This is a genomic window from Gallibacterium genomosp. 1 (assembly GCF_000771875.1).
Lineage (GTDB): Bacteria > Pseudomonadota > Gammaproteobacteria > Enterobacterales > Pasteurellaceae > Gallibacterium.
Window position 1 is genome coordinate 112,907 of the sequence record NZ_JPXX01000021.1, and the last position, 49,165, is coordinate 162,071.

Sequence of the window (49,165 nt, forward strand, 5' to 3'; positions counted from 1 at the left end):
CATATCCGCATTGGAAAAGATGTCGTCATCGCTGATGCCTTAACCTTTATGGCTGGTGATCGTAGTCACGTAGAAGAGAGTTATGCTGGTGACATAATTGGCTTACATAATCACGGTACAATCCAAATCGGTGACACCTTTACCCAAGGCGAAGAATTGAAGTTTACCGGTATTCCAAACTTTGCGCCAGAGTTGTTCCGCCGTATTCGTTTGAAAGATCCGCTAAAACAGAAACAGCTACTGAAAGGACTGGTTCAACTTTCCGAAGAAGGAGCTGTTCAGGTTTTTCGCCCATTGATTAACAATGATTTAATCGTGGGTGCTGTGGGTATTTTGCAATTTGACGTAGTGGTAGCACGATTAAAAACGGAATATAACGTAGAGGCTATTTATGAAACGGTCAATGTAGCAACTGCCCGGTGGGTAGAATGTTCAGATAATAAAAAATTTGAAGAGTTTAAACGCAAAAATGAGCAACATTTAGCCTTAGATGGTGGCGATAACTTAACCTATATTGCACCAACAATGGTGAATTTAAATCTTACTCAAGAACGTTATCCAGATGTTGTTTTCTTTAAAACAAGAGAACATTAATTTCCCTTTCTTCCTTAGTATTTCTCTTTTGAAATACTAAGGAAAAATTATTGTTCAATCTTCTGACTTAGATCATAAAATTTCCCTATAATGTAACAAATTTAACATTTATTATTGTCGCAATGTGTTCGTATCGTTAAAATATTGGGCAATTTTTGATTTGATGAATAATTTATTAAATTTGATTTTTAAGGATATAGCTATGACACCTAAAATTCTGATTGTCGAAGATGAAGCGGTGACGCGTAACACGCTTAAAAATATTTTTGAAGCAGAAGGCTATCGGGTTTTTGAAGCTGTTGATGGTGCTCAGATGAACCAACAACTTTCTGCACAAAAAATAAACTTAGTCATTATGGATATCAATCTTCCGGGTAAAAATGGTTTATTACTAGCACGTGAATTGCGTGAACAAAACAATATCGCATTAATGTTTTTGACTGGTCGTGACAATGAAGTAGATCGTATTCTTGGTTTAGAAATTGGTGCAGATGATTACATCACAAAACCCTTTAATCCAAGAGAGTTAACAATCCGCACTCGTAATTTGTTACAACGTACAATGCAGGATAAAAACGCTAATAACCAAAAGCATATTGAAAAATATCAATTTAACGGTTGGACATTAGATATCAATAGCCGTACCTTGATTAATCCTGAGGGGGTAGCACAAAAACTGCCACGCAGTGAATTCCGTGCAATGCTCCACTTCTGTGAAAATCCTGGAAAAATTCAAACTCGAGATGATTTATTGAAAAAAATGACCGGACGTGATTTGAAGCCTAATGACAGAACTGTTGATGTCACAATTCGCCGTATTCGTAAGCATTTTGAAGAACATCCGGATACACCAGAAATTATTGCGACTATCCACGGTGAAGGTTATCGCTTCTGCGGAGATTTAGAGCCTGTTTAATCACAAAACCTTAATGAATAAACCAGCAAAAAATAGCACCTTATGTTATGGTGCTATTTTTATATCCAATGTTTCTAATACTTTACTATTGAGAATTATCAGGTGAACCTAATATCTGCAAGTAGTAATCACGACTGTTATCATCAAAAAGTTCACGTTTATCATTTAACACAAAACCATTCAATTTTTCCGCTAACGTTTCCGCTGCTCTACATAACATTTTAAAGTTTACAATATCGTTCGCTGGTGACGGTAACCGCATAAATAATGTTAATCCAATAGTAGAAAAATTCTCCATATTATTAGGGTCAAATGTTCCTGGCTGTACCATATTTACCACACTGAAAATAACTTTACTTTTCACGCTGTTCACATCTAAATGGCGATGATAAATATTATATTCACCAAAAATAAAACCAAGTTCATCTAAAATCTCCTGAATGTGGACACCATAAAATTGACGATTTTCTGGTGCAACCACATACAACATAATAAAATCAGGTTTTTTCTGAGGTGGTTCATTTGAACCTATACTGCTCTGTTCTTCAGTAGAAACAGGTTGATGAGGCTGTTCTGTTTCTGCTTGTACTGTATTTTCCTGCTGTTGTTGATATACCGCCCTCACTTCCACCTGAGAAGTAGGTTCAACAACCGATCCTTTTGATGCTTCATAAGAAACTGTATTCTGCACAGATGCATTCATTTTTACAGTTTCAGTATTATTGAGATGATTTGATGTCGTTGAATTAGGCAAAGTAATTTTAATACTTTCAACACTTCTTGCTGTTCTTTCTTCATAATTCGGTGTTATAGTTTCCTGTTCATCCAACGGTAATTGGGTTTGATACGGCGAAGGTTGAGTCATAGGCTGAACTGTATCAACCGATTGTTGCATCGGCTCTTTCACCATTCCATAATTTGTTTGCTGAGATTGCCGAGTTACTGGGGCTGCATTTGGGGAATAAGCGTTATGAGATGTTTGTACATCTTGACCATAAACCGAAGCTTGTGCTTGTTGTGGTGATTGTGGGGGACGATGCTGACGCTCAAATTGCTGGGCAGATTTTACAAACTGCGCTTTTTCACGACGGCTAGACCAAACTCCGTGCCCGATTAGAACACCTAATGCAAGCACTCCAAGCAGAATTAAAATTTGCTGTAAATCCATTGTAACTCACCCAATTTATTTATGGCTAAAACGTTGATTATTGTAGCGTAAACGCCTATTAGCTTACCATATTTTTTCCTTCTTGTTTGCAAAAACCTACATAGACATTCTGTAAAGTTATCGCTAAGATCAAAAATCCGTAAAATAGGAGAGGAGAAAATGAAAGTAGGCCTGGTATTAGAAGGCGGAGCAATGCGAGGATTATATACCGCCGGCATTCTAGATGTTTTTTTAGAACAAGATATTCACGTGGATGGCATTGTTGGTGTATCAGCTGGCGTTTTATTTGGTGTAAATTATCCATCAAAACAGAAAGGTCGTGCCTTACGTTACAACTTAAAATATTTAAATGATAAACGTTATATGGGGTTACACAGCCTTATCACCACCGGCAATATCGTAAACAAAGATTTTGCTTTTTATGATTTGCCAATTAATATCGATCGTTTTGATGAGCAAGCATTCATTGACTCCGGAATTGATTTCTATGCCACATTAACAAATATCGATACTGGTCAAGCTGAATATGTCAAACTATCGCATATTTTTGATCAAATGGAGGTTTTACGAGCCACTTCTGCAATGCCTTTTGTTTCTAAAATAGTGGAAATTGATGGAAAACGCTATTTAGATGGTGGAATTGCTGACAGTATACCGTTAAAAAAATGCCAACAATTAGGATATGACAAAATTATTGTTATCCTTACTCGCCCATTAGGCTATCGTAAAAAAGCGGTTAATCCATTATTATTTAAATTATTTTATGGGAAATATCCAAATTTAGTCACTAGCTTGGAACAACGTTATCTCAATTATAATCAAAGCATTGAACAAGTTATTACAGCGGATAATAAAGGTGAAATTTTTGTTTTTAGACCTTCAAAAACACTGTCAATTAAACGAATTGAGAAAGATCCTATCAAAATTCAAGCAATGTATGATTTAGGCGTAGACGATGCACATCGGGCATTGACAGACTTAAAACATTATTTATCACATTAAAAATAAGGAAAATATCGTGAATTACTCAGAAATCAAACAAGGATGGCACTATTTTGTAATAGGCTGGCATTTAATTCGCCAAAAAGGGTTAAAACGCTTCGTTATTATACCTATTCTGCTCAATATTTTATTACTCAGTTTTGTCTTCTGGTTATTAATGAACCAAATTGGTGATTTAACCAGTTGGATGCTCTCTTTTATACCGGCGTGGTTGGATTGGCTAAAATATATTATTACCGCTTTAGCCGTCATAACGATCCTGTTAGTCTACTATTTTATTTTTACAACATTAGCTGGGTTTATTGCTGCACCATTTAACGGATTGCTTGCGGAAAAAGTAGAAATGTTACTGACCAAACAAGGAGGAAATAACGATGGTATTATAGATTTCATCAAAGATTTACCTCGAATGATGAAACGTGAATGGCAAAAATTATGGTACAGCTTGCCTCGTTTTATTTTGCTCTTTATTCTTGGTTTTATTCCGGCTTTCGGACAAACTATTGTTCCTGTGCTATTTTTCTTGTTCACCGCTTGGATGCTTGCTATTCAATATTGTGACTATCCGTTTGATAACCATAAAATAGCTTTTTTACAAATGCAGAAACAATTAGCACAGCATCGTGTATTAAACGTAACTTTCGGTAGTTTAGTTGCCGTCTGCACATTTATTCCATTATTAAATTTCATCGTAATGCCTGTTGCGGTTTGTGGCGCAACTGCGCTTTGGGTGGATAAATACAAACCGCTCAATCAGTAATCAAACCACAATCAAAAAATTTACCAAAACAAAAAGTCTTGCTTTCATTTAGTAAAAACAAGACTTTTTTCAAACGATATCAATTTAGCGAAACGCTTATGCCATATTGGCAATAATATCATCAGCAAAGCCGTCGGTGGAACGCAAAGTTGCACCTTCCAACATATCTGCGAAATCTGCGGTTACTGTCTTATTGGCAATCGTTTTAGAAACGGCATTCACCACCAAATCTGCAGCTTCAAACCAGCCTAAATGACGAAGCATCATTTCACCGCTTAAAATCAATGACCCCGGATTACCGATATTTTTACCGGCAATTTTCGGAGCAGTACCGTGAGTTGCTTCAAAAATCGCTGCTTCTGTACCAATATTTGCTCCCGGTGCAATACCGATACCGCCCACTTGAGCCGCTAACGCATCTGAAATATAGTCACCATTCAAGTTCAATGTTGCAATGACATCATATTCTGTCGGATGAAGAAGCACTTCTTGCAAGAAAGCATCTGCGATACAATCTTTAATCACGATTTCTTTGCCGGTTTTCGGATTAGTCAATTTCATCCACGGGCCTTTATCAATTAAAGTTGCGCCGAACTCCTCAGCCACTTGGTAACCCCACTCTTTAAATGCACCTTCGGTAAATTTCATAATATTACCTTTATGTACAATAGTTAAAGAATCACGATTGTTATCAATCACATACTGCAATGCGGCACGCACTAAACGTTGTGTACCCTGTTTTGAAACCGGTTTAACCCCAATTCCGCAATCTTCAGGGAAACGAATTTTCTTCACGCCCATCTCTTTTTGTAAAAACTCAATCACCTTATTAGCTTCTGCTGAACCGGCAACCCACTCGATTCCGGCATAAATATCTTCAGAGTTTTCACGGAAAATCACCATATCAACCAATTCAGGATGTTTAACCGGACTTGGTGTGCCATCATAATAACGAATAGGACGCAAGCAGTTATAAAGATCCAAACCTTGACGCATCGCCACATTCAAAGAACGAATACCGCCACCAACTGGTGTCATCAAAGGCCCTTTAATTGCAACGTGATATTCACGAATTGCCGCAACGGTTTCATCTGGTAGCCAAGTATCACCACCATATAATTGATTTGCTTTACCACCAGCATAAATTTCCATCCATTGAATTTTACGTTTACCGCCGTAAGCCTTTTCAACAGCAGCATCAATCACTTTCTTCATCGCCGGCGTAACATCAACACCAATACCATCCCCCTCAATAAAAGGAATAATAGGTTGATCTGGAACAATTAATTGACCATTTGCATTAAGTTGAATTTTTTCGCCTTGAGTTGGTTTTTGGATATGAGTTTGCATAATTTGCCCTTTTCAGTTAGAAAAAAAGAAAATCGCTGATTGTCTTTGCCATTTACAAAAGTAAATGCAATCAGTAATACAGAAAATGGCTTTTAGTATAAAATAAACTACATAATAGACAAGTTAACTACATCACATTTTTAACATTTTTTTAAAAACTATTATGGAAAAATTTTATCCTCATCGTAAAAAAACAGGTTATCGGCGCACTGAAAAACCAAAATTGCATTTAGAACAAATTAAAGTAGTGCTTTTTAATAAGCCATACGATGTGCTGACACAATTTACTGATGAACAAGGACGCAAAACTTTAAAGAGTTTTATCCATATTCCCAATATCTATCCTTGTGGGCGTTTGGATCGTGATAGCGAAGGGTTATTGTTATTAACTAATCACGGAGAAATTCAACATCGATTAACTACACCAACATTTAAATCGAAAAAAACTTACTGGGTTCAAGTAGAAGGTATCCCGTCCGAACAAGATCTTGAATCGTTACGGCAAGGTGTCATTTTGAAAGATGGGAAAACATTACCAGCAATAGTCAAATTAATTCCACCACCACAAAATTTATGGCAACGCAATCCGCCAATTAGGGAACGAAAAACTATTCCAACCAGCTGGTTAGAGATCTCTATTCACGAAGGCAGAAATCGTCAAGTTCGGAGAATGACTGCACATATCGGTTACCCAACTTTACGACTAATCCGCATAGCAACCGCTGGTTTGAATCTTTTCGATTTTCCTCAACTACAACTTGGCTGCAGTTATTCATTAAATCCGAACGAAATAAAACAATTATTGACTCGATTAAAACTTAAAATTAAGGAGCAACTATGTTAAATCCACGTATTACAATGGCTTGCGTTGTGCATTGTCAGGATAAGTTTTTATTTGTTGAAGAGTTTGAATATGGCAAGATGACACTCAATCAGCCCGCCGGTCATCTTGAGGAAAATGAAACTTTATTAGAAGGGGCAAAACGTGAATTGTTTGAAGAAACCGGTATTACTGCCGAAATGCAACAATTACTAGGCGTTTATCAATGGCACGCTCCTCGTTCAGGAAAAGACTATTTCCGTTTTGTTTTTATTGTCGAATTAGAAAAATGTCTGGAAACACAACCGCACGACAAAGACATCAACGGTGCATTATGGCTAACAATTGATGAGTTTCAGCATTATATTCAACAACCCGGTAATGCTGCTCGTAATCCGTTGGTTTGGCAAGCATTACAAGATTACATTGCCGGAAAACGTTTCCCTTTGTCGGTATTACAATGTTTTAATTTTACTTAAGCAATTTGTGAGCATTGCAGATATAAAAAGACAGACTGCTATTAAAGCAGTCTGAATGATTATTTTATAATTAATTAAATTTCAATATCAGCGAAAAGAGGGGTACTTAAATAACGTTCCACTGCAGAAGGCAAAATTGCTACAATTAATTTATCTTTAAACTCTGGTAATTTTGCCAAACGATCAGCTGCCGCCACTGCCGCACCGGAAGAAATGCCAACTAATAAGCCCTCTTTTTCCAATAATTTACGTGCGGTTTTAATCGCTGTATCGCTATCCACTTTTTCTACACGATCAATTAAAGACAAATCAAGATTTTTGGGAATAAAGCCGGCGCCGATACCTTGAATTTTGTGTGAGCCTGGCTTTAATTCTTCACCTGCAAGATATTGCGTAATCACCGGCGATTCTTCCGGCTCAACTGCTACGGATATAATATTTTTCTTTTGATCTAATTTGATGTATTGAGAAATACCGGTAATTGTACCGCCTGTTCCCACGCCAGCAACTAAAACATCAATTTTACCTTCACTATCGTTCCAAATTTCAGGACCTGTAGTCTGACGATGAATTGCAGGATTAGCTGGATTTTCAAATTGTTTTAGCATTACATAGCGATTAGGATCAGAATTCAAAATTTCTTCCGCTTTAGCTATCGCCCCTTTCATTCCTTTTGTGCCTTCAGTCAATACAAGGTTTACACCTAAACTTTTAAGCAATTTTTTGCGTTCATTACTCATTGTTTCCGGCATTGTAATGGTGATTTTATAACCTCTTGCCGCTGCCACATAAGCAAGAGCAATACCGGTATTACCGCTGGTTGCATCAATAATTTCTTTATCTTTGGTAAGAATGCCATCTTTTTCCGCCTGCCAAACCATATTGGCACCGATACGGCATTTCACACTAAAACTTGGATTTCTACCTTCTACTTTTACTACTAAATTTCCATTTTGACCAAAGTGTTGTAAACGCACTAACGGTGTATGCCCGATACTTAATGAATTGTCTGCATAAATAGTCATAATTGCTCCTAAATAATCTGTTTTATCTATTTGAATAGACTTAGATTACTCTTAACTGACACATATGAATAATGGTTATTGGCTATATTTTATAACTAAAAAGAATATTGATGATTTTTGTTATAATATCTGCTGTTTAATGCGCATAAAAATTTGTTGCTTACACAAAAAAGCCCTGAATAATCAGGGCGTTATATCGTTAAATATTACAGAATTTGCCGTTGTAGCTGTCCAATAATTTGCGGATTTTCTAAAGTAGAAACATCTTGGGTAATCACTTCATTTTTCGCAATAGAACGCAATAGACGGCGCATAATCTTGCCGGAACGAGTTTTTGGCAAGTTGTCAGCAAAGCGAATATCTTCAGGTCGTGCTATTTTACCGATTTCTTGAGATACCCACTGTTTCAACTCTTCTGCCACTTGTTTTGCTTCATCATCATCAATGAAAGCTTGATTAAGCACTACAAACGCTACTATCGATTCACCTTTAATTTCATCCGGTTTACCAACTACCGCTGCTTCGGCAACTTTTTCATTCGCTACTAATGCTGATTCAATTTCCATTGTGCCTAAACGATGACCAGAAACATTCAATACATCATCCGTTCGTCCTAAAATCCAGAAATAACCATCTTCATCACGGTGCGCGGAGTCACCGGCAACATAGTATTTGCCACCCAACTCTTCAGGAAAATAAGTTTTTTTATAACGTTCATCGTCATTCCAAATAGTACGTAACATTGACGGGAACGGACGTTTAATCACTAACATACCGCCATTACCATTCGTAACTTTATTGCCTTCTTCATCAACGACATCTGCCATAATGCCTGGTTGTGGTAATGTACAAGAACCTGGTTTCAACGCAGTAACTCCCGGCAAAGGTGATAACATAATTGAACCTGTTTCCGTTTGCCACCAAGTATCCACAATAGGACATCTCTCCTTACCAATAACCTGATAAAACCACATCCAAGCCGATGGGTTAATCGGTTCACCAACACTACCTAATAAGCGCAATGAGGAGAGATCATATTTCTTAGGGATATGATCACCGAAACGTGTCAATGAACGAATTAAGGTTGGAGAAGTGTAGAAAACATTCACTTTATGACGCTGAATAATACGCCAAATACGACCTGCATCCGGATAACTCGGTACACCTTCATAAATCACTTGCGTTGCACCATTTGCCAAAGGCCCGTAACAAACATAAGAGTGACCAGTGATCCAACCCACATCGGCACTACACCAATACACATCATCCGCTTTGTTATCAAAAATATTACGGAAGCTGTTAAGTGCGCCTAATAAATAACCGGCAGTGCTATGAACAATGCCTTTTGGTTTTCCGGTTGAGCCAGAAGTATAAAGAATAAAAAGTGGTTCTTCCGCATCCATCCACTCCGGTTCACAAAAATCCGGTTGATCTTTAGAAAGTTCGTGCCACCAAAGATCGCGCCCCTCTTGCCACGGAGTATCGATATTTAAACGATAATAGACGATTACTTTTTCAATTGAATCACATCCCATTTCAAGCGCACTATCTACCGTTTCTTTTAATGGGATAATTTTTCCACCACGTAAGCCTCCATTAGCTGTAATCACCATTTTAGCCTGAGCGTCTTCAATACGATCACGCAAAGCACTTGCTGAAAATCCTCCGAAAACAACGGAATGGATAGCACCGATTCGGGCACACGCCTGCATTGCAATCACAGCCTCTGCTAACATTGGCATATAAATCACAATACGGTCACCTTTTTTCACTCCTTGTTCACGCAGCGCATTAGCAAAACGGCAGACACGGTTGTGTAGCTGTTTATAGGTGTAAGTATTGACCTGTCCGAAATCTGATTCAAAAATAAGAGCAACTTTATTGCCTTTATCCGGAAGATGACGATCCAAGCAGTTATATGAGGCATTAAGTTTGCCATCAATAAACCATTTATAAAACGGTGCATTACTGCCATCAAAAATAGTCATAAACGGTTTTTTCCAACTAATTAATTCTCTAGCCAAATCTGCCCAATAATGTAGGTAATCTTCATCTGCAAATTTCCATAATTGTCGGTACTGTTCATCATTGCCGATGTTCGCTTGTTGTCGAAATTCATCACTTGGTGGAAAAACTCGATCTTCTTTTAAAATTGAATCTAATTGTTGCATAGGGTTCTTCTCCTCTATTGATGGATAAGCAAGCGATGCACCACATTACGAATCGCCAATGAAACTTTTAAGTTATACAAAAGTTAAAAAATAAGCAATTTAAAGTTAATTAAATGTTTGATGCATAGATCACATTTTTGAAAAAATTTTTGTTAGAATGAGAAAATTTACAAAAATAAGTAAGGAATGAGTTTAAATATTAACCAAAATATGATTAATAATTAGATTTATATTGGAAGCCGAGCATAAACACTCGGCTTTATCGGCTTTAAAAGATTCAGAAAGTGTCTGCCGGCACAAACACATATCCTTCCATCAGAATTCTGGCACTACGGCTTAATGTTGCACTTTTCACAACTGGCTTACCATTTTGATTTTCAATGATTGCTCCTACTTTTAAGGCACCTGATGGATGCCCGAATGTAACGCTTTTTTTCTCACCCCCACCGGCAGCCAAATTAACCAAAGTTCCAGAAATGCAAGCTGCAACACCAATTGCAACAGAAGCTGTTCCCATCATTGCGTGATGCAATTTTTGCATAGATAACGCTCGCACAAGCAGATCAATGCTATCCGCTTTTACCTCTTTACCGCTTGAAGTAATAAAATCTTTTGCCGGTGCGACAAAGGCAATTTTAGGCGTATGCTGTTTGGATTCAGCCTCTTTCTCATTGGCAATCAAGCCCATTTTCAATGCACCGGCAATTCTAATCCGTTCAAATCTATCTAATGCCGCTTGCTCACTATTAATATCACGCTGTAATTCTTTCCCTGTATATCCGATTTCATCAGCATTCACAAAAATCGTCGGGATACCAGCCGTGATTAAGGTAGCCTGAAGTGTACCAATTTCAGGTACTGTCAAAGTATCAACCAAATTTCCAGTTGGAAATAAGGCATCATTCGGATCAACTGGTTCTACAAATTCCAAGACAATCTCTTCCGCTGGAAAAGCAACTCCGTCAATATAATAATCTCCGATTTCTTTCACTACACCATTAACCATTCTGACATAGCAAAAAATCGTTTTCTTGATATTAGCCTGCCAAATTCTTACGCAACAAACTCCATTTTCCGGAACATTCTCCACCAAACCTTCTTTAATGGCAAAAGCCCCTACTGCACTGGACAAATTGCCACAATTACCACTCATATCAACAACATCTTTATCAATAGCGACTTGACAAAAATAGTAATCGACATCGTGGTTAGCAACTGTGCTTTTTCCAACCAACACAACCTTAGATGTAGAAGAAGTTGCGCCCCCATTCCATCTATTTGTTGTTTATAGAGATCTGGACTACCTACAATTCGTTGTACCAATTTATCCCGTTTTTTAGGATCTTGCCGTACCTCTTCGGGCAGATCCGCTATATTGATAAATGTACCTTTTGAAGTGCCACCACGCATATAGGTCGCTCTGATTTTAATTTGCGGTTTATACTCACTCATAGATTTCCACCTTAAAACAAAATAGTTTATTTATTGTTTTCGGATTACTATTTATTGTGCATTGACAACATCTTTCGCAAATTTCTGCAAAATGCCACCGTTTTTATACACCTCAACTTCAGCCGATGTATCCAATCTACATAAAACAGGGAATTTAACCACTTCGCCATTACTTCTTGTCATCACGACAGTTAAATCACATCTTGGCGAGATTTCACCTTCAATATCAAACAGTTCACTACCATCAATAGCATAAGTATGGCGAGAGTCACCGGCTTTAAATTGCAATGGTAATACCCCCATTCCAACTAAATTCGTGCGGTGAATCCGCTCTATTGATTCGGCAATCACCACTTCAACACCAGCCAATCTCACCCCTTTTGCTGCCCAGTCACGTGAACTGCCCTGTCCATAATTGATGCCGGCAATGATAATTAAAGGCTGTTTTTTCGTCATATAATGTTCTATCGCTTCCCACATTCTGGATTCTTTGCCTTCAGGCATAATTTTAGTGAGCGATCCCTGTTTAACACTGCCATCTGCATTTTTGACCATTTCATTAAATAATTTTGGATTCGCTAGAGTTGCTCGCAATGCGGTATTGTGATCGCCGCGGTGAGTGGCATATGAATTTAAATCGGCAACTGGCAACCCCATTTTTAAGCAATATTCGCCCGATGCAGAAGTAGGCAAAATTGCATTCGATGGCGACAAATGATCGGTTGTAATGTTATCTGGGAAAACACCCAACGCTCTCATTCCTTTCAATGCCGGCATTTGCATATATTCCGCTTGCCAATACGGCGGTTTCTGAATATAGGTGGATTGTTTATTCCAAGGATAAAACAGGCTCATATCTTTTCTGTTGCTGTCATCTTTAATAAACATTGGAATATAAACATCATTATACATTTCCGGTCTAACGTATTTTTTCTCAATCGTATCGATCTCTTCGTCCGTAGGCCATAAATCCGCTAATTTAATACTGTTTCCAGCCGCATCCTTACCTAATTCATCATTTTCAATATCAAACCGAATTGTTCCCACCAATGCATAAGCGACTACTAATGCTGGTGATGCCAAAAATGCTTCTTTAACATAAGGGTGAATTCTACCGTCAAAATTTCTATTGCCGGATAATACGGCTGTGGAATAAATATTTCTCTCAAGCACTTCCTGTTGAATTTTCGGATCAAGTGCACCAGACATCCCATTACAAGTAGTACAAGCAAAACCAACTATACCGAATCCTAATTTTTCTAATTCCGGCAATAACCCAGCGGCTTTGAGATAAACTTCTATCACTCTAGAGCCTGGTGCTAATGAGGATTTTACCCACGGTTTTCTCTTCAAACCAAGCTGATTGGCCTTTTTTGCCACCAATGCTGCAGCAATAATATTACGCGGATTGGAAGTATTAGTGCAGGAAGTAATAGCAGCAATTAAAATAGCACCATCCGGAAGTTTATCGTCTTTTGGTGGTAATGGTTTGGCAATACCTTCTGCTTTTAATGTTGTCGTCGGCACTAATTTATGCGGCTTCGATGGTCCAGCCAAACTTCTTACAACTGAACTTAAATCAAATTTTAAGGTTCGTGCATAAGTGGCGTCACTTAAACTATCCGCCCATAACCCATTCGCTTTGGCATAGGCTTCTACCAATTTGACTTGCTTTTCTTCTCTGCCGGTTGTTCTTAAATAGGTGAGCGTCTGTTCATCAATAGCAAAAATACCGGCGCTTGCTCCATATTCAGGTGTCATATTAGCAATAGTAGCCCGATCACCTAAATTTAAATATTTAATGCCTGAACCATAAAATTCTAAATAATCGGAAATCACATTATTTTGTCTTAAAAACGAAGTTAATGATAATGCAATATCGGTTGCTGTAATTCCTGCTGCCCGAGTACCTGTAATTTCAACACCAATAATTTCCGGCACTCTCATATAGGAAGGATTTCCCAGCATCACATTTTCTGCTTCCAAACCGCCCACACCAACGGCGATAACGCCTAGAGCATCAACGTGAGGTGTATGTGAATCTGTTCCAACTAGCGTATCGGGAGAAGCAACGCCATCATTTAAGTGGATAACCGGTGACATTTTTTCCAAATTAATTTGATGCATAATACCATTGCCCGGTGGAATCACATCCACATTATTAAAAGCTTGTTTTACCCAATTGATAAAATGAAATCTGTCTGCATTTCGTCTATCTTCAATTTCACGATTTTTTCTAAAGGCATCCGGATCATATCCGCCACACTCGACTGCAAGGGAATGATCTACAATAAGTTGTGTCGGCACGACCGGATTGACTTTTTTAGCATCGCCACCCTTTTCTGCCACTGCTTCACGCAATCCAGCCAAATCAACAAATGCGGTTAAGCCTAAAATATCGTGACAAATCACACGAGATGGATACCAAGGAAAATCTTTATCCGTTCTTTTTTCTATTAATTGAATCAGAGAATCTTTTAAATCTTCTTCAGGACATTTTCTTAATAAATTTTCTGCCAACACTCTTGAAGTATAATTTAATTTAGAAAATGAATGAGGGGAAATATCTTCTATCGCCGATTTAATATCATAATATTTAACACCGGGCATATCCGGTAAATCTTTGAGATATTTTTTATTGTTCATCGTGATCTCCACAGATTGCTTTCATTATTGTTCACAGCGGATCATTCTATTTTTAATCGGACTTTTCAGGGTAATGTCATTATTACCCTGTACCACAAATCACGATAAATTAAGTTAGCAAAACTGCTAACTTAATTTTAGCTTTATTCTCTTTCTGATAAAGGAATAAATGCTCTTGGTGCCGGGCCGGTATATTCAGAATTAGGTCGAATAATTTTATTATTTGCTCTTTGTTCAAATGCGTGTGCAGCCCAACCTGCGGCACGAGACATAATAAATAACGGCGTATAATATAAACGTTCAATTTCCATATAGTGATAAATTAAACCACCAAAGAAATCGATATTATCCGGTAAACCTTTTTCCGCTTTTACTTTGTCACGAATCGCTTTAGCAATATCAAATAATTTCGGATCAGACGTTTCCAACTCTTTCAATTCTGAAGCCAACTCAAACCCGACCGGTGATCTTGGATCCAAATCACGATAAACGCGATGACCGAATCCCATAATTTTTTCTTTTCTGGCAAAGAGTTCGTCAACGGATTTTAACGCTTGTTCCACGCTATCAAATTGCAATACAAATTTAACCGCAACTTCATTAGCACCACCGTGTAAGCGTCCTTTTAAGGCAGCAATACCAGCAGTGATGCAGGAATAAATATCGGATAAAGTAGAAGCCGCAATTCTGTTGGCAAAGGTAGAGGCATTGAATTCGTGTTCAGCATAAAGCGTTAACATTGCATTCATTGCTTTAACTTCAATATCTAACGGTTTTTTCACTTTTAATCTTTCTAAGATATAACCTGCCATTGTAGTTTGCTCGGAAATCAGATCGATCTCCTTACCGTGCTTATGCCAGTGATGCCAATAGATAAGATAAGAAAAGAAGGGAGCGCACCTAATAAGCGAATCGCTTTCGGTAATTGATCTGAAAAATCCTCTTTTTCCGGTTCAACACACCCCAATGCAGAGGTTGCTGTTCGCATAACATCCATTGGATGGGAAGAAGCCGGAATTGACTTAAGTACATTCTTAACTGCAATCGGTAACTCTCTTGCAGCAATAATTTTTCTTCTAAAGTCATTTAATTGTTTCTGATTAGGTAATTCGCCAACTAAAAGAAGATAAGCGACTTCTTCAAAATCCGCTTTTAATGCCAGATCCTGTATCGCATATCCACGATAATTCAAACCATTTCCTAATCCACATGTACAGATTGCAGAACTTCCTGCGGTAATGCCCGCTAAACCACTCATTTTTGCCCCCTTAGTAGCATTTGATGAATTTCAGATAGAAAGCCTTACTTCTCAACTACTTGGCTTTGCCTTTGGAAAATAATTCGTCCATTTTTTGCTCATAAGCGTGATAATTCAACATATCGTATAATTCCATCCTTGTTTGCATGGTATCCAACACATCCTTTTGTGTTCCTTTCTCTTTCAATTCTTGATAAACGTGTAATGCAGCTTTATTCATTGCTCGAAATGCAGATAATGGATACAGCACCATCGACACACCAACCGAAGCCAACTCATCCACTGTAAATAAAGGTGTTGCACCGAATTCGGTAATATTGGCTAAAACCGGTACCTTTACCGCCTCAACAAACTGTTTGTACTCTTCCAACGTATGAATTGCTTCCGCAAAAATCGCATCCGCTCCAGCCTCAACATAAGCTTTAGCACGAGAAATTGCTGCTTCCTGACCTTCACTAGCGTGCGCATCTGTTCTCGCTATAATAAAAAAGTCCGGATCCAATTGTTGTTTTGCATCCACTGCCGCTTTGATGCGATCACACATTTCTTCTGTGGAAACCAATTCTTTATTCGGTCTATGGCCACATCGTTTCGCCGCAACCTGATCCTCAATATGTAAACCGGCTGCTCCTGCTCTGATAAATTCTTTAACTGTTCTAGCAACATTAAATGCGTGCCCCCAACCGGTATCTGCATCGACAATCAACGGTGTATCACAAACTGCGGTAATACGTCTGATATCAACATAAACATCTTCGATCATTGTCATTCCCAAATCCGGTAATCCATAAGAGGCATTGGCAATCCCACCACCTGATAAATAGATTGCTTTATGCCCCACTCTCGTTGCCTGCAAAGCCTGATAAGCGTTAATAGTTCCAACAATTTGTAATGGTGATGTTTGCTTTAAAACTTCTCTAAATTTTTTACCTGCACTGTTCATACATATATCCTCAAAATAAAGTTAAATTTGGGTATGTATAATTTCTATACACAAAGAATGTAGCATTTTAATTTATTTGTTTGAAACATATTTTTAATAAAAAATTAATAAAAAATAAAAATTAACATTTATTAAATTTGTTTAAAATTTGCTATTAAATTTGATTAACCTAGTTTATTAATAAAAATAAAATCAATAAATTCATAAAGATAAAACAATAAAACCAATATTTTTTTATTAACTCTTTAGCGTTAATATCCTTTTTTAAAGATTTATTTTTATTTCTTTTTAATCACATTTTTTAAAAATGTGATCTATATACCAAAATTTAATTAACTTTTATTTGATCATTTTTTAACTTTTATATAACGTAATAAAAACAAAGGCAAAAATATTTGGCGATTCGTCAGCAGTGCATCGCTTTTTTTATCCACCATCGATAAAGGAGATGATTATGCAGCAAATAGATTCTGTTCTTAAAGAAACTCGTGTTTTCCCGCCAAGTAATGACTTCCGTCAACAGGCAAATATTGGCGATGACGAGAAATACCAACAATTATGGGATTTTGCCGATAAGGATTATGTGAATTATTGGGCAGATCTGGCACGAGAACTCATCAGTTGGAAAAAACCGTTTGTAACGCCGTTTGACGGCAGCAATGCGCCGTTTTATAAATGGTTTATTGATGGAAAACTCAATGTTTCTTGGAACTGTTTGGATCGCCATTTACCGGATAAAGGCGACAAAATTGCGATTTTGTTTGAATCTGATTTTGGTCAGGTCAATACTTACACCTATAAACAGCTACACAATCGCGTCTGTCGTTTTGCCAACGCTTTACGTGAACAAGGTATCAAAAAAGGTGATCGCGTAATTATTTATATGCCGATGATCGTTGAAGCGGTGATTGCAATGCAAGCGTGTGCAAGAATCGGAGCAATTCACTCTGTCGTATTCGGTGGTTTCTCCGCCAGTGCTTTACGTGATCGTATTGAAGATGCTCAGGCTAAAATGGTGATTACTGCTAATGGTAGCTTACGCGGCGGTAGAATTATTCCATTAAAAGAGATTGTTGACGAATCATTGGAAATCGGCTGAAAATCTGTTGAAAAAGTCATTGTTTATTACCGTTTAAATGTTGACACTCCGTGGAATGAAGAACGTGATTTTTGGTGGCACGAATTAACAATGCATCAACCTGATTTCTGCGAACCTGAATGGATGGATGCAGAAGATCCATTATTTATTCTGTATACCTCAGGGTCAACCGGTAAACCAAAAGGCATTGTTCATAGCACTGCCGGTTATTTATTAGTGGTTATTCATCACTTCCGCAATTTGATGGATTATAAACCTAACGATGTATTTTGGTGTACCGCTGATGTAGGTTGGATTACTGGTCACTCATTAGTCTGTTATGGCCCGCTTTCAAGCGGTGCAACCCAAGTGTTGTATGAAGGTGTGCCAAGTTATCCGGATGCAGGACGTATTTGGCGTATTATTCAACGTCATAAAGTAACCGTTTTCCATACTTCACCCACTTTACTTCGCTCGTTAACACGTTTCGGCGATCAAATTCCGAAAAAATATGCTCTCTCTTCATTGCGTTTACTTGGTACGGCAGGTGAACCGATTAACCCGTCTGCCTGGATGTGGTATCACGAAGTGATTGGAAAAGGTAAATGCCCTATTGTCGATACTTGGTGGCAAACTGAAACCGGTACAATTATGTTATCACCATTACCTGGTATTAACCCATTAAAACCGGGTTCTTGTGCCCTACCTCAACCGGGTATTATGGCGGACGTTGTCAATGAACAAGGTGAAAAAATTGAAAAAGGTAAAGGTGGCTTATTAGTGATTAAACGCCCTTTCCCTTGTATGGCTCGTACTATTTGGAATGACGATGAACGTTATAAGAAAACCTATTTCCCTGAAGAGTTAGGAGGTAAATATTATGTAACCGGCGATACTGCCTATCGTGATGAATATGGTTATTTCTGGATTTTAGGAAGAACGGATGATGTTATTAACGTTTCTGGTCACCGTTTAGGTACAATGGAAATTGAATCTGCATTAGTGGCAAATGAAAAAGTAGCCGAAGCGGCAGTGGTTGGTAAACCAGATGAAATTAAAGGTGAATCAATTGTGGCATTTGTGGTGCTTAATCAGGCAACCATTGACGATGATGAAGCCAAACAGGTGGCAGAAGAGTTGAAATTATGGGTATCTCAAGAAATCGGTAAAATTGCCCGACCTGAAGATATTCGTTTTGCCGACAATTTGCCGAAAACTCGATCCGGCAAAATTATGCGTCGCCTACTACGTTCTATTGCGAAAAATAAAATGATTACACAAGATGTTTCAACTTTGGAAAACCCACAAATTATCGGTCAGTTACAACGTCAAATTCTATGACCTAAAAACAACATAACCCTCAAAAAAATCGGGAAATATTTCCCGATTTTTTATTAAATTTATAAGCCCAATGCTTTTCTTACGCCTTCTCCATATTCAGGATCACATTTCGTACAGTTATCAATATGACGTTGCTTAATAAAATCAGGAGCATCGCCCATTGCTCGAGCGGTATTTTCAAATAACGCTTGCTTCTGTTCTGCTGTCATCAAACGGAACAAAGCACGGGGTTGGCTAAAATAATCATTATCATCTTCACGATAATCCCAGAAATCCGCATCACCGTTAATTTTAAGTGGTGGTTCTTTATATTGAGGTTGTTGTTGCCACTGTCCAAAACTATTCGGTTCATAATGAGGCAAACTACCATAGTTTCCATCCACGCGACCTTGTCCATCACGATGATTACTATGTACCGGACAACGTGCTCTGTTCACCGGAATTTGATGATAATTTACACCTAAACGATAGCGTTGTGCATCTGCATAGTTAAATAGACGCGCCTGCAACATTCTATCAGGAGAAACACTAATTCCCGGAACTAGATTACTTGGTGCAAATGCAGATTGCTCAACATCTAAGAAAAAATTCTCCGGATTACGGTTTAACTCAAACTCACCAACTTCTATCAGAGGATAATCCTTATGTGGCCAAACTTTGGTTAAATCAAATGGGTGATAAGATACTTTTTCTGCATCCTGTTCCGGCATAATTTGGACATACATCGTCCATTTTGGAAAATCACCACGCTCAATCGCTTCATATAGATCACGCTGGTGGCTTTCACGATCTTTACCAATTAAAGCTTCCGCTTCTGCATCTGTTAAATTTTTAATCCCTTGTTGAGTTTTAAAATGGAATTTTACCCAAAAACGCTCATTCTCCGCGTTGATAAAACTATACGTATGTGATCCGAAACCATTCATATGCCGATAACTTGCCGGAATACCACGATCACTCATAACAATAGTGATTTGATGAAGCGCTTCTGGTAACAATGTCCAGAAATCCCAGTTATAAGTAGCTGAGCGTAAATTTGTTCGCGGATCACGTTTAACTGCTTTATTTAAATCAGGAAACTTACGTGGATCACGAATAAAAAAGACTGGAGTGTTATTACCCACCAAATCCCAATTTCCTTCTTCAGTATAAAATTTTAAAGCAAATCCTCGAATGTCTCGCTCTGCATCTGCCGCTCCACGTTCACCTGCTACGGTCGTAAAACGGGCAAACATTTCTGTTTTTTTACCAACTTCACTAAAAATTTTAGCTCGAGTATATTGTGTAATATCGTGTGTTACCGTAAAAGTACCGAATGCACCAGAACCTTTAGCGTGCATTCTGCGTTCAGGAATTACTTCTCTAACAAAATTAGCCAACTTCTCCTGTAACCAAATATCTTGTGCCAATAATGGGCCTCGAGGACCTGCGGTTAAACTGTTTTGATTATCTACCACCGGCGCACCGAAATCCGTGGTTAGATGGGTTACCGGGCATTTCCCCTTGAATTTTTCACTCATAATATTTTCTCCCTGATAGTATGATGTCTTCATTTTTACGATAAAAATGAGACTAAAAAATTATATTTACTATAAAAAAGGATACTTATATTAAATTAATAGGTTAATAACAAACATTATTAATTAGTTTTAAAAATCAATAATATAAAAATCAATAGAATTAATCTTTTAAAATAATAGAAATTATAGAATACTTGATACGGAGCCAAGTGAATTGAAATATACCTGACAATTTACCTTTTCAAGGGATAATACCGTCCGGCATAAAAAATCTGCACTTCAAGAAAACTTAAAGTGCAGATAATATTGTTATTCGACTATTTAAATACCAAAATAATCCAAAATTCCTTTAGCTGCATCTCTGCCTTCCGCTATTGCGGTAACAACTAAATCAGAACCTCTGGTTACATCACCACCGGCGAATACTTTCGGATTAGCGGTTTGTTGCTTAAATTCACCTTTTGCTTCAATACGTCCTCGAGCATCGGTAGTAACACCAACATCGACAAGAAACGGCATCTGATGTGGTGCAAAGCCGAAAGCAATGATCACTGCATCACAAGGAATAATACGTTCACTACCTTCAATGATTTCTGCTCGACGACGACCATTTTGATCCGGTTCACCCATTGTTGTTTCCACTACTTCAATGCCGGTAACGCGACCGTTTTCAGTATGAACAGCAACAGGTTCTGCTGCAATTGCCACCGGTTGGGCATTAAATTGAAACTGCACTCCCTCTTCTTTCGCATTAATAAACTCTTTACGGCTTCCCGGCATATTGGCTTGATCTCGACGATACACGCAAGTAACTTCAGTAGCCTGTTGACGTATAGAAGTACGAACACAATCCATTGCAGTATCGCCACCGCCCAGCACTACCACACGTTTTCCAGCCATAGAAACATAATTATCCGGGTTTTGCCCTAGTAACTGCTGTGTATTGGCGATTAAAAAAGGCAATGCAGAATAAACGCCTTCCGCATCTTCATTCGGAATATTGGCTTTCATTCCTTGATAAGTCCCTACCCCAAGAAAAACGGCATCATACTGTTCAATAATCTCGGATAACTGAATATCTTCACCAATATTGACTCCCAATTTAAACTCAATTCCCATTTCTGTGAAAATTTCACGACGGCGTTTCATCACCTCTTTCTCAAGTTTAAATGCAGGAATACCGTAAGTCAGCAGACCACCAATTTCAGCCTGACGCTCATAAACTGTAACAGCAACACCATTTCTAATCAGCTGTTCTGCACAGCCTAATCCTGCCGGACCAGCACCAATTACCGCTACACGTTTTCCGCTTTTTTCAACATTTTTGACTTTAGGCCGCCAACCCATTTCAAATGCCGTTTCAGTGATATATTTTTCAATATTACCAATCGTTACCGCACCAAATTCAGCATTTAAGGTGCAGGAACCCTCACACAAACGATCCTGAGGACAAACTCGACCACATACTTCAGGTAATGTATTAGTTTCGTGTGCCAATTCTGCAGCTTCAATAATGCGTCCTTCATAGGTTAACTTTAACCAATCCGGAATATTATTATGTAACGGGCAACGATGTTGGCAATATGGGTTACCACAAGCCAAACAGCGATCAGCTTGTGCTTTTGCCTGTGATTCATCAAAAATTTGATAAATTTCAATAAATTTTGTTTTACGTTGTTCTAACGATTTTTTCTGAGGGTCAATCCTAGGTAAATCAATAAACTGATAAATATTTCCTTGCTGGCTCATTGTTTTTTCCTTTTACTTGTCTGAGAGCGACCGGGATTTCTCCCGGACGATGGAAAATTACTGTGTTACCACACCAAGCTCATTGACGGTGCGGCGTTGATGCCCTAATAACGCATTGAGATCATTTGCTTTTGGCTTGACTAATACAAACTTATCAGCGAAATCACTCCAATTATTCAAAATGCGTTCTGCTAACGGACTATGTGTTTCATCGTGATGATGTACTAATAATCCACGCAAATGCTCTTGATAGATAGGCAATTCGACAATCGATAATCCCTCCACTAAATCAGGATTAATACGACTACGGAATTTACCATCAACATCAAGCACATAGGCAAAACCACCCGTCATACCTGCACCGAAATTAATACCAGTTTTACCCAACACACAAACTACTCCGCCAGTCATATATTCACAGCCATTATCCCCAATGCCTTCAACCACCGCAGTTGCACCAGAGTTACGCACTGCAAAACGTTCACCGACACGACCGGAAGCAAATAAACTTCCTCCTGTCGCACCATAAAGGCAAGTATTACCAGCAATTGTCGATAATTCAGCTTTGAAACTTACTCCTGTATGAGGACGAATAACAATTTTTCCTCCAGCCATACCTTTACCGACATAGTCATTGGCATCACCAGTCAAATATAAGCTCACACCGCCAGCTAACCATACTCCAAAACTTTGTCCAACTGTACCGTTTAAGCGAATATCCACTTTCTTGCGTGCGTGACCGTTATTACCATATTTATTCGCAATCATACCGGATAAGGTTGCACCGACAGAACGATCTGTATTATTAACATCAAAGGTCAAATCAAGATGCTGTTCATCGTTATAATCAAACGCATCACCAACTTCTTTCAAAATTGCTTTATTCAGTAATCCCTTATCCATAGGTGGATTACTTTGCGTACAATATCTTGCACTGCCTGCTGGCACTTGCGGTGCATACAACAATTTCTGTAAATCTAAACCGCGCTGTTTTGTGGTTTTCCCCTCAATAATCGTTAATAAATCAGTACGTCCAATCAAATCCGTTAATTTTTCAACACCTAATTTTGCCAGCCATTCACGCACATCCTGTGCAATAAATTTAAAGTAATTCATCGCTTTTTCCGGCAAGCCGTGATAATGCTCATTACGCAATTTTTCATCTTGAGTTGCAATACCGGTTGCACAGTTATTTAAATGACAAATTCTGAGATAACGACAACCTAATGCAATCATCGGCCCAGTACCAAAACCAAAACTTTCTGCCCCCAAAATAGCCGCTTTAATCACATCTAAACCAGTTTTCAATCCGCCATCAACTTGCAAACGAACTTTATGACGAAGATTATTTTCAACTAATGCCTGTTGAGCTTCTGCCAATCCCAGCTCCCAAGGAGAACCGGCATATTTCACACTGGATAACGGACTTGCTCCCGTACCACCATCATAACCAGCAATTGTAATTAAATCGGCATAAGCCTTAGCAACACCAGTTGCGATTGTGCCAACACCCGGTAAAGACACTAATTTCACAGAAATCAATGCCCTAGGATTAATCTGTTTCAAATCAAAGATCAACTGTGCCAGATCTTCGATTGAATAAATATCGTGATGCGGCGGTGGAGAAATCAATGTTGATCCGGGCACAGCATAACGCAATTGAGCAATATAAGGCGTTACTTTATCACCCGGTAATTGACCACCTTCACCCGGTTTTGCGCCTTGAGCAACTTTAATCTGAATCACATCCGCACTCATTAAGTATGCTGGTGTTACACCAAATCGACCAGATGCCACTTGTTTAATTCGGGAAACTTTTTCTGTGCCATAACGACGAGGATCTTCTCCGCCTTCACCTGAATTGGAATAGCCACCAAGACGATTCATTGCTATCGCCAACGCTTCGTGAGCTTCGGGACTTAATGCACCAATACTCATCGCCGCAGTATCAAAACGTTTATATAGATTTTCTGCCGGCTCAACTTTATCAACCGCAATCGCCTTGCTTTCATCAATATTTAATTGTAATAAATCACGGATAGTTGCCACTGGACGGTTATTAACGGTATCAGCATATTTCTGATAAATTCGATAATCACCACTGTTTACTGCCTGTTGTAAATAGTTCACTACCTCAGGATTATAAGCGTGATATTCACCGTCAGGTTTATACTTCAACAAACCGCCTGTCGGCAATGCTTGGCTTGCACGCCACGCATCACGTTGCAAACACTGCATATCCTGATCCAAATCAGCAAAAGAAGCACCCTCAATACGGCAAGTAATCCGTTTAAAACATAATTCAACAATCTCTTTATTAAAACCAACCGCTTCAAATAAATGTGCACAACGATAAGATGAAATAGTTGAAATCCCCATCTTGGAGATAATTTTATAAAGCCCTTTGTCAATTCCTTTGCGAAAGTTCAACAAAACAGTGCGTAGTGGTTTAGTAATCGCACCACCTGCCACCATTTCACTTAAACTTTCGTATGCGAGATACGGATAAACTGCAGTCGCTCCTAATCCTAATAAAACAGCAAAGTGATGAGGATTTCGCGCTGAACCAGTTTCAACAATAATATTGGAATCACAACGAAGATTTTTTTCTACTAAACGTTGTTGCACCGCACCAACAGATAGTGCCGCAGGAATCGGCACTCTAGACGGAGAAATTCCACGATCCGATAAAATCAGCAATACAGTACCGTTGCGAGCCGCCTGCTCGGCTCTGTCTGCCAACTCTTCTATCGCCTGTTTTAAACCAACCGATTTAGGCTCATAAGTTGCATCCAAAATTTCGTGTTTGTAATATTCCTGTGATAAACCGAGCAATTGCTGCATATCAGAATAAAGCAATACCGGTGATTTAAAATTTACACGATGAGACATCCCTTCCGTTTCAAAGAAAACACTCATCTCCTGACCAATACTGGTATTAAGACTCATCACGTGTGCTTCACGAAGCGGATCTATAGGTGGATTGGTAACCTGTGCAAAATACTGACGGAAATAGTCATAAATTACTCGTGGATGAGTAGATAACACAGCAAATGGTGTGTCATCTCCCATTGAACCAACTGCTTCTTGACCATTTTCTCCCAGTACACGTAATAAACTTTCTAATTCTTCTTTGTTATAGGCGAACTGTTTTTGATAAGTAAGGAGCTGTTGCGGTGAAAATTCCGCTTTGCCAACCTTATCATCTTCAATCTCTTCAAACGGCACTAAGCGGTGTACATTACGATTCAACCATTCACGGTATGGATGACGTTCTTTCAACTCTTTATCAATCTCTTGAGAATGAATTAATTTACCGTGTTCGGTATCGATGACCAACAACTCTCCCGGTCCGATACGCCCTTTCTCAATCACTTCATCCGGTGCATAATCCCAAATCCCCACCTCACTGGCGATTGTAATCAATTTATCCTGTGTGATGACATAACGTGCCGGACGTAAGCCGTTACGATCAAGATTACAAGCAACGTGACGCCCATCGCTCAATACAATTCCTGCCGGTCCATCCCAAGGCTCCATATGCATAGAATTAAAGTCATAGAATGCTCTCAAATCATCATCCATATCCGGATTATGTTGCCACGCAGGTGGAATAAGCAAACGCATTGCACGGAATAAGTCCATACCTCCGTTCACAAACAATTCCAGCATATTGTCTAAAGAACTGGAGTCTGATCCGGTTTCATTCACAAAAGGTGCAATAGTCTGTAAATCAGGAATAAGTGGAGTGTGATATTTATAAGCACGTGCTCTTGCCCACGCACGGTTACCGGAAATGGTGTTGATTTCACCATTGTGTGCTAAATAACGGAATGGCTGCGCCAATTTCCATTTTGGTAAAGTATTGGTTGAAAAACGTTGATGGAATAAACAAATCCCACTTTCCATACGTAAATCAGCCAAATCAAGATAGAATTTCGGCAAATCTTTCGGAATACATAAGCCTTTATAAATGATAATTTGGCTTGAAAAACTACAGATATAAAAATCAGGATGATCAATGCGGTTTTCGATACGACGACGCGCCATAAATAAGCGACGTTCCATATCCTTAATTCCCCAACCGGCAGGAACATTAACAAAAACCTGCTTAATTGCCGGTAAACTTACCGCCGCAATAGATCCCAATACGGCAGGATTAATCGCAACATCACGCCAAGCTGTAATTGTCAGCGTTTCTTTAGTTAATTCTTCTTTGATAATTGCTTGATATTGCTCGATCAACTGCGGATCTGTCGGGAAAAAGATCTGTCCAACACCAAAATTTTTATTTAATTTAAATCCCTGTTCTTCAGCAATAAAATGAAAAAAACGTTTTGGCATTTGCAAGTGTAAGCCACAGCCATCACCAGTTTTACCATCAGACAATACCGCACCACGATGCTGCATTCTAGATAAACCTAAAATTGCTGTACGCACAACTTTATGACTTTGCTCACCTTCAAGATGGGCAATTAAGCCAAAGCCACAGTTCTCACGAACTTCATCTTTGTTATAAAGCATATGGATTCCTTAATGTTGTGTTTGTTTTATTATTGTAAGAGGATTTTGAACATACCAAAAAATATCAACAGTGGCAAAATTTTTTTGATAAATTTTATCATATTTCTTCTTTTATTAATCTTTATCTTATTTTTAATCATTTTATTTATGGTTTAGTTAATAAATTCCATTTTAATTAGATGATAACTATTCTCAAATACTTTGATGTTTGAATATTAAAATTTCCCTTCAGTATCTCCTTGAGACAATCTCTTTTACCGAAAATAGTGTTAATGCCAAGTATTCATAGATCTATCAATCTGAAATCAAATTATAAAAAAATAGCCAACAACTCAGAGGTATTGTTGGCTATTTGATTAACGCAATGAAATTTACTGATTATGAATGCAGAATTTCACTTAATTCCACTTTTCGATTTTCATATCTGGATCTAGTACAAGCGTCTGCGGTGGCAATCGCCGCTCTTGCTGCCTCTCCAGTAAGCAATTTTTCAAATTCTTTACTTGGTTTCATACCGTGCATAATGTCATTTAAGTATTTCATTTCTTTACGCATTACGGAATTAAGCCAAAGCGGTGTACGTTTGCCAGGATGCCCATATTGAATTGCACCGTCCATTTCTGTACTGGTATAAATTCTGGTACGATCATCATCTTCTTCTTGGCTTTCGTGAATCAAAAAATGGCTATCTTTGCCGTCCACACGTAAAGTGCCACCACAATGGAACATATCCAATTTAATCGCACCTTTTTCCCCTTGAATCAGCACATAATGTTCTCCCCAGCGGAAAGCTGATCCCCATTCCAATACAGCAAATCTACCATCATCAAACTCAAGATTGAGGAATAACATATCATCTTCATCACCAAATTGTTCTCCTTGATGAGCGACATTTCCTGCTGTCATCGTAACCGTTTTCGGCATTCCCCCCATTAAAAATTGAACACAATCCAATTCGTGAATATGGTGATATAAATGTCCGCCTGATTTTTCTCTCATTTTTTTCCAAGAAATAGAAGGCTGAACATCCTCCCAACCATTACGTGCAGTATGGCAATAAAGTACTTTCCCGATCACACCTTGGTTAATCAACTCTTTAGCGTGATGCACGCCATTAAAGAAATTCATAATATGCCCTGCCATAAAGACTACGCCGTTCTCCTCGCAGGCTCTGACCATTTCATCGCAGTCTTGATAACTTAGTGCAATCGGCTTTTCACAAAAAACGTGTTTTTTATATTTTGCTGCAAGTAATACGGGTTCTTTATGTAAGTAATTCGGTGTTGCCACAATCACACAATCCACATCCGCACGAGATACTGCATCCTCTAACGAATCGGCTGCTTCACAACCTAATTCTTTAGCGACCGCTTTACCATTTTCTGGATCATAAACAACCACCACTTTTGCATCATCATTTTCATTCATAATTCTGGCTAAATCTGCACCAAAATAGCCGACACCAATCACAGCATAATTTGTCATTTTATTTCTCCTAAAAGAATAGATATAAGTTTATTTCACTGAGCCTTCAGAAAGCCCACCTGCAATTTTGTTCTGGATAAAGGTGAAGAACAGCACGGACGGCAATACAACCAAGACAGAAGCCGCCATCATATCACCCCAATCTAAAATCTCTGCACCATTTAATGAACGTAATGCTACCGCTACTGTCATTTTGCTCGTATCGTTTACTAAAATAAGAGCATATAAGAACTCATTCCACGCATTAATAAAGGTATAAATTGCCGTTGCTACAATGCCGGGCGCAACTAATGGCAATACAATTTTGAAAAACACGGTAAATTTATTTGCACCATCAATCCGCGCAGCTTCTTCAATTTCGATAGGAACGGTTCGGAAAAATCCAACCAACAACCAGACCGCATAAGGCACACTAAATGAGAGATAGACCACAATAAGCCCTGTCATTGTATTGGTTAGTCCAACTTTCGCCATTGCGATGGAATAAGGAATTGCCAATAGAATTGGTGGAAAAATATAGGTAGTAACCAATAATTTCGACATTACTGCCCCCAATTTCGGGAAAAATCGAACAATGCCATAAGCCGCCATTGCTGAAATGATGATAGCAATTAATGTTGTAATTAAGGCAATAACCAAACTATTTTGAATATTAACGATAAAATGTAAGTCGTTAATCACGTGTTCAAAATAGTCCAAGGTAAACACCTTTGGCCAAAAACGGGTGGGTTCACTGGTTAATTCACCTTTACCTTTGATAGAAGAAATGATAATCCAGACTAAAGGAAATACTGCAACTACTGTCGCAATTAATAAAAACAGATGTGCAACAATATCACCTAAAATAGATTTTTTCGTTTTCATTTTATTCCCCCTCTTTTTCCCAACGGCTAATCACTTTGAAATAGATAAAGCAAATAAGTAATAGGAAGATAAATAGCAGCACCGTTACCGCCGAAGAACGACCAAGCATTTTAGTTCCCCAGCCCATATTGTAGGCATAGATTGGTAATGTCATTGTTGAGTTAGCTGGCCCACCACCCGTGATGAGATAGATAATGTCAAAGTTGTTAAACACCCAAACCGTGCGTAACACCACTAATAATCCAATCACCACTTTGATATGTGGAAGTGTAATGTGACGGAACACTTGCCACGCATTTGCACCATCAATTTTGGCAGCCTCATATTGTTCTTGTGGTACGGTTTGCAAGGCGGATAAAACGTTCACCATAATCAGTGGTGCGCCAAACCAAACGTTAATAAACACCAAGCTGACAAAAGCCCAAGTACTATCAGAAAGAAAGTGCGGTGCAATATCCATTAATCCGAGTTTCACAATCATATTCGGCAAATAGCCGTATACACCGTTTAAAATCCATTGCCAAGAAAAGGCAATAACAATAGTTGGAAATGCCCACGGAATAATTAATAAGATTTTGTATAACCATTGTAAATGACGAATACGATGTAATGCCATTGCTAGCGCAAATCCTACTAATACTTGTCCAACCAAAGAAAATACTGTCCATAAGATCGAATTAGAAAATGCTAACCAAAAACTAGGATCGTTAATTACCGCTATATAATTATCAAATCCAACAAACTTCCAGTTCGGCATAATCAAATTCTTATTGGTAAAGCTGTAAAAAATGCTTGATAAGAATGGATAGACGAATAATACCGATACCACTATCATCGCGGGCAGGACAAAAATCCACCTTGTATAGTTTTTTTGATACATAAAACCCCCTTCTCAGTTACTGAGAATCTGTATCTACTTTGAGGATAATGGGCGGCAATGACCGCCCTAGAATTTATTGAGCAACCGTTTCAAATAAAGTATTTAGCTGATCTTCTGCTTTTTTAGCGGCTACCATCGGATCCGTGCCATTCACTACAATATCTTGGAACATTGCTTCAATAATGTGCTGATTCGTTAATAAACCGCCTTGTACGGTTGGCCCATATTCATACCCTATTGCAGTGCCGGTTTGTACTGCATCGGAAATCACTTTTTCTGCGTGAGCAAATTTCTTCACCATTGGGTTATCTTTATAAGCCGGTTCATTCGCAATATCTTTAAGAGCCGGTAACATTCCTACCGGAACTGAAGCAAGAAATTTAATATAACGATCCTTATCATAAAGAGTTTTAATAAAGGCTTTACTAATTTCAGGATGTTTTGAATGTTTCCAAACCACTAAAGGAATATTTGCTGTTTCCAAGCCATAATCAGGATCATTCACATCCATTTTTGGTACTGGGTAAGCATCAACAAAATCTAATAACTGTGGTGTATTCGCTTGAACACCGCCAATCTGGAAACCAGAGTTAAAATCAAACGCAGTTTTTCCTTGATAATACAAGGTCGCCTGTTGTAATACATTGTAGTTAATAGAATCTTTCGGTGAAGTTTCTTTATACATTTTCACCCAATATTTAATACCATCTTGTGGAATTTCACTGGTGAGGTCCACTTTTAGATCTTTAGTAAGCAAACTACCGCCACGGCTTTTCACATATAAATTCAAAAAGCGAGTTGCGATAAAATCATTCGTCCCCATTGGCACAGATAGACCATATACCCCATCTTTAGTTAATGCCTTAGCTGCCTGATACAACTCATCCCACGTTTTCGGCACGGATAATCCATTTTTCTCCAATAAATCTTTCCTAATCCACATCACTTGTGCGTGAGAATATAAAGGAAGAGAGTAATTATTCTCTCCTACAGTCCCTTCATTGATTGCAGCCGTAGAAAATCTATCTCGACCTAAATCATCAATCAAATCATTAATTGGAGATAATGCCTCAACATTAATCATCTCAACAACTTGATTCGGTAATGCTGTACTCAAATCCGGCACATTTCCTGAAGCTAATCCTGTTGTCCATTTGGTATAAAAATCATTCCAAGAAAAGGTTTCAATTTTAATTTTGACCTTCGGATTCTTTTGCATAAAGTCATTCGCTGCCTGTTGGATAATTTCCAAACGTGGTCCCTGAGTAAAAGAGTGCCACATCGTAATATCACCAGCTAACTCCGATGGTTCTGTACTCACATTTGTATTCGTAGTTTGTGATTTTTCATCTTTACAGCCATTTAGCACTAATGTGGCGAACACCACAGATGCTGCAACAGTTAATAATTTTTTGAATTTCATAACTCACCTCATATATATTAAGAGCGATTACAACAAGGCTTGCTCTGTGGTTGGATCAAAGAAATGAGCTCGCTTCATATCAAACGCAAGCGTGATTTGCTGCTCCATTTCAATTTTTTGCCGAGAATGGACGATCGCTTTTATCGATTGATTACCCAAACTGGTATGAACAATATATTCTGCACCTAACAACTCTGCGACATATACCGGTGCTGATACTCTCGCATTCTGATAAGAACCAAGTAATAACGGCTCATTAGAAACATTCTCGGGACGAATACCTAAAACGACCTCTTTACCCTCTTGACCTAGTGCCACTAGTTGCTGCCAGATTTCATCGGGAATAGCTAACTGATGATGATCCGCCGTCACAAAAGAGTGATTCTCTAACCATCCTTTTAAAAAGTTCATTGTGGGCGCCCCAATAAATCCGGCAACAAACAAATTAGCCGGTTTATCATAAATTTCTTTCGGCGTACCGATTTGTTGTACAATCCCTGCACTCATCACAACAATGCGATCTGCCATTGTCATTGCTTCGGTTTGATCGTGAGTCACATAAATCGTGGTCGCATTCAGTTTTTTATGAATCCGGATAATTTCTGCACGCATATTACTGCGCAACTTGGCATCTAAATTTGAAAGTGGTTCGTCCATCAAAAAGACCTTCGGTGAACGCACTATAGTTCTGCCTAAAGCAACACGTTGTCGCTGCCCTCCAGATAAAGCTTTCGGTTTACGATCCAGCAACTCATCTAAACCTAAAATAGTTGCTGCTTCACGCACTTTGCGGTCAATTTCCGCTTTATCAACGTTTCGTAATTTCAAAGCAAACGCCATATTTTCGTAAACAGTCATATGAGGATAAAGTGCATAAGATTGAAACACCATTGCGATGTCGCGATCTTTCGGCTCAACATCATTCACACGACGATCATCAATAGAAAAATCTCCTTCGGAAATATCCTCCAAACCAGCGATCATTCTTAATGTTGTTGATTTACCACAACCTGAAGGCCCAACTAACGCAATGAATTCTTTATCTGCCACTTCAAGATTAAAATCTTTCACAGCTTCAAAACCATTACGATAACGTTTATAAATATGTGATAAAGAAAGTGTTGCCATAACGTTTCCTTCTTCGTATTCAACTTAATATTTAACTGACAAAAAGTTAAAAATAAGCTACTATTTAAACAATATAGAGATAAGACATCATATCTCTAAAATTTAGAGATATGATGTCTTAAATTGCATAAATTTTCTGCGATAAAGATCACAAAAATGAAAAAATCAGAAAAAAAAGTAAAGAATATGGCCTTACAAGAAGATATTAAACAATTAATTCTTAATAAAGGTTTAAAAGCAGGCGATCTAATGCCTACTGAAAATGAGTTAATGGAATATTTAAACGTTAGTCGTTCCAGTTTAAGAGAAGCAGTTAAATCATTAGAAGCATTGCATATTTTAGATATTCGGCACGGTGTAGGAACTTTTATCAGCGAATCCTCACTTACACCGATGATTCAAAGCCTTGCTTTTCATACACAATTACAACTACAAAATAATATAAAATATTTATTAGATATCTTAGATATTCGTGAAATTCTGCAATATGGTTTTGCTCCGCTTGCTATTGCCAATATTAGTGATACAGAAGTCGATCAACTGCAACAGTTAAGCTTAGAATTACAACAATTGGCTAGACAAAACCTATTCTCTAGCGAACTAGAATATAAAATTCAACTACAGACCTATCAAGCAATAAATAATCCGCTTTTGTCACAATATCTAGACGCTTTCTGGCAAATATTCAATTTACAAGAGGAAAACTTGCCAACTATAACTCTCTCAGCTCAAGAGGTAGCGTTACACTATCGTGAATGGGTAGATGCTGTAGAGGCACGCGATATTAATCGTTTCCAACACGCCGTACTACTTTATTTTCGTACTCTACGTCAACGCTTACAACAAAAGGAAAAGGAAAAAGAAAATGGACAATATTAACGTTGCTCTTGTTGGTTGTGGCTTCTTCGGTCAACAACTTGCTTCTGTATTTAATAAATTACCCGCAAAATTGGTTGGTGTAACCGATTTACAGATAAACCTAGCGCAAAACATCGCCGAACAATACAAAACACAAGCCTATGCCGATTTAAATACATTACTTACTCAACAGAAAGTCAACCTCGTGCTTATCGCCACCTACAATTATAGCCATCGCCAACTTGCAGAAATTGCCATTCAAAAAGGTTGTGCCGTATTTATTGAAACACCTTTCACGATTAATGAACAAGATGCCCATCAACTGATACAAATGGCAAAAGAAAATAATGTACCGCTTTTTGTTGGACACTGTTTGCGTGTATTACCAGGATTACAACAAGCAAAACAATTATTAACACAACAAACATTGGGAAAAATAACAGTAGTACGAGCAAATCGCCAACGCTGGATAAATCCTATTTTTCAAAAAGATTGGTGGAAAAATGATATTCAACTAACTGGAGGAAAACTCTTTCATGAAATACATGAATTAGATTTACTTGCTTGGTTAATTGGTGAAGTTGAAGCTGTTTTTGCACAATCTACTAATCGAGCACATTTAGAAACGCCTGACCATCACGATATTATTCAATTATTGCTACAATTTAAAAATGGCGTTTTCGGATCTTTAGAAATGGGAACAGCGTATCGCTTGCCTAAATGGGATATTGCCATTCACGGTGAACTAGGCTCAATGATGATTAATTTCTTCACTTCCACCGTTACAATCACTTTCGCTAACGGCAAACGCCAACAATTTAATATGTATAACGAATTTGAGGCTGATCTATCTTTACGAGAAAGTAGTAAAGGGATCCAAAAATATGGTCAACCCAATGAACATTGCCCTTATTGGCTGACTCGTGCTGTAGAATTAGAAGCACAAAGTATTTTTGAACATTTACAACAACACAAAAACAGCATTCTTTGCGAACTTCCAGCAAGAGCAATTTGTATTGCTTCGGCTGCAACCCAATCTATTCAAAAGAAAAAATTAATTAACGTAAGATATTAAATCTCTTATTAAAATACCCATTAAGAAAACATTTTTAATAAGTATCAAACTACTAATTATTTATACAAACAAAACATACTGAATGCAAAACAACATTAAGCCAAACATTCTATTAATAGATTGAATGATAAAAACAAACCTACGATAAAATATCATAGGTTTGTCAATGGCTTGAATGGGTATTTAGCCTATTTTTACTTTTAGCTTTAATGATATTACGTTATCTATAATAGCTAAATGTTTTTCACTTTTACCTAGTTATACCTCGTTTTAGATTTCAACGGCAAGCTTTATTTTGTTGATTGAGAGGATTGTATATTCTCATTTGTTAACGGCTTTCCTTGGTATTCTCCCGTTAAACTATGTAAGAAATCAACAATATCGCTCACTTGCTCTTTTGATAAACTTACACCACTTTGATATTTCAACATCATTTCCACTGCTTGGGTTAAATCTTGTGCATTTGCATCGTGGAAATAAGGTGCGGTAAGTGCAACATTACGCAATGTAGGCACTTTAAAACGATGTTTATCATAAGGATTTTTCGTTTGTGCAAAGCGACCGTCATCTGCTTCTGTTAATGGTTTATTGCGATCAGCAAAATAATCTGCTTTTAATCCCATTAATTCATAAGATTGACCACCTAAATTAGTGCCAGTATGACAAGTATCACATTTATATTGGTGGAATAACGCATAACCATTTTTTTGTGTTGCAGTTAATGCATTTTCATCACCTTGTAAATAACGATCGAATGGACTGTTTGGCGTGATTAAAGTTTTTTCAAACTCTGCAATGGCATCAGTAATATTTTTTTCATTAAAACCTTCCGGGTAAATTTTTTCAAAGGCTTGTTTGAGCGACTCATCTTTGTTGAGATTATCAACAATTTGTTGCCAATTTTCTGCTCCCATTTCTACAGGGTTTAAAGGAGGCCCACCAGCTTGTTCGGCTAGATTTGCTGCACGACCGTCCCAGAATTGAGCAAAGTTGAAAACAGCATTATAGACAGTCGGTGCATTAATGCCTCCTTTCTGTCCTTTAATTCCGGTAGAAGTAGCAAGGTTATCCACACCACCCGTATTTAAACTATGACAACTAGCACAAGCAATCGTCCCATCGCCAGATAAGGCTGTGCTATGATAAAGCACGTTACCTAGCTCCACTTTGGCAGGATTAACCGGCAAACTTTGTGGCACAGGTTGTACAAAACGTTCTGCTGATGTACCAGAGGTGTTTGCAGGAAGTTGGTATTCTTGGCGAACTTTATGAATCCAATCAAGCAAGATTGCTTTCTCTTGCTCGTTTAAACCAGATCCCCAATGCACCATTTTGAAAGAATGAATAGGCATTTCGTTATTTTGGATCACGCTTTCAAGTTTCGCTAAATCCGCCGCAGAAATGCGTTGAGGTTGATTAAGATAATCGGTAATGTTATCCAACAAAAAATGGGATTGCCCTTGCTTAATATCTTTATCCATTAAACTGCTAGCGATAGGCAATTTTGCATAAAATGGCATATTAGCATTGTTACTATGGCAATATTGACAGCCATTATTATATAGCACGGTTTCAACGGCACGTTGCTGAGGATCAGTAATTTGGCTTTCTTGCAAACGGCGTTGTGTTTCTTGTTTATCAAAGTGGTGGATATATGCCACCGTCCCTAGATAAGCGACGGCACCTGCACCAATAAATGTAAATAACCACGATTGAGGTTTCATAAGATTCTCCCTTATAGAATAGAAAGTTAGAAATTATCGGCATAGTATTCATAATTATGGGTAAAAAAATATTGATAGAACTCAATAAATTTCATTGACATATCCTATAGCTCTAATAGGTATAGTTTTGTATAGTTATTAGTATGGAAAAGATGAAATAAAAAACACCGCACTTTTAAAGATAAAATTTAATAAATAAATTGTTTTTGATATAGAAATATTTTTATTCAAAGTAGAAAAAATTATAGTCGTCTCAATTTTCTATAGCTTAAATTTTAAACTCAACTGAAATATATAAAAAAGAAGTGTTCATTAATTTAATCTATTATTAAATTTCCAAACTCAATAAGGATTAAACAATGAACACTTATCATAAACATATTTCTAATAGACACGGAAAAGATAATGGTTTTACACCTTCAATAGCTCATAATAATCAAATAAATTACTATGGGGATATGTTAGAACAGTAAAAGAGCAATCAATGAAGTCGGAGATTTCAAGAAAAAAGTCGATGAATTCAATCATCGACCTCACGAATATTTAGATTAACAAACACCTTATACGGTATTACACGGAGTTTGACAACTCAAGAATTAATAAACCGCCATTATCACCATTACCCAAATAATACTAAGTGCCGGGCCGAGCAGACCAACGACAATACCGCCCAAGCGAAATTCCGCTTGACGAATTAAGCCAGTACTAAATGCAATAGCATTTGGTGGTGTTGAAACCGGTAAAAATAACGCACAAGATGCGCTTAACCCAATGACTAACGGCAAAATTGCCGGAGAAACATCACCGGAAAAAACTTTTAATAACGATAAGCCAACTGGAATTAAAATCGTGGTGGCAGCCGTGTTACTCATAAAGTTAGATAACACAACAGTAATAAATGCAAATAAAATCAACAACATCATAAAACTGATATGAACGTGGCTTAGTTGATTGACAAAATGCGTCGCAATTTTTTGCTCTTCAATCGCTAAACCTAACGCTAAACCGCCGGCAACCAGCATTAAGGTATCCCACGGCAATTTACGCACATCATCCGAATCAAGCACGCCAAGCATTGTTAAACCAACGATAGGAATACCTGAAGCGGCAGCGATCGGCATTCCGAACCATTTTGCTGTCAACCAGAAAAACAGTGTAATCGCCAAAATCACCAACACGATTGTTTTTTGCGTGCGATGTTCTTTTTCCTCTTCCGCTGTTTCCACTTCTTTAACTTCTTGCAGAAAATTAAATTCCAACTTCTCTTTTGCGCTGATACGGTAACGTTTAATCAGAACACGCCAAAAAACTAAAATCAGCACAACGGCAACCGGTGTTCCCATAAGCATCCATTCAAGAAAAGAGATGTGATAACCGATATTTTCCAATGCGCCGACAGCAATCGCATTCGGTGCTGAACCGATAATCGTTGCCATACCGCCAATCGAAGCCGCCGCCGGAATACCTAACAACAATGCACGGGAAATATTGGCTTTTTTATCCAATGTAACAAATAGTGGGCTTACAGTAGCAATCATCATTGCTGTGGTGGCAGTATTACTCATCAACATTGACATTACAGCCGTTAGCGTCATTAAACCAAGCAGAATATTTTGTGGATTTTTACCAAATTTTGGCAACATCTGTTTTAATAAGAGAATATCCAATTCGGTCTTTTTCATTGCTTCTGCTAAGAAAAAACCGCCTAAAAAAAGCCAAATTACACTATCTGACCAAGTTTGCAGATATTGCATAGCATTTTCTGCATCGCTTCGTCCCATAATTAAAACAAGAAAACCGATAATTAAAATACCGACTGAAAACGGAGGAATTGCTTCAGTTACCCACAGTGAAATAGCGAAAAAAATAAGAAACAGGACATAATTCTGTGTTTGTGTAAAAAGCGGATCACTCAACCAGTTCATCATTGCCCAACCAAAAAGCAGTGAAAAGATAAATAAACCGACCTTACTCTTCCTCACTTCCGCAATTGGATGCTTAGTGAAATTTTTTAGCGATGTATAAATCGAATCAGACATAACAACAAATACTCCAAACTACCTAATAATAACTTCGACTTATTATAGTAGAAAAAAGGGCAGATAACTCTGCCCTATATCACATTTTTAAACGCTAAATTATTGGAATAATTAACAATTTATTCATTTTTCTGAAACAGTCAACAATTTTCTTTGATTCCTCGCTCAATCTGCTCGAATAATTGGTAACGTTTCCGATACATCGACCGTTTTTTGCTCTGAATTTCTTCCAGTGGACGTTGCTCAACTTGCAACGGTAATTGCCAATATTTATCACCACGTTGCGCACCATTTTCTTGCCAAAATTCATCATAATTCATATAAATTTTTTTGCTGCCGTGCAGGCGAATTTTGGTTTGATAATGGTGAGGAATACCAACCAATTGCATTTGCCAATGTTGTGCCAACCATTTAAAACACTCCACCAATAAAAACATCGGACGCATACCGTGTAACTGTTTAGTTAAAGATTTGACGATGTCAGAGGCATTTTCACCTCGAGGGCCTTGTATACTGGCAATAAGTATTTGGTTATTCTCAATAAAAGCAAATGAAGCATCATAATAACGTTGCTCACTACCATCCTGAATATTGATGGAAAAATAGCCTTCATAAAAATCAATTTGATTTAAATTGAGATATAAGCCTAAACCATTTTCTAAATCAGCCAATTTAATTGAATTGTTCGCAATCAGTTGCCGGCAACGTTCCTCTCCTAACAAACGCTCCATTTGCAACAAGCTGTACTCAATTTGTTGCACACGCTGCTGTGCCGAAAAACGCTTATCACAATAATGAAACATTACACTGTGAAAACGGTGTTTCTGCCGTTGGAAAATCGGCAACCAAAGCGGATGTTGATTCAGAAACTGAATTAATTGATTACCTTGACGATATGTCAAAGTGCGACGTAAAAAATAGCGTAAAATATGGCGAATTTGCTTTAAAACACGTTGTTCCTGCCCCCAAGGATACATTTCACGCACAGTTGGAAAATGTGTAAATGGTTGTTGTTCTGTCATAATTTCTTTTTCATTTATCGTTAAATTGGGCGCTATTCTATGCAACTCAACTAAAAGAGTAAAATTGTATTACGCTAATTTGCAAACAAGTTAAAAAATTACCTTGCAAGCCGATAATAATTGCATATAAAATCATTTTTATTACATAATTATTCAAAAATAGGAAGTTAATATGATTCGCAGCACAGAACTTGTTCAATGGTTCCGTCAATCTACGCCTTATGTTACAGCACATAGAAATAAAACTTTCGTGATTATGCTTGACGGCAACACCACTTCCAGCCCTAATTTCAGCAACATTATTGACGACATCAGTTTATTACATAGTTTAGGCATAAAATTAGTGATTGTTTTCGGTGCCAGGAAACAGATCAACGATGCCTTGACACTCGCTCACATTGCAGAGCGTTATCACAAAAATATCCGCGTAACCGATCAGCAAACGTTGCATTTAGTTAAACAGGTTGTGGGCTGTCTGCAATTCGACATTACTGCTCGTCTTTCATTGCGAATGAACAATATTACGCATAACGGCGTACCAAATGTGGTCAGTGGTAATTTTGTCATTGCACAACCAATCGGCGTTGATGACGGTGTTGACTATCAGTTAAGCGGGAAAGTACGGAAAATTGATAGTGAAGGAATCAAACAACAATTAGAACGAAATGCTATTGTGGTAATTAGCCCTATCGGCGTTTCTGTTACCGGCGAAACCTTTAATTTGGCTTTTGAGGAATTGGCAGCACAAATTGCGATCAAACTGAAAGCGGAAAAAGTGATCGGTTTTTGCGAAAAACAGGGAATTATCGATGAAAATCAGCAAGTTATCGCCGATCTCACCCTACTTTCTGCAGAAGAGCATTTACGTCAATTCATTGCGAAAGATGCTTATCACAGTTCGGAGGCTCGTTTTCTACAAACCGCCTTGGAAGCCTGTTGTAACGGCGTGAAACGTGCGCATTTATTGAGCTATCTCGAAGATGGATCTTTGTTACAGGAGCTCTTCTCTCGTGACGGTATCGGAACACAAATCTCGTTAGAAAGTTCAGAAATTGTGCGGATTGCCAATATTAAGGATATTCCAAGTTTATTAGCCTTAATTCATCCGCTCGAACAACAAGGTATTTTGGTCAAACGTTCACGCGAACAGTTGGAAATGGAGATCGATCACTACACGATTATTGATCGTGATGGCGTGATTATTGCTTGTGCGGCATTAAATCCTTATTTTGAGGAAAAAATGGCGGAAATGGCTTGTGTTGTCGTCCATCCGGATTATCGCAACTCTTCGCGTGGCGATATTTTATTAAGTCATATTCAAAAACGCGCGATTGCCCTCGGCATCAAAAAGCTGTTTGTTCTCACCACTCGCACCGTACATTGGTTCCAAGAGCGGGGGTTTGAAATTGCTAATGTTGAAGATTTACCGCAAGAAAAACGTGAAAAATATAATTATCAACGCCGCTCTAAAATTTTAATTCAACCTTTAGAAGAAGAATAATTGACTCAAATAGCCTATTTCTCTGCAAATAGGCTATTTTCTCTACAAAATTTAAAATAATCTCGCATCTCCTCGATTTTTTCCTATAATATCCGCCTTGATTCACCGTGGTTCGCAAACCTCCCACGCAAAAAAACTAGGAATATTTATGCAAAACAAAAAAGCGATCGTCATTTTTTCCGGCGGTCAAGACTCCACGACTTGTTTACTACAAGCCCTACAAACCTACGGCAATGGCAATGTTGAAGCCATTACTTTTCACTACGGTCAACGTCATAGCATTGAATTGGACAAATCGCGCTGGATAGCCAATGATCTCGGCGTGAAACAGACCATTCTCGATCTCTCTTTAATGCAGTCCATTACTCACAATGCGTTGATGGATAACAACGAAACCATCCAACAAAAACAGGGTGAATTGCCTAATACTTTTGTCGATGGTCGTAATGCGCTGTTTCTGCTCTATGCGGCAATCTATGCCAAAGGTCAAGGGATTAGCGATATTATTACCGGCGTATGCGAAACCGATTTTAGCGGTTATCCCGATTGTCGCGATGTTTTTATTAAGTCAATGAATGTGACCCTCAATTTAGCAATGGACTACCGTTTCAACATTATTACACCATTAATATGGCTGACTAAAAAAGAAACCTGGGCTTTAGCGGATCAATTAGGCAGATTGGAATATGTGATGCAACACACGCACACTTGTTACGAAGGTGTCGAAGGCGGCTGCCACCACTGCCCAAGCTGCTTATTACGAGAAAAAGGCTTAAACGAATATTTAGTGGAAAAAGAGGCAAAAAATGTTGAAAGTCGCTAAAGAATTCAGTTTTGATATGGCGCATTTATTAGACGGTCACGACGGCAAATGCCAAAATCTTCACGGACATACCTATAAATTACAAGTTATCGTCAGCGGCGAAACTGAAAATAGCGGTGCAAAAAAAGGAATGGTGATTGATTTTGCTGATTTAAAAAAAGTAGTCAACGATCTGATTATTTCTCCAATGGATCACGCATTTATTTATGACCAAAGCAGTGAACGAGAAATTAAAATAGCTCAATTATTACAACAACTTAACTCAAAGACCTTTGCTTTACCGATGCGTTCTACCGCTGAAAATTTAGCTCAATTTATTTTTCAACGCTTAAAGGAAAATGTTGGTTTTCATCTTCATTCCATTCGTTTATGGGAAACGCCCACCTCCTTTGCAGAATATGGTGAAGAGTAATGAAAACTGAATATGCTATTGTTGAAATTTTTGAAAGCCTTCAGGGAGAAGGCTTTAATACCGGAATGCCTGCTATTTTTATCCGTTTCGGCAAATGTAATTTAGCCTGCCCTTGGTGTGATACCGATTATCAAACCTTTTCACTGATGACACTACAACAGATTGCCAATCAAGTTACTTCTTTTACAGCAAAAAATATCATTATTACTGGCGGTGAACCGACTATTCAACCAAATTTAGAAAAATTATTAAGCCATTTCAAAAAGTTAGGTTATTACCTAGCGATTGAAACCAACGGTTTAAAACCGATTCCACCGCAAATTGATTATATTGCTACCAGTCCGAAACGTCTGTATCGTCACAAATATCAACAACGCGGTATCACTCACGCTGATGAGGTGAGAATTGTGAATGATGACAAAAATATCCAGCTCTTTTGCCAAGAAATTGCTAAAAAAATTCAAGCAAAACATTATTATCTTTCGCCTTGTGAACAACAGGGAGAAATGAATCTACTGGATACCATTCGTAAGTTAGGACAACTTAATGAAAATACTGATATTAAATGGCAGCTTAGTATTCAAACACATAAATTAGTTGGGATTGAATAAAATAAGCAATCGATTGCGTGAAAGTTTGCATAAATAAGCGTATAATTCTGCTCAGTTTTTTATCACAACAGGTATCTTAATTATGCAAACAATCAGCCTAAAGAAAATTTATTCTGGTAAAGTTCGTGATCTCTATGAAATTGATGACAAAAGAATGTTGATGGTAGCTTCTGACCGTTTATCCGCATTTGATGTTATTCTTGATGATCCAATTCCACGCAAAGGGGAAATACTCACTCAAATCTCAAATTTTTGGTTTAACAAACTTGCTCATATTATGCCAAATCATTTCACAAGCGACACTGTATATGATGTTTTACCTGAAGCAGAAGCAAAGGCTATCGAAAAACGTGCTGTTGTTTGTAAACGTTTAACGCCTATCAAAATTGAATCTATCGTTCGCGGTTATTTAACCGGCAGCGGTTTAAAAGATTATCAAAAAACAGGTTCTATTTGTGGTTTAGTATTGCCGAAAGGTTTAGTTGAAGCCAGCAAATTGCCTGAACCAATTTTTACCCCATCAAGCAAAGAAGAGATTGGTAATCACGATATCAATATCAGTTACGCCGAATGCGAAAAACTCATCGGCAAAGATTTAGCAGCACAAGTGAAAGAAAAAGCAATTGCTCTTTACACTACTGCTGCGAAATATGCTTTAACTAAAGGCATTATTATTTGCGATACTAAATTTGAATTCGGTTTAGATGAAAATGGAGTATTAACACTGATGGATGAGGTGTTGACTCCGGATTCAAGCCGTTTCTGGTCAGTTGATAGCTATCAAGAAGGCATTAATCCACCATCATTCGATAAACAGTTTATTCGTAACTGGTTGGAAAACAGTGGTTGGAATAAACAACCGCCTGCTCCGAAAGTGCCTCAAGAAATTATTGATCAAACTGTAGCAAAATATCAGGAAGCGTTTGATCTGTTAACAAAATAAATAGCGTTTTTCATAAAAAATCTGCATTTTAAATTAATAAAATGCAGATTTTTATAAGAGCGGATGACTATTTCTGTTCTCCTACATCATCTTTCATCCGTTTTTTTAACTTTAACGTCTGAACAATCCGCCCATTCCTCCAAGACCGCCCATTAATCCTTGCATTCCTCGCATCATTTTCGCCATTCCACCTTTACGCATTTTTTTCATCATTTTTTGCATTTCTTCAAACTGTTTCAGCATACGGTTCAGATCCTGCACTTGTGTGCCTGAACCAGCAGCAATACGGCGTTTACGTGATCCTTTAATAATGGCAGGATTTCGACGTTCTTTAAATGTCATCGAATTGATCATTGCTTCCATTCGTTGGAACATTTTGTCATCTACTTGATTTTTCACGTGATCTGGTAAATTCTGCATTCCCGGCAATTTATCCAACATTGACATCATACCGCCCATTTTTTTCATTTCGAGCAGTTGTTCACGGAAATCTTCTAAAGTGAAATCATCCCCTTTTTTAAATTTCTGTGCCATTTTCTCGGCTTTTTCCTGATCAACATTACGTTGTAAATCTTCGATCAAAGAAAGCACATCGCCCATACCGAGAATACGAGAGGCAATTCGTTCCGGATAAAATGGCTCTAAAGCATCGGTTTTCTCCCCCATACCGAGGAATTTAATCGGTTTACCGGTAATTTGACGAATAGATAACGCCGCACCACCACGTGCATCCCCATCCACTTTGGTTAAAATCACACCGGTTAAAGGCAATGCCTCATTAAATGCTTTAGCTGTATTGGCGGCATCCTGCCCGGTCATTGCATCAACGGTAAACAAGGTTTCAATCGGGTTAAGCACTTGATGGATCTGTTTAATTTCATTCATCATCTCTTCATCAACGTGCAAACGACCGGCAGTATCGACAATCAATACATCAAAAAACTTTAATTTCGCTTCCGCCAAAGCTGACTTAACAATCTCTACCGGCTTTTGCGAAGCATCAGACGGATAAAACGTTGCATTAACACTCTGTGCCAATGTTTCCAACTGTTTAATCGCCGCTGGGCGGTAAACGTCGGCAGAAACCATCATCACTTTCTTTTTATGACGCTGTTGCAAAAATTTAGCCAATTTAGCGACACTGGTTGTTTTACCAGCCCCTTGCAAACCAGCCATTAAAATCACAGCCGGCGGTTGTGTTGCAAGGTTAAGCGTTTCATTGGCTTCACCCATTGCCTTTTCAAGCTCTGCTTGAACAATTTTGATAAATTCTTGCCCCGGTGTCAGGCTTTTATTTACTTCAACACCTAAAGCACGTTCTTTAACCTGATTAATAAATTCTCGAACAACCGGTAACGCTACATCTGCTTCCAACAAAGCCATTCGCACTTCGCGTAATGTTTCTTTGATATTATCTTCGGTTAAACGACCTTTGCCACTAATGTTACGCAATGTTCTTGACAAACGATCTGATAAATTCTCAAACATAGAAAATCCTGATTCTGAAACGGAGTGTTAACAATGACAATCTAAAAAACACTCAAAAAATAGATAAAAACAGTGGGCATTATACCGAAAATTTGCCTGTTTTCACCATTTACACATAATCCTATGGAAAAATTCATAGAAAACTGCTAACTTTTTAAGGCTTATGTTTTTTTAGAGAGCAAAAATTATGTTGTGGATCGGCGTGTTAGCTATCGTTGCTTATTTAAGCAGTATCTTATTAATTACTCCGGTATTAATGAAAGTCCAACAGGGAGAAACCAGCAATATCACTCGTTCAGGAAAGCAGTGGGTTTTTCATAGTGCGATATTAGCAATCGTATTGCATTTGATTGGATTAATGAACAGTTTCTTCGTTGCTGGTGGGCAAAACTTTACTCTATTCAATGTTTCTTCATTAATTTCCGTCTTAGTCAGCCTTGTAGCAACATTAGCAATGTTGCGTACCAATACATTTTGGTTTGTGTTACCTATCGTATACTGTTTTTCCGTAATAAATATTGTCGGAACCACATTTTTCCCCGGTAGCTTCATCAAACATTTAAGCGAAAACAATGGCTTATTATTCCATATTGCATTAGCACTTTTTAGTTATATTGTCTTTGCCATCAGCACTTTATACGCATTGCAACTTGGTTGGTTAGATCGCAATTTGAAACAGAAAAAAATGACTTTTTCTCCAATGATCCCATCGCTTATGAAAGTAGAAAAACAGCTGTTCCAACTGCTGATTTTAGGGGAAGCATTACTTACTATAACTTTGATCAGCGGTAGCATTTACCTGCCAAACTTCTTTTCAGCGGATCAAATTCAAAAAGCGGTTTTCTCTTTCATCGCTTGGATTATTTTTGCAATTTTATTATTAGGTCATTACAAATTACATTGGCGAGGAAAAAGAGTGATCATTTACACAATTTCAGGTATGATTTTGCTCACTTTCGCTTATTTCGGCAGTCGTTTGATTGTGATGTAAATGAAATTTAGGTGGCGTATTTATCAATAATATAAGTACGCCGAATGATTGACTTAATATAGGATTTTATTTTGGACAGTATCCCCATAAGTACATTATTTTTTCTGTTAATTTTGTTACTTATTCTTTCAGCCTATTTCTCAAGTTCAGAAACCGGCTTGCTTTCATTAAATCGTTATCGTGTACGTTATCTTGCAGATAAAGGGAATCGAGGGGCTCAAAAAGCCGAGAAATTATTAAAGAAAACCGATATTCTTCTAAGTTTTATCTTAATTTTTAATAACTTAGTTAATATTATGGCGTCTGCTCTCGCCACAATGATTGGTCTACGTTTAGGTGGCGATGCCGGCGTTGCAATTGCTACAGGCGTTTTAACTTTTGTGATGTTGGTCTTTTCTGAGATTTTCCCTAAAACTGTAGCTGCGATTTACCCAGAAAAAATAGGCTTTTTTAGTAGCCATATTTTATCAGTACTGATCAAAATTTTTCTTCCATTAGTCTATTTTGTTAACTTCTTTACTAACGGATTGATGCGTTTAATTGGTCTAAAACTGGATATTAAATCACACTCCATTAGCCCCGAAGAATTACGAAGCATCGTAAATGAATCAGGCAAATTTATTCCTCGAGCTCACCAACAAATGTTACTTTCTATTTTAGATATGGAGAAAGTCACTGTTGAAGATATTATGGTGCCTCGCAATGAAATTAGTGGCATTAATATTGAAGATGATTGGAAATCGATTATGCGTCAATTAAATCACGCTGCTCATAGCCGAATTGTTTTATACAAAGAAAATATGGATGAAAATGCACTGGGTATCTTACGTGTTCGTGAAGCCTATCGTTTAATGACCAATACCAATGAATTTACCAAAGAAACCTTAATGCGCGCCGCTGATGAAATTTATTTTATTCCTGAAGGCACGACTTTAAATGCACAATTATTAAATTTTAAAAATAATAAAGAGCGTATCGGTTTAGTTGTTGATGAGTATGGCGATATTAAAGGCTTGGTTACGTTGGAAGATATTTTAGAAGAGATTGTCGGCGAATTTACCACCTCTAATTTGCCATCTATTGAAGATGAAGTTCAACCTCAATCAGATGGCACTGTTATTATTGATGGTTCAGCGAATATCAGAGATTTAAACAAAATGTTTAATTGGCATCTCGACACTGATGATGCTAGAACGTTCAATGGATTTATTCTGGAACATTTGGAAGATATTCCACAAGAGGGTACAGAATGGAAAATTGGCAATTTAAAAATTAAGATTCTGGAAGTCAGTGATAATATGATTAAACAAGCTAAAGTGAAAAAGTTAAGTTGATTGTTTAGAAGATAAAAATACCTGCTATGGCAGGTATTTTATCTGTAGAAAATCAAACCAAATATACACTAAACTTACCACCCCATTGATAGTAAACCCCATTATAATTTCCTTTCTCATTTCGCAGTGCTACACTAAAAGGTATTTCCATGAGGCTAGAACATTGGTTGTGGTTCCCAGTGCTACACTTCCGATTTGCCTAAAGAGCCGTTAATGTGGGATGTTGGTGTAAGGATAGGCGCAGCGTTAAAACAGGCTTATCTATCTGAAAGCAAATCAACAACAACGGAAGAGCGTTTATCATCATCACATAAACCGCACCGACCGCATATTAGGAAAGCGCATTGGCACGGTTTTAGAAGCGGCAAAATGAAAGATGAAAACGGTAATTTAATTCCGGCGGATAAGCGCAAGTTTGAATTAAAGTGGTTACCGCCAATGGCGGTTAATGTTGATTATGATATTGAATTTCCGGTAGTTATACACAAAGCAAAGGTGCATTAATGGGAAATAGTAACACAGAACACAGTAAAAATTTAAGACGCATGTAGTGATCCACTAAATCAGCAGTCCCTAATAGGTTTTTTCGCTAAAACTGGCGGTAATCCTTGATTATAGCTATGCGGTCTCACCCTGTTATAGTAAAACACATACTGTTTAATGTCTTCCTTGGCTTCATCTAATGAAGAATAACCGCCCTTTAACATCCATTCATATTTAAAACTCCTAAACCAACGTTCCATCGGTGCATTATCCCATCAATTTCCTCGGCGACTCATACTTTGTATCAAACCATGCTGTTTCACACATCGTATAAATGACTCACTCCCATAAATACTGCCTTGGTCTGAGTGAAACAACATCTTCCTCGTTCTTTCCGTTGTCAGCATCGCATGATTTAATGCTTCCACCACTAACCTTGAATTATGCTGTTTCTGCAATCGCCAACCAACCACTTGACGCTGCGCCAGGTTCATCACGATTGCTAAATAATGCCATTCCCCCTGTACCTTCAAATAGGTGGTATCACCGCATAACACCGTTGTGTCAGCGCATGGACTAAATTGCCGATTTAACACATTATTAAACAACGTGGACGCTTGCTCTGACGTGCCTGTCCGCCAACGTTTTTGCGGCTGTTTACTGACTAATCCTTGCTGTTTCATCAGCTGTCGAATCAAGGCTAATCCTACCTCAATACCCTTACTTTTTAATCTCGCTTTTAACGTCCGCTTTCCGGCTGAACCACGACTTTCATCAAATAATGCCTTTATCTTTACCGCCAATCCTAAATGTTTATTGGGCTTCGCCTACCGCTTTCTCCGGGCATAGTAAGTTCATTCTGAAAACGAAAATAGCGCACAAACCCGTTTTATTCCATACGATTTTAATGCCTTTACCGTTTGGTAGCGTTGCGCTCGAGTGACATAAAAATCGCGGTAGCCTTTTTTAAGATTTCTTTATCCTCTTCGAGAATTTTAATGCGTTGTTCAAGCTCTCGTATCCGTTGCTGTTCCGGTGATAAGGGCTTCGTTCCGGGCAATACATAGCCTTGTTTTTCTGCTTGGACTTGTTTTATCCAACGACGTAATGCCGTTTCGCCTATCCCTAATTCCGAACAGGCTTGGGCAACAGAATAACCTTGCTCGGTGACTAATTTTACCGCGGCAACTTTGTAGTCCGGGCTAAATGTTCTTCTCATCTTAATATCCTCTTTTTGTGATAGTTTACCACCTATTGAGGACTGCAAAATTAGTGTACCACTACA

At 38.0% G+C, this 49,165-nt stretch carries 38 protein-coding genes, 3 pseudogenes and 1 riboswitch (1 of these 42 only partly in view); of the genes and pseudogenes, 17 read left to right on the forward strand and 24 right to left on the reverse strand.

The genetic code is table 11. The annotated features are described in order from the left end of the window. Together prfC and arcA are read left to right on the forward strand one after the other, a co-directional pair. On the forward strand, window positions 1–594 hold the 3' portion of the coding sequence (gene prfC, locus JP36_RS07945; RefSeq protein ID WP_039173683.1) for a peptide chain release factor 3. Its footprint begins 996 nt before the window's first position; only the last 594 of its 1,590 coding nucleotides appear in the window; the start codon falls outside the window, past its left edge; its stop codon occupies window positions 592–594. 202 nt (window positions 595–796) lie between these two features. Further along, window positions 797–1,510, forward strand: a complete 714-nt coding sequence (gene arcA, locus JP36_RS07950) for a two-component system response regulator ArcA (protein ID WP_039085918.1) — start codon at window positions 797–799, stop codon at window positions 1,508–1,510. Window positions 1,511–1,595: 85 nt separating this feature from the next. On the opposite strand, the gene zipA is transcribed toward arcA, so the two are convergent. Then, a complete protein-coding gene (zipA, locus tag JP36_RS07955) occupies window positions 1,596–2,678 on the reverse strand; it encodes a cell division protein ZipA (RefSeq protein WP_039173685.1) in 1,083 nt (360 codons plus the stop codon). Window positions 2,679–2,837: 159 nt separating this feature from the next. Between zipA and JP36_RS07960 the strand changes: the two genes are divergently transcribed. Both JP36_RS07960 and cysZ read left to right on the forward strand, forming a co-directional pair. Beyond that, complete coding sequence (locus JP36_RS07960) at window positions 2,838–3,680, forward strand: patatin-like phospholipase family protein (protein ID WP_039173687.1); 843 nt, start codon at window positions 2,838–2,840, stop codon at window positions 3,678–3,680. Window positions 3,681–3,693: 13 nt separating this feature from the next. After that, window positions 3,694–4,440: a sulfate transporter CysZ gene (gene cysZ, locus JP36_RS07965; RefSeq protein WP_052119472.1), complete on the forward strand. Its 747-nt coding sequence runs from the start codon at window positions 3,694–3,696 to the stop codon at window positions 4,438–4,440. Window positions 4,441–4,536: 96 nt separating this feature from the next. Here the strand turns inward: cysZ and icd are convergent, their stop codons facing one another. Beyond that, window positions 4,537–5,790: an NADP-dependent isocitrate dehydrogenase gene (icd, locus tag JP36_RS07970; protein ID WP_039133171.1), complete on the reverse strand. Its 1,254-nt coding sequence runs from the start codon at window positions 5,788–5,790 to the stop codon at window positions 4,537–4,539. Between the two features lie 163 nt (window positions 5,791–5,953). Between icd and JP36_RS07975 the strand changes: the two genes are divergently transcribed. Together JP36_RS07975 and JP36_RS07980 are read left to right on the forward strand one after the other, a co-directional pair. Next, window positions 5,954–6,634, forward strand: a complete 681-nt coding sequence (locus JP36_RS07975; protein ID WP_039173691.1) for a pseudouridine synthase — start codon at window positions 5,954–5,956, stop codon at window positions 6,632–6,634. Further along, entirely contained in the window at window positions 6,628–7,089 is a 462-nt protein-coding gene (locus tag JP36_RS07980; protein WP_039173693.1) for an NUDIX hydrolase, read from the forward strand. Before JP36_RS07975 ends, JP36_RS07980 begins: the two co-directional genes overlap by 7 nt. A gap of 74 nt (window positions 7,090–7,163) precedes the next feature. On the opposite strand, the gene cysK is transcribed toward JP36_RS07980, so the two are convergent. From cysK to prpB, 7 genes and pseudogenes are all read right to left on the reverse strand, one after another. Next, window positions 7,164–8,114 (reverse strand): cysteine synthase A, encoded by a 951-nt coding sequence (gene cysK / locus JP36_RS07985; protein WP_039173695.1) that lies wholly within the window; start codon window positions 8,112–8,114, stop codon window positions 7,164–7,166. 206 nt (window positions 8,115–8,320) lie between these two features. Beyond that, the gene (acs, locus tag JP36_RS07990) at window positions 8,321–10,285 is read right to left on the reverse strand and encodes an acetate--CoA ligase (protein WP_039173698.1); all 1,965 of its coding nucleotides are present in this window, start codon (window positions 10,283–10,285) and stop codon (window positions 8,321–8,323) included. Window positions 10,286–10,562: 277 nt separating this feature from the next. Then, a pseudogene (prpF, locus tag JP36_RS07995) lies at window positions 10,563–11,737 on the reverse strand (2-methylaconitate cis-trans isomerase PrpF). Window positions 11,738–11,788: 51 nt separating this feature from the next. Further along, on the reverse strand, window positions 11,789–14,383 hold the full coding sequence (gene acnD, locus JP36_RS08000; protein ID WP_039173700.1) for a Fe/S-dependent 2-methylisocitrate dehydratase AcnD: 2,595 nt from the start codon (window positions 14,381–14,383) through the stop codon (window positions 11,789–11,791). A gap of 143 nt (window positions 14,384–14,526) precedes the next feature. After that, on the reverse strand, window positions 14,527–15,195 hold the full coding sequence (locus JP36_RS11790; RefSeq protein ID WP_418904666.1) for a citrate/2-methylcitrate synthase: 669 nt from the start codon (window positions 15,193–15,195) through the stop codon (window positions 14,527–14,529). Window positions 15,196–15,212: 17 nt separating this feature from the next. Then, window positions 15,213–15,641 (reverse strand): citrate/2-methylcitrate synthase, encoded by a 429-nt coding sequence (locus JP36_RS11795; protein WP_234702172.1) that lies wholly within the window; start codon window positions 15,639–15,641, stop codon window positions 15,213–15,215. 55 nt (window positions 15,642–15,696) lie between these two features. Continuing rightward, window positions 15,697–16,584 (reverse strand): methylisocitrate lyase, encoded by an 888-nt coding sequence (gene prpB / locus JP36_RS08010; RefSeq protein ID WP_039173702.1) that lies wholly within the window; start codon window positions 16,582–16,584, stop codon window positions 15,697–15,699. Between the two features lie 454 nt (window positions 16,585–17,038). Here prpB and acs (JP36_RS08015) point away from each other — a divergent pair. Then, window positions 17,039–19,003 (forward strand): annotated as a pseudogene (gene acs / locus JP36_RS08015) (acetate--CoA ligase). Between the two features lie 59 nt (window positions 19,004–19,062). On the opposite strand, the gene JP36_RS08020 reads toward acs (JP36_RS08015), so the two are convergent. The 8 genes from JP36_RS08020 to JP36_RS08055 all read right to left on the reverse strand — a co-directional run bounded on the left by JP36_RS08020 (window position 19,063) and on the right by JP36_RS08055 (window position 32,576). Beyond that, on the reverse strand, window positions 19,063–20,523 hold the full coding sequence (locus JP36_RS08020; protein WP_039173704.1) for a catalase: 1,461 nt from the start codon (window positions 20,521–20,523) through the stop codon (window positions 19,063–19,065). Between the two features lie 321 nt (window positions 20,524–20,844). Continuing rightward, entirely contained in the window at window positions 20,845–22,272 is a 1,428-nt protein-coding gene (locus tag JP36_RS08025; RefSeq protein ID WP_039173706.1) for an FAD-dependent oxidoreductase, read from the reverse strand. A gap of 57 nt (window positions 22,273–22,329) precedes the next feature. Further along, window positions 22,330–26,796: a glutamate synthase large subunit gene (gene gltB, locus JP36_RS08030; protein WP_039173708.1), complete on the reverse strand. Its 4,467-nt coding sequence runs from the start codon at window positions 26,794–26,796 to the stop codon at window positions 22,330–22,332. A gap of 378 nt (window positions 26,797–27,174) precedes the next feature. Continuing rightward, window positions 27,175–28,281, reverse strand: coding sequence for a Gfo/Idh/MocA family protein (locus tag JP36_RS08035; RefSeq protein ID WP_039133205.1), 1,107 nt, complete (start codon window positions 28,279–28,281; stop codon window positions 27,175–27,177). 30 nt (window positions 28,282–28,311) lie between these two features. Further along, window positions 28,312–29,145: a carbohydrate ABC transporter permease gene (locus tag JP36_RS08040; RefSeq protein ID WP_013745353.1), complete on the reverse strand. Its 834-nt coding sequence runs from the start codon at window positions 29,143–29,145 to the stop codon at window positions 28,312–28,314. 1 nt (window position 29,146) lies between these two features. Beyond that, the gene (locus JP36_RS08045) at window positions 29,147–30,025 is read right to left on the reverse strand and encodes a carbohydrate ABC transporter permease (protein ID WP_039085900.1); all 879 of its coding nucleotides are present in this window, start codon (window positions 30,023–30,025) and stop codon (window positions 29,147–29,149) included. 73 nt (window positions 30,026–30,098) lie between these two features. Further along, the gene (locus JP36_RS08050; RefSeq protein WP_039173710.1) at window positions 30,099–31,448 is read right to left on the reverse strand and encodes an ABC transporter substrate-binding protein; all 1,350 of its coding nucleotides are present in this window, start codon (window positions 31,446–31,448) and stop codon (window positions 30,099–30,101) included. A 27-nt stretch (window positions 31,449–31,475) separates the two neighbouring features. Next, the gene (locus JP36_RS08055; protein WP_039085896.1) at window positions 31,476–32,576 is read right to left on the reverse strand and encodes an ABC transporter ATP-binding protein; all 1,101 of its coding nucleotides are present in this window, start codon (window positions 32,574–32,576) and stop codon (window positions 31,476–31,478) included. Window positions 32,577–32,732: 156 nt separating this feature from the next. Between JP36_RS08055 and JP36_RS08060 the strand changes: the two genes are divergently transcribed. Both JP36_RS08060 and JP36_RS08065 read left to right on the forward strand, forming a co-directional pair. Next, a complete protein-coding gene (locus JP36_RS08060) occupies window positions 32,733–33,455 on the forward strand; it encodes a FadR/GntR family transcriptional regulator (RefSeq protein ID WP_039173713.1) in 723 nt (240 codons plus the stop codon). Next, a complete protein-coding gene (locus JP36_RS08065) occupies window positions 33,442–34,509 on the forward strand; it encodes a Gfo/Idh/MocA family protein (protein WP_039173715.1) in 1,068 nt (355 codons plus the stop codon). The genes JP36_RS08060 and JP36_RS08065 overlap by 14 nt, the downstream gene beginning before the upstream one ends. A gap of 290 nt (window positions 34,510–34,799) precedes the next feature. Here JP36_RS08065 and JP36_RS08070 read toward each other — a convergent pair whose 3' ends face one another. The 3 genes from JP36_RS08070 to JP36_RS08080 all read right to left on the reverse strand — a co-directional run bounded on the left by JP36_RS08070 (window position 34,800) and on the right by JP36_RS08080 (window position 39,294). After that, window positions 34,800–36,233 (reverse strand): cytochrome-c peroxidase, encoded by a 1,434-nt coding sequence (locus JP36_RS08070; protein ID WP_039173717.1) that lies wholly within the window; start codon window positions 36,231–36,233, stop codon window positions 34,800–34,802. Window positions 36,234–36,829: 596 nt separating this feature from the next. Then, complete coding sequence (locus JP36_RS08075; protein ID WP_231924151.1) at window positions 36,830–38,272, reverse strand: SLC13 family permease; 1,443 nt, start codon at window positions 38,270–38,272, stop codon at window positions 36,830–36,832. 140 nt (window positions 38,273–38,412) lie between these two features. Then, the gene (locus tag JP36_RS08080) at window positions 38,413–39,294 is read right to left on the reverse strand and encodes a VirK/YbjX family protein (RefSeq protein ID WP_039173719.1); all 882 of its coding nucleotides are present in this window, start codon (window positions 39,292–39,294) and stop codon (window positions 38,413–38,415) included. A gap of 175 nt (window positions 39,295–39,469) precedes the next feature. Between JP36_RS08080 and argA the strand changes: the two genes are divergently transcribed. The 5 genes from argA (at window position 39,470) to JP36_RS08105 (ending at window position 43,584) form a co-directional block, all read left to right on the forward strand. Beyond that, the gene (gene argA / locus JP36_RS08085) at window positions 39,470–40,795 is read left to right on the forward strand and encodes an amino-acid N-acetyltransferase (RefSeq protein WP_209434486.1); all 1,326 of its coding nucleotides are present in this window, start codon (window positions 39,470–39,472) and stop codon (window positions 40,793–40,795) included. 101 nt (window positions 40,796–40,896) lie between these two features. After that, window positions 40,897–40,941: riboswitch (PreQ1 riboswitch) on the forward strand. 2 nt (window positions 40,942–40,943) lie between these two features. Further along, complete coding sequence (queC, locus tag JP36_RS08090) at window positions 40,944–41,618, forward strand: 7-cyano-7-deazaguanine synthase QueC (protein ID WP_039173724.1); 675 nt, start codon at window positions 40,944–40,946, stop codon at window positions 41,616–41,618. Further along, on the forward strand, window positions 41,602–42,030 hold the full coding sequence (gene queD, locus JP36_RS08095) for a 6-carboxytetrahydropterin synthase QueD (RefSeq protein ID WP_039173764.1): 429 nt from the start codon (window positions 41,602–41,604) through the stop codon (window positions 42,028–42,030). The genes queC and queD overlap by 17 nt, the downstream gene beginning before the upstream one ends. Further along, window positions 42,030–42,641, forward strand: a complete 612-nt coding sequence (locus JP36_RS08100; RefSeq protein ID WP_039173726.1) for a 7-carboxy-7-deazaguanine synthase QueE — start codon at window positions 42,030–42,032, stop codon at window positions 42,639–42,641. The genes queD and JP36_RS08100 overlap by 1 nt, the downstream gene beginning before the upstream one ends. Window positions 42,642–42,723: 82 nt before the next feature. Beyond that, window positions 42,724–43,584, forward strand: a complete 861-nt coding sequence (locus JP36_RS08105) for a phosphoribosylaminoimidazolesuccinocarboxamide synthase (RefSeq protein ID WP_039173728.1) — start codon at window positions 42,724–42,726, stop codon at window positions 43,582–43,584. Between the two features lie 111 nt (window positions 43,585–43,695). Here JP36_RS08105 and ffh read toward each other — a convergent pair whose 3' ends face one another. Further along, window positions 43,696–45,072 (reverse strand): signal recognition particle protein, encoded by a 1,377-nt coding sequence (gene ffh / locus JP36_RS08110; protein WP_039173730.1) that lies wholly within the window; start codon window positions 45,070–45,072, stop codon window positions 43,696–43,698. 187 nt (window positions 45,073–45,259) lie between these two features. Here ffh and JP36_RS08115 point away from each other — a divergent pair, with 187 nt between their 5' ends. From JP36_RS08115 to JP36_RS08125, 3 genes are all read left to right on the forward strand, one after another. Next, a complete protein-coding gene (locus tag JP36_RS08115) occupies window positions 45,260–46,063 on the forward strand; it encodes a cytochrome C assembly family protein (protein ID WP_039094872.1) in 804 nt (267 codons plus the stop codon). Between the two features lie 71 nt (window positions 46,064–46,134). Next, on the forward strand, window positions 46,135–47,397 hold the full coding sequence (locus tag JP36_RS08120) for an HlyC/CorC family transporter (RefSeq protein WP_039173732.1): 1,263 nt from the start codon (window positions 46,135–46,137) through the stop codon (window positions 47,395–47,397). Between the two features lie 213 nt (window positions 47,398–47,610). Further along, a complete protein-coding gene (locus tag JP36_RS08125; RefSeq protein WP_039173734.1) occupies window positions 47,611–47,901 on the forward strand; it encodes a hypothetical protein in 291 nt (96 codons plus the stop codon). Between the two features lie 59 nt (window positions 47,902–47,960). Here the strand turns inward: JP36_RS08125 and JP36_RS11525 are convergent. From JP36_RS11525 to JP36_RS08140, 3 genes and pseudogenes are all read right to left on the reverse strand, one after another. Next, window positions 47,961–48,143 (reverse strand): annotated as a pseudogene (locus tag JP36_RS11525) (integrase core domain-containing protein); the annotation flags it as partial. Between the two features lie 12 nt (window positions 48,144–48,155). Continuing rightward, window positions 48,156–48,683 (reverse strand): DDE-type integrase/transposase/recombinase, encoded by a 528-nt coding sequence (locus JP36_RS08135; RefSeq protein ID WP_039173736.1) that lies wholly within the window; start codon window positions 48,681–48,683, stop codon window positions 48,156–48,158. A gap of 110 nt (window positions 48,684–48,793) precedes the next feature. Next, a partial coding sequence (locus JP36_RS08140; RefSeq protein ID WP_209434484.1) for a transposase occupies window positions 48,794–49,165 on the reverse strand: 372 nt, incomplete at its 5' end.

Coding starts and splice junctions, on each gene's coding strand:
- JP36_RS08045 (WP_039085900.1), bottom strand. CDS start 30,025: ATGTATCAAAAAAACTATACAAGGTGGATTTTTGTCCTGCCCGCGATG.
- zipA (WP_039173685.1), bottom strand. CDS start 2,678: ATGGATTTACAGCAAATTTTAATTCTGCTTGGAGTGCTTGCATTAGGT.
- JP36_RS08100 (WP_039173726.1), top strand. CDS start 42,030: ATGAAAACTGAATATGCTATTGTTGAAATTTTTGAAAGCCTTCAGGGA.
- queC (WP_039173724.1), top strand. CDS start 40,944: ATGCAAAACAAAAAAGCGATCGTCATTTTTTCCGGCGGTCAAGACTCC.
- prpB (WP_039173702.1), bottom strand. CDS start 16,584: ATGAACAGTGCAGGTAAAAAATTTAGAGAAGTTTTAAAGCAAACATCA.
- JP36_RS11795 (WP_234702172.1), bottom strand. CDS start 15,641: ATGAGTGGTTTAGCGGGCATTACCGCAGGAAGTTCTGCAATCTGTACA.
- JP36_RS08035 (WP_039133205.1), bottom strand. CDS start 28,281: ATGACAAATTATGCTGTGATTGGTGTCGGCTATTTTGGTGCAGATTTA.
- ffh (WP_039173730.1), bottom strand. CDS start 45,072: ATGTTTGAGAATTTATCAGATCGTTTGTCAAGAACATTGCGTAACATT.
- JP36_RS11790 (WP_418904666.1), bottom strand. CDS start 15,195: ATGGCAGGTTATATCTTAGAAAGATTAAAAGTGAAAAAACCGTTAGAT.
- JP36_RS08125 (WP_039173734.1), top strand. CDS start 47,611: ATGTGGGATGTTGGTGTAAGGATAGGCGCAGCGTTAAAACAGGCTTAT.
- gltB (WP_039173708.1), bottom strand. CDS start 26,796: ATGCTTTATAACAAAGATGAAGTTCGTGAGAACTGTGGCTTTGGCTTA.
- JP36_RS07975 (WP_039173691.1), top strand. CDS start 5,954: ATGGAAAAATTTTATCCTCATCGTAAAAAAACAGGTTATCGGCGCACT.
- arcA (WP_039085918.1), top strand. CDS start 797: ATGACACCTAAAATTCTGATTGTCGAAGATGAAGCGGTGACGCGTAAC.
- JP36_RS08040 (WP_013745353.1), bottom strand. CDS start 29,145: ATGAAAACGAAAAAATCTATTTTAGGTGATATTGTTGCACATCTGTTT.
- JP36_RS08065 (WP_039173715.1), top strand. CDS start 33,442: ATGGACAATATTAACGTTGCTCTTGTTGGTTGTGGCTTCTTCGGTCAA.
- acnD (WP_039173700.1), bottom strand. CDS start 14,383: ATGAACAATAAAAAATATCTCAAAGATTTACCGGATATGCCCGGTGTT.
- JP36_RS08025 (WP_039173706.1), bottom strand. CDS start 22,272: ATGAGCCAGCAAGGAAATATTTATCAGTTTATTGATTTACCTAGGATT.
- JP36_RS08060 (WP_039173713.1), top strand. CDS start 32,733: ATGAAAAAATCAGAAAAAAAAGTAAAGAATATGGCCTTACAAGAAGAT.
- JP36_RS08115 (WP_039094872.1), top strand. CDS start 45,260: ATGTTGTGGATCGGCGTGTTAGCTATCGTTGCTTATTTAAGCAGTATC.
- icd (WP_039133171.1), bottom strand. CDS start 5,790: ATGCAAACTCATATCCAAAAACCAACTCAAGGCGAAAAAATTCAACTT.
- JP36_RS08080 (WP_039173719.1), bottom strand. CDS start 39,294: ATGACAGAACAACAACCATTTACACATTTTCCAACTGTGCGTGAAATG.
- JP36_RS07980 (WP_039173693.1), top strand. CDS start 6,628: ATGTTAAATCCACGTATTACAATGGCTTGCGTTGTGCATTGTCAGGAT.
- JP36_RS07960 (WP_039173687.1), top strand. CDS start 2,838: ATGAAAGTAGGCCTGGTATTAGAAGGCGGAGCAATGCGAGGATTATAT.
- cysK (WP_039173695.1), bottom strand. CDS start 8,114: ATGACTATTTATGCAGACAATTCATTAAGTATCGGGCATACACCGTTA.
- JP36_RS08105 (WP_039173728.1), top strand. CDS start 42,724: ATGCAAACAATCAGCCTAAAGAAAATTTATTCTGGTAAAGTTCGTGAT.
- JP36_RS08075 (WP_231924151.1), bottom strand. CDS start 38,272: ATGTCTGATTCGATTTATACATCGCTAAAAAATTTCACTAAGCATCCA.
- queD (WP_039173764.1), top strand. CDS start 41,602: ATGTTGAAAGTCGCTAAAGAATTCAGTTTTGATATGGCGCATTTATTA.
- JP36_RS08050 (WP_039173710.1), bottom strand. CDS start 31,448: ATGAAATTCAAAAAATTATTAACTGTTGCAGCATCTGTGGTGTTCGCC.
- JP36_RS08020 (WP_039173704.1), bottom strand. CDS start 20,523: ATGAGTGAAAAATTCAAGGGGAAATGCCCGGTAACCCATCTAACCACG.
- acs (WP_039173698.1), bottom strand. CDS start 10,285: ATGCAACAATTAGATTCAATTTTAAAAGAAGATCGAGTTTTTCCACCA.
- JP36_RS08070 (WP_039173717.1), bottom strand. CDS start 36,233: ATGAAACCTCAATCGTGGTTATTTACATTTATTGGTGCAGGTGCCGTC.
- JP36_RS08055 (WP_039085896.1), bottom strand. CDS start 32,576: ATGGCAACACTTTCTTTATCACATATTTATAAACGTTATCGTAATGGT.